Source organism: Aeromicrobium sp. (genome assembly GCF_047606445.1).
Lineage (GTDB): Bacteria > Actinomycetota > Actinomycetes > Propionibacteriales > Nocardioidaceae > Aeromicrobium.
The window spans coordinates 1-55,155 of the sequence record NZ_JASGEK010000032.1 but is presented as its reverse complement, the minus strand read 5'-3'; the positions used below and the strand labels follow the sequence as shown (position 1 = coordinate 55,155).

Annotated in this window: 59 protein-coding genes and 1 pseudogene (1 of these 60 only partly in view); 33 read left to right on the top strand and 27 right to left on the bottom strand. The window is 71.2% G+C overall.

Annotated elements, in window-relative coordinates:
- The 7 genes from QM621_RS07785 to QM621_RS07755 form a co-directional block, all read right to left on the bottom strand.
- A protein-coding gene (locus tag QM621_RS07785) for a DUF5710 domain-containing protein (protein WP_414989805.1) crosses the window boundary here: on the bottom strand, positions 1-99 show its start. 714 nt of this gene lie to the left of the window's left edge; the window shows 99 of its 813 coding nt (coding positions 1-99); it begins with the start codon at positions 97-99; the stop codon falls past the left edge of the window.
- A 152-nt stretch (positions 100-251) separates the two neighbouring features.
- On the bottom strand, positions 252-626 hold the full coding sequence (locus tag QM621_RS07780; protein WP_414989804.1) for a HesB/IscA family protein: 375 nt from the start codon (positions 624-626) through the stop codon (positions 252-254).
- Positions 627-729: 103 nt separating this feature from the next.
- Positions 730-1,833: a glycerate kinase gene (locus QM621_RS07775; protein WP_414989803.1), complete on the bottom strand. Its 1,104-nt coding sequence runs from the start codon at positions 1,831-1,833 to the stop codon at positions 730-732.
- Position 1,834: 1 nt separating this feature from the next.
- Complete coding sequence (locus QM621_RS07770; RefSeq protein WP_414989802.1) at positions 1,835-3,106, bottom strand: aminotransferase class I/II-fold pyridoxal phosphate-dependent enzyme; 1,272 nt, start codon at positions 3,104-3,106, stop codon at positions 1,835-1,837.
- A 21-nt stretch (positions 3,107-3,127) separates the two neighbouring features.
- The gene (pspAB, locus tag QM621_RS07765) at positions 3,128-3,694 is read right to left on the bottom strand and encodes a PspA-associated protein PspAB (RefSeq protein WP_414989801.1); all 567 of its coding nucleotides are present in this window, start codon (positions 3,692-3,694) and stop codon (positions 3,128-3,130) included.
- Positions 3,694-4,596 carry a zinc metalloprotease HtpX gene (gene htpX / locus QM621_RS07760; RefSeq protein WP_414989800.1) on the bottom strand — a complete coding sequence of 301 codons (903 nt, stop codon included), beginning with the start codon at positions 4,594-4,596 and terminating at the stop codon, positions 3,694-3,696. Before htpX ends, pspAB begins: the two co-directional genes overlap by 1 nt.
- Entirely contained in the window at positions 4,571-5,236 is a 666-nt protein-coding gene (locus QM621_RS07755) for a PspA/IM30 family protein (protein WP_414989799.1), read from the bottom strand. Before QM621_RS07755 ends, htpX begins: the two co-directional genes overlap by 26 nt.
- 57 nt (positions 5,237-5,293) lie before the next feature.
- On the opposite strand from QM621_RS07755, the gene QM621_RS07750 reads away from it, so the two are divergent.
- Positions 5,294-5,875 (top strand): DUF3043 domain-containing protein, encoded by a 582-nt coding sequence (locus QM621_RS07750; protein ID WP_414989798.1) that lies wholly within the window; start codon positions 5,294-5,296, stop codon positions 5,873-5,875.
- A gap of 42 nt (positions 5,876-5,917) precedes the next feature.
- Here QM621_RS07750 and QM621_RS07745 read toward each other — a convergent pair whose 3' ends face one another.
- Positions 5,918-6,658, bottom strand: a complete 741-nt coding sequence (locus QM621_RS07745) for a lysophospholipid acyltransferase family protein (protein WP_414989797.1) — start codon at positions 6,656-6,658, stop codon at positions 5,918-5,920.
- A gap of 68 nt (positions 6,659-6,726) precedes the next feature.
- Here QM621_RS07745 and QM621_RS07740 point away from each other — a divergent pair, with 68 nt between their 5' ends.
- Both QM621_RS07740 and QM621_RS07735 read left to right on the top strand, forming a co-directional pair.
- The gene (locus tag QM621_RS07740) at positions 6,727-7,500 is read left to right on the top strand and encodes an alpha/beta hydrolase (RefSeq protein ID WP_414989796.1); all 774 of its coding nucleotides are present in this window, start codon (positions 6,727-6,729) and stop codon (positions 7,498-7,500) included.
- The gene (locus QM621_RS07735; protein ID WP_414989795.1) at positions 7,493-7,897 is read left to right on the top strand and encodes a hypothetical protein; all 405 of its coding nucleotides are present in this window, start codon (positions 7,493-7,495) and stop codon (positions 7,895-7,897) included. Before QM621_RS07740 ends, QM621_RS07735 begins: the two co-directional genes overlap by 8 nt.
- Here QM621_RS07735 and QM621_RS07730 read toward each other — a convergent pair.
- Genes QM621_RS07730 through QM621_RS07715 form a run of 4 tightly spaced genes read right to left on the bottom strand, consistent with a single transcriptional unit; the run spans position 7,809 to position 10,497 of the window.
- Positions 7,809-8,849, bottom strand: a complete 1,041-nt coding sequence (locus tag QM621_RS07730; RefSeq protein ID WP_414989822.1) for an ROK family glucokinase — start codon at positions 8,847-8,849, stop codon at positions 7,809-7,811. The genes QM621_RS07735 and QM621_RS07730 overlap by 89 nt on opposite strands.
- Positions 8,842-9,750 (bottom strand): ROK family protein, encoded by a 909-nt coding sequence (locus QM621_RS07725; protein ID WP_414989794.1) that lies wholly within the window; start codon positions 9,748-9,750, stop codon positions 8,842-8,844. Before QM621_RS07725 ends, QM621_RS07730 begins: the two co-directional genes overlap by 8 nt.
- Complete coding sequence (locus QM621_RS07720; RefSeq protein ID WP_414989793.1) at positions 9,747-10,061, bottom strand: hypothetical protein; 315 nt, start codon at positions 10,059-10,061, stop codon at positions 9,747-9,749. The genes QM621_RS07725 and QM621_RS07720 overlap by 4 nt, the downstream gene beginning before the upstream one ends.
- Positions 10,054-10,497 (bottom strand): SRPBCC family protein, encoded by a 444-nt coding sequence (locus QM621_RS07715; protein ID WP_414989792.1) that lies wholly within the window; start codon positions 10,495-10,497, stop codon positions 10,054-10,056. Before QM621_RS07715 ends, QM621_RS07720 begins: the two co-directional genes overlap by 8 nt.
- Before the next feature lie 440 nt (positions 10,498-10,937).
- Here QM621_RS07715 and QM621_RS07710 point away from each other — a divergent pair, with 440 nt between their 5' ends.
- Genes QM621_RS07710 through QM621_RS07695 form a run of 4 tightly spaced genes read left to right on the top strand, consistent with a single transcriptional unit; the run spans position 10,938 to position 16,300 of the window.
- Positions 10,938-12,068 carry a DUF6801 domain-containing protein gene (locus QM621_RS07710; protein WP_414989791.1) on the top strand — a complete coding sequence of 377 codons (1,131 nt, stop codon included), beginning with the start codon at positions 10,938-10,940 and terminating at the stop codon, positions 12,066-12,068.
- Positions 12,069-12,075: 7 nt separating this feature from the next.
- Positions 12,076-12,783 carry an ABC transporter ATP-binding protein gene (locus QM621_RS07705; protein WP_414989790.1) on the top strand — a complete coding sequence of 236 codons (708 nt, stop codon included), beginning with the start codon at positions 12,076-12,078 and terminating at the stop codon, positions 12,781-12,783.
- The gene (locus tag QM621_RS07700) at positions 12,780-15,356 is read left to right on the top strand and encodes an ABC transporter permease (protein ID WP_414989789.1); all 2,577 of its coding nucleotides are present in this window, start codon (positions 12,780-12,782) and stop codon (positions 15,354-15,356) included. Before QM621_RS07705 ends, QM621_RS07700 begins: the two co-directional genes overlap by 4 nt.
- 5 nt (positions 15,357-15,361) lie before the next feature.
- A complete protein-coding gene (locus QM621_RS07695) occupies positions 15,362-16,300 on the top strand; it encodes a DUF6801 domain-containing protein (protein WP_414989821.1) in 939 nt (312 codons plus the stop codon).
- Positions 16,301-16,338: 38 nt separating this feature from the next.
- Here the strand turns inward: QM621_RS07695 and QM621_RS07690 are convergent, their stop codons facing one another.
- Positions 16,339-17,367 (bottom strand): alpha/beta hydrolase, encoded by a 1,029-nt coding sequence (locus QM621_RS07690; RefSeq protein ID WP_414989788.1) that lies wholly within the window; start codon positions 17,365-17,367, stop codon positions 16,339-16,341.
- A 43-nt stretch (positions 17,368-17,410) separates the two neighbouring features.
- On the opposite strand from QM621_RS07690, the gene QM621_RS07685 reads away from it, so the two are divergent.
- The 4 genes from QM621_RS07685 (at position 17,411) to QM621_RS07670 (ending at position 21,253) form a co-directional block, all read left to right on the top strand.
- Positions 17,411-17,938, top strand: a complete 528-nt coding sequence (locus tag QM621_RS07685) for an ECF transporter S component (protein WP_414989787.1) — start codon at positions 17,411-17,413, stop codon at positions 17,936-17,938.
- Positions 17,935-19,584: an ABC transporter ATP-binding protein gene (locus QM621_RS07680; protein ID WP_414989786.1), complete on the top strand. Its 1,650-nt coding sequence runs from the start codon at positions 17,935-17,937 to the stop codon at positions 19,582-19,584. Before QM621_RS07685 ends, QM621_RS07680 begins: the two co-directional genes overlap by 4 nt.
- Entirely contained in the window at positions 19,581-20,276 is a 696-nt protein-coding gene (locus tag QM621_RS07675) for an energy-coupling factor transporter transmembrane component T family protein (RefSeq protein WP_414989785.1), read from the top strand. The genes QM621_RS07680 and QM621_RS07675 overlap by 4 nt, the downstream gene beginning before the upstream one ends.
- 89 nt (positions 20,277-20,365) lie before the next feature.
- Positions 20,366-21,253: a hypothetical protein gene (locus QM621_RS07670; protein WP_414989784.1), complete on the top strand. Its 888-nt coding sequence runs from the start codon at positions 20,366-20,368 to the stop codon at positions 21,251-21,253.
- Positions 21,254-21,260: 7 nt separating this feature from the next.
- Here the strand turns inward: QM621_RS07670 and QM621_RS07665 are convergent, their stop codons facing one another.
- A complete protein-coding gene (locus QM621_RS07665; RefSeq protein WP_414989783.1) occupies positions 21,261-22,139 on the bottom strand; it encodes a siderophore-interacting protein in 879 nt (292 codons plus the stop codon).
- 101 nt (positions 22,140-22,240) lie between these two features.
- On the opposite strand from QM621_RS07665, the gene QM621_RS07660 reads away from it, so the two are divergent.
- From QM621_RS07660 to QM621_RS07650, 3 genes are all read left to right on the top strand, one after another.
- Positions 22,241-22,651: a hypothetical protein gene (locus QM621_RS07660; protein WP_414989782.1), complete on the top strand. Its 411-nt coding sequence runs from the start codon at positions 22,241-22,243 to the stop codon at positions 22,649-22,651.
- A gap of 119 nt (positions 22,652-22,770) precedes the next feature.
- On the top strand, positions 22,771-24,906 hold the full coding sequence (helR, locus tag QM621_RS07655; protein WP_414989781.1) for an RNA polymerase recycling motor ATPase HelR: 2,136 nt from the start codon (positions 22,771-22,773) through the stop codon (positions 24,904-24,906).
- A gap of 30 nt (positions 24,907-24,936) precedes the next feature.
- Entirely contained in the window at positions 24,937-26,418 is a 1,482-nt protein-coding gene (locus tag QM621_RS07650; protein WP_414989780.1) for a flavin-containing monooxygenase, read from the top strand.
- Between the two features lie 394 nt (positions 26,419-26,812).
- On the opposite strand, the gene QM621_RS07645 is transcribed toward QM621_RS07650, so the two are convergent.
- From QM621_RS07645 to cimA, 3 genes are read right to left on the bottom strand one after another with little or no spacing between them, the layout of a single operon-like run.
- Positions 26,813-27,631: a hypothetical protein gene (locus QM621_RS07645; RefSeq protein ID WP_414989779.1), complete on the bottom strand. Its 819-nt coding sequence runs from the start codon at positions 27,629-27,631 to the stop codon at positions 26,813-26,815.
- A 20-nt stretch (positions 27,632-27,651) separates the two neighbouring features.
- The gene (locus tag QM621_RS07640; protein ID WP_414989778.1) at positions 27,652-28,437 is read right to left on the bottom strand and encodes a hypothetical protein; all 786 of its coding nucleotides are present in this window, start codon (positions 28,435-28,437) and stop codon (positions 27,652-27,654) included.
- Between the two features lie 9 nt (positions 28,438-28,446).
- Positions 28,447-30,030 carry a citramalate synthase gene (gene cimA / locus QM621_RS07635; RefSeq protein ID WP_414989777.1) on the bottom strand — a complete coding sequence of 528 codons (1,584 nt, stop codon included), beginning with the start codon at positions 30,028-30,030 and terminating at the stop codon, positions 28,447-28,449.
- Positions 30,031-30,212: 182 nt separating this feature from the next.
- On the opposite strand from cimA, the gene QM621_RS07630 reads away from it, so the two are divergent.
- Both QM621_RS07630 and QM621_RS07625 read left to right on the top strand, forming a co-directional pair.
- Positions 30,213-30,875, top strand: coding sequence for a hypothetical protein (locus QM621_RS07630; RefSeq protein WP_414989776.1), 663 nt, complete (start codon positions 30,213-30,215; stop codon positions 30,873-30,875).
- Between the two features lie 218 nt (positions 30,876-31,093).
- Positions 31,094-31,555 (top strand): integrase core domain-containing protein, encoded by a 462-nt coding sequence (locus QM621_RS07625; RefSeq protein WP_414989775.1) that lies wholly within the window; start codon positions 31,094-31,096, stop codon positions 31,553-31,555.
- Here the strand turns inward: QM621_RS07625 and QM621_RS07620 are convergent.
- Complete coding sequence (locus QM621_RS07620) at positions 31,549-33,957, bottom strand: S-layer homology domain-containing protein (RefSeq protein WP_414989774.1); 2,409 nt, start codon at positions 33,955-33,957, stop codon at positions 31,549-31,551. The two genes, QM621_RS07625 and QM621_RS07620, sit on opposite strands and share 7 nt — an antisense overlap.
- Positions 33,958-34,096: 139 nt before the next feature.
- Between QM621_RS07620 and QM621_RS07615 the strand changes: the two genes are divergently transcribed.
- On the top strand, positions 34,097-34,387 hold the full coding sequence (locus QM621_RS07615) for an ISAzo13-like element transposase-related protein (protein ID WP_414989773.1): 291 nt from the start codon (positions 34,097-34,099) through the stop codon (positions 34,385-34,387).
- Between the two features lie 4 nt (positions 34,388-34,391).
- The gene (locus QM621_RS07610) at positions 34,392-34,697 is read left to right on the top strand and encodes an ISAzo13-like element transposase-related protein (protein WP_414989772.1); all 306 of its coding nucleotides are present in this window, start codon (positions 34,392-34,394) and stop codon (positions 34,695-34,697) included.
- 43 nt (positions 34,698-34,740) lie between these two features.
- Here QM621_RS07610 and QM621_RS07605 read toward each other — a convergent pair whose 3' ends face one another.
- A complete protein-coding gene (locus QM621_RS07605; protein WP_414989771.1) occupies positions 34,741-35,838 on the bottom strand; it encodes a branched-chain amino acid aminotransferase in 1,098 nt (365 codons plus the stop codon).
- A gap of 33 nt (positions 35,839-35,871) precedes the next feature.
- A complete protein-coding gene (locus tag QM621_RS07600; protein ID WP_414989770.1) occupies positions 35,872-36,930 on the bottom strand; it encodes a 3-isopropylmalate dehydrogenase in 1,059 nt (352 codons plus the stop codon).
- 386 nt (positions 36,931-37,316) lie between these two features.
- Here QM621_RS07600 and QM621_RS07595 point away from each other — a divergent pair, with 386 nt between their 5' ends.
- The gene (locus QM621_RS07595; protein ID WP_414989769.1) at positions 37,317-37,880 is read left to right on the top strand and encodes an O-methyltransferase; all 564 of its coding nucleotides are present in this window, start codon (positions 37,317-37,319) and stop codon (positions 37,878-37,880) included.
- A gap of 548 nt (positions 37,881-38,428) precedes the next feature.
- Here the strand turns inward: QM621_RS07595 and QM621_RS07590 are convergent.
- A complete protein-coding gene (locus QM621_RS07590; protein WP_414989768.1) occupies positions 38,429-38,566 on the bottom strand; it encodes a hypothetical protein in 138 nt (45 codons plus the stop codon).
- Between the two features lie 60 nt (positions 38,567-38,626).
- Here QM621_RS07590 and QM621_RS07585 point away from each other — a divergent pair, with 60 nt between their 5' ends.
- Entirely contained in the window at positions 38,627-40,072 is a 1,446-nt protein-coding gene (locus tag QM621_RS07585; protein ID WP_414989767.1) for a PLP-dependent aminotransferase family protein, read from the top strand.
- A 70-nt stretch (positions 40,073-40,142) separates the two neighbouring features.
- Here QM621_RS07585 and ilvC read toward each other — a convergent pair whose 3' ends face one another.
- The 3 genes from ilvC to QM621_RS07570 are packed head-to-tail and all read right to left on the bottom strand — an operon-like array spanning position 40,143 to position 43,538.
- Positions 40,143-41,168 (bottom strand): ketol-acid reductoisomerase, encoded by a 1,026-nt coding sequence (gene ilvC, locus QM621_RS07580; protein WP_414989766.1) that lies wholly within the window; start codon positions 41,166-41,168, stop codon positions 40,143-40,145.
- 31 nt (positions 41,169-41,199) lie between these two features.
- A complete protein-coding gene (gene ilvN, locus QM621_RS07575) occupies positions 41,200-41,733 on the bottom strand; it encodes an acetolactate synthase small subunit (RefSeq protein WP_414989765.1) in 534 nt (177 codons plus the stop codon).
- Entirely contained in the window at positions 41,730-43,538 is a 1,809-nt protein-coding gene (locus tag QM621_RS07570) for an acetolactate synthase large subunit (RefSeq protein ID WP_414989764.1), read from the bottom strand. The genes ilvN and QM621_RS07570 overlap by 4 nt, the downstream gene beginning before the upstream one ends.
- A gap of 269 nt (positions 43,539-43,807) precedes the next feature.
- On the opposite strand from QM621_RS07570, the gene QM621_RS07565 reads away from it, so the two are divergent.
- The 4 genes from QM621_RS07565 (at position 43,808) to QM621_RS07550 (ending at position 45,261) form a co-directional block, all read left to right on the top strand.
- Positions 43,808-44,107 (top strand): hypothetical protein, encoded by a 300-nt coding sequence (locus QM621_RS07565; RefSeq protein WP_414989763.1) that lies wholly within the window; start codon positions 43,808-43,810, stop codon positions 44,105-44,107.
- 122 nt (positions 44,108-44,229) lie between these two features.
- Positions 44,230-44,559 carry a hypothetical protein gene (locus QM621_RS07560; RefSeq protein ID WP_414989762.1) on the top strand — a complete coding sequence of 110 codons (330 nt, stop codon included), beginning with the start codon at positions 44,230-44,232 and terminating at the stop codon, positions 44,557-44,559.
- A gap of 91 nt (positions 44,560-44,650) precedes the next feature.
- Positions 44,651-44,968, top strand: coding sequence for a hypothetical protein (locus QM621_RS07555; RefSeq protein ID WP_414989761.1), 318 nt, complete (start codon positions 44,651-44,653; stop codon positions 44,966-44,968).
- An 8-nt stretch (positions 44,969-44,976) separates the two neighbouring features.
- Positions 44,977-45,261, top strand: coding sequence for a hypothetical protein (locus QM621_RS07550; protein ID WP_414989760.1), 285 nt, complete (start codon positions 44,977-44,979; stop codon positions 45,259-45,261).
- Between the two features lie 7 nt (positions 45,262-45,268).
- On the opposite strand, the gene QM621_RS07545 is transcribed toward QM621_RS07550, so the two are convergent.
- Both QM621_RS07545 and QM621_RS07540 read right to left on the bottom strand, forming a co-directional pair.
- Complete coding sequence (locus QM621_RS07545) at positions 45,269-46,702, bottom strand: SDR family NAD(P)-dependent oxidoreductase (RefSeq protein WP_414989759.1); 1,434 nt, start codon at positions 46,700-46,702, stop codon at positions 45,269-45,271.
- A gap of 37 nt (positions 46,703-46,739) precedes the next feature.
- Positions 46,740-47,288 carry a Uma2 family endonuclease gene (locus QM621_RS07540; RefSeq protein ID WP_414989758.1) on the bottom strand — a complete coding sequence of 183 codons (549 nt, stop codon included), beginning with the start codon at positions 47,286-47,288 and terminating at the stop codon, positions 46,740-46,742.
- Positions 47,289-47,409: 121 nt separating this feature from the next.
- Here QM621_RS07540 and QM621_RS07535 point away from each other — a divergent pair, with 121 nt between their 5' ends.
- The 8 genes from QM621_RS07535 (at position 47,410) to QM621_RS07500 (ending at position 53,658) form a co-directional block, all read left to right on the top strand.
- Complete coding sequence (locus QM621_RS07535; RefSeq protein WP_414989757.1) at positions 47,410-47,970, top strand: hypothetical protein; 561 nt, start codon at positions 47,410-47,412, stop codon at positions 47,968-47,970.
- Between the two features lie 93 nt (positions 47,971-48,063).
- On the top strand, positions 48,064-48,951 hold the full coding sequence (locus QM621_RS07530; protein ID WP_414989756.1) for an alpha/beta fold hydrolase: 888 nt from the start codon (positions 48,064-48,066) through the stop codon (positions 48,949-48,951).
- A gap of 10 nt (positions 48,952-48,961) precedes the next feature.
- Positions 48,962-49,495, top strand: a complete 534-nt coding sequence (locus QM621_RS07525; RefSeq protein ID WP_414989755.1) for a hypothetical protein — start codon at positions 48,962-48,964, stop codon at positions 49,493-49,495.
- Positions 49,496-49,524: 29 nt separating this feature from the next.
- On the top strand, positions 49,525-50,709 hold the full coding sequence (locus tag QM621_RS07520; RefSeq protein WP_414989754.1) for an NADH:flavin oxidoreductase/NADH oxidase family protein: 1,185 nt from the start codon (positions 49,525-49,527) through the stop codon (positions 50,707-50,709).
- Positions 50,710-50,722: 13 nt separating this feature from the next.
- Positions 50,723-50,917 carry an ISAzo13-like element transposase-related protein gene (locus tag QM621_RS07515; protein WP_414989820.1) on the top strand — a complete coding sequence of 65 codons (195 nt, stop codon included), beginning with the start codon at positions 50,723-50,725 and terminating at the stop codon, positions 50,915-50,917.
- A 187-nt stretch (positions 50,918-51,104) separates the two neighbouring features.
- A complete protein-coding gene (locus QM621_RS07510) occupies positions 51,105-52,271 on the top strand; it encodes a CapA family protein (protein ID WP_414989753.1) in 1,167 nt (388 codons plus the stop codon).
- Positions 52,272-52,297: 26 nt separating this feature from the next.
- Positions 52,298-53,047 carry an SDR family NAD(P)-dependent oxidoreductase gene (locus QM621_RS07505; RefSeq protein WP_414989752.1) on the top strand — a complete coding sequence of 250 codons (750 nt, stop codon included), beginning with the start codon at positions 52,298-52,300 and terminating at the stop codon, positions 53,045-53,047.
- A complete protein-coding gene (locus QM621_RS07500) occupies positions 53,044-53,658 on the top strand; it encodes a phosphoribosylanthranilate isomerase (protein WP_414989751.1) in 615 nt (204 codons plus the stop codon). Before QM621_RS07505 ends, QM621_RS07500 begins: the two co-directional genes overlap by 4 nt.
- On the opposite strand, the gene QM621_RS07495 is transcribed toward QM621_RS07500, so the two are convergent.
- Complete coding sequence (locus QM621_RS07495) at positions 53,621-54,874, bottom strand: threonine/serine exporter family protein (RefSeq protein WP_414989750.1); 1,254 nt, start codon at positions 54,872-54,874, stop codon at positions 53,621-53,623. The two genes, QM621_RS07500 and QM621_RS07495, sit on opposite strands and share 38 nt — an antisense overlap.
- Before the next feature lie 129 nt (positions 54,875-55,003).
- On the opposite strand from QM621_RS07495, the pseudogene QM621_RS07490 reads away from it, so the two are divergent.
- Positions 55,004-55,155, top strand: a pseudogene (locus tag QM621_RS07490) (superoxide dismutase); the annotation flags it as partial.

Genomic DNA, 55,155 nt, shown 5'->3' with positions numbered 1-55,155 from the left:
CGCGTACCAACGTTTCGCGACAGGATCCCAGCGCGCGCCCAAGCTTTTCGCAGCGTCCTTCTCCCCGTAGGGAACGTCAAGCCAGATGCGTTGCGCCATTACTCAACCTCTTTGAGAGGTGGAGTCGACTATCGAACGTGTCAAGGCTAAGCCAACTCGCTGACAGATAGGACGACCATCAGGACACGCACAGCGCAGAGTGCTTCTCATCGGCCGAGCGAGGAGACGGCGTCAGAGCACAAGGATGTCACTCAGTGGAAGGAGTCGCCGCAGGCGCAGGAGCCGGTGGCCATCGGGTTGTCGATGGTGAAGCCCTGCTTCTCGATGGTGTCGACGAAGTCGATCGACGCGCCGTGCAGGTACGGCAGGCTCATCCGGTCGACGACCACGTTGACGCCGTCGAACTCGCGGATCTCGTCGCCGTCGAGCGAACGCTCGTCGAAGAAGAGCTGGTAGCGCAGGCCGGAGCAGCCGCCGGGCTGGACGGCGATGCGCAGCGCGAGGTCGTCACGGCCCTCCTGCTCCAGCAGGCTCTTGACCTTGGCGGCGGCGCCCTCGGTGAGGGTGACGCCGTCGGCGGGCGGGGTGGACTGGATCTCGACGTCGGTGGTGCTCTCGACGGTCATCGCTGCTCCTGCGGTGGATGAGGGGATGTCTCGCAGGTCAACCGCGTCGGCGTCGGTCTTGTTCCCGCAGGGCCCATCCTACGCGGGCGCGCGCAGAAGTCGATCACCTCGACCAGGTCCGGGCCACCCGCTCGGCGAGCGCGGCCAGGTGGCGCTCCGGCTCGGCGAGCGCCGCCTGCTCCCCCGCCGTCTCGGTCATGCCGTAGGCCGACTCGACGCCCATGGCCCGCGCTTCGCGCGCCCCGACGTCGACGCGCCCGGCGAGGACCACGCACGGTCGGGCGTGACGTCCCGCGGTCTGCGCCACGCCGTACACGGCCTTGCCGGAACGGGAGGTGACATCGAAGGCGCCCTCCCCGGTGAGCACGAGATCGGCCTTCCGCACCGCCGCGTCGAGGCCGACCGCCTCGAAGACGACCTCCGTGCCGGGGCGCAGCTCGGCTCCGAGCGCGGCCAAGGCGAATCCCAAGCCGCCCGCCGCCCCGGCGCCCGCGCGGTCGGCCGCCGACCGCTGGGACGGGCCGGGGCCGCAGACGGCGGTGGCGAAGCCGTCGAGGACGCGGTCGACCCGCCAGACCTCCTCGTCGGCCATGCCTTTCTGCTGGCCGAAGACCCGCGCGGCGCCGAACATGCCGGTCAGCGGAGCGGTGACGTCGACCGCCGCGACCAGCTCGATCCCCGCCAGCCGGGCGCGCGCCGGAGCGAGGTCGACCCGGCTGACGCCGTCCAACGCCTCCGGGCCGCCGTGGAGCGGCCGGTCGGCACGCGCGCCGAGCGCGGCCAACAGTCCCGCTCCCCCGTCGGTGGTGACCGACCCGCCGAGGCCCACCACGATCCGCCGAGCGCCGAGACGCACCGCAGCCATGACCGCCTCCCCCACCCCCGTCGTGGACGCGCGCAGAGGCCTTCGCTCCGGGTCGGCGCCGTGCCCGCAGGCCTGCGCGGACTCGAGGACGACCGTGTCGCCGACGACCACGAGACCCACCTCCGCCGGTCGGCCGAGCGGACCGGAGACCGTCACCGTCTCCACTCGTCCGTCGAGGGCATGAGCCAGCACGTCGGCGAAGCCCGGTCCGCCGTCGGCGACCGGCAGGCAGGACACCTCGTCGTCCGCCGCGCGCCGTCGCCATCCCTCGGCGATGGCGCGCGCCGCCGCGTCGGCGCTCAGCGTGCCGGCGAACTTGTCCGGCGCGACGAGCACCCGCATCTCAGGAGCCGTCGGCCAGCTTCTCGGCGGCGGCGAGCAACACGCAGGTGGTCAGCACGTCCATCGCCTGCTCCAGGTCGGGCAGCGACGGGAAGGACGGCGCGATGCGGATGTTGCGGTCGTCCGGGTCGTTCTTGTACGGGAAGGACGACCCGGCCGGGGTGAGCGCGAGACCGGCGTCCTTGGCCAGCTCCACCACCCGCGAGGCGGTGCCGTCCGTCACGTCGAGGCTGACGAAGTAGCCGCCCTTCGGCTCGGTCCAGGTCGCGACCTCGTGCGGGCCGAGCCGGTCGGACAGCGCCCGCAGCACCACCTCGAACTTCGGCGCGAGGATCGCCCGGTGCCGCTCCATCAGCGCCAGCACGCCCTCGGCGTCGCGAAGGTACCGGGCGTGGCGCAGCTGGTTGACCTTGTCGGGACCGATGGTCCGGAAGCCGACATGGGACAGATACCAGTCGAGGTTCTCGGTCGAGCCGCCCAGGAACGAGACGCCCGCGCCGGCGAAGGTGATCTTCGAGGTCGAGGCGAACACCAGCGGACGGTTCGGGTGGCCCGAGGCGGCGCACAGCCCGACGATGTCGGCGGTCTTGACCCGCTCGTCGGTGAGATGGTGCACCGCGTAGGCGTTGTCCCAGTAGATGCGGAAGTCAGGCGCGGCGGTGTCCAGCGCGGCGAGCTCGGCGGCGACGGCCTCGCTGACCACGCCGCCGGTCGGGTTGGCGTAGGTGGGCACGATCCAGATCCCCTTGACCGCAGGATCGGCAACGTGCTCACGGACCTGTGCCAGGTCGGGGCCGTCGGCGTGCAGGTCGATCGGGATCAGCCGGACGCCCAGATGCTCGGCCAAGGCGAAGTGACGGTCGTAGCCGGGCGAAGGGCACAGGAAGGCGACCTCGCCGGCGGACCAGGGCTCGGGCGAGTCGGGCGTGCCGTGCAGCAGCGCGAAGCTCAGGGTGTCGTGCATGAGCGCGAGGCTGGCGTTGTCGGCGGCCAGCAACTGCTCGACCGGCAGGCCCAACAGTTCGGCGAAGATCGCGCGCAGTTCCGGCAGCCCCTGCAGGCCGCCGTAGTTGCGGGTGTCGACGCCGTCGGCGGAACGGAAATCCTCGCCCGGCAATGACAACAACTCGGCTGACAGGTCGAGTTGTTCCGGGGCCGGTTTGCCCCGGGTGATGTCGAGCGACAGACCCGCCGAGCGCAGCGCCTCATAGGAGGCCCGCTGGTCGGCGAGGAAGGCGGACAGGGCGTCAGGGCTCAAAGCGACGAGGCTCACACAGGCCAACCTATCCGAGGCTCATCCCAGATGCGGCGCACCCCACAGGGCGAGCCACCGGCTCAGTTCCCCCTCGACCGGCACGTCGTCGGCGACAATCCCCCGCGCCTGCAATTCGGTGGCCGAGTCGCGCTGTTGGGCGCCGCTCGGCGCGAAGGGGTAGAAGGTGCCGCGCTTGAACAGGTAGACCAGCGCGAACGGCCCGCCTGACGGCGTGCGGAAGACGATGGTCGAGCACAACAGCGACGGCCCGAAGCCCGCGTTCACGAGGTTGGAGTTCACCGTGTGCAGGTCCGTGCACAGGCCCGGCGCGTCTCCTGGACGGGTGATGCTGAGCCAGGTGAAGCCGTGGGCGTCGGCCGACCGTTCCACGGCGGCCTGCCCGTCGAGCCGCACCATCTGCTCGGCCTCGGCCACCGCGGCGTCGTCGGCCGAGCCCTCCACGTCGCGGAAGCACACCGCGCCGGAACCGGTGAAGACGAAACCTTGCGCCTCCAATGAGATCACCGCCTGCGGCGCCTGGAACAGGACGTCGAGGTCGGCCTGCGGCGGTGTGCTGCGCCCCATCAGGCCCTTCCAGAAACCCATCACTGCTCCCCGAGGTCGGCGCTGATCTGACTGAGCTGCTCCAACCGCTTCTCCAACGGAGGATGCGTGGAGAACATCGCCGAGACGGACTCGCGGTTGAAGGCGGGCGCGAAGAAGAACGCGCTCACCGCGCCCGTCTCGCGGAGGTCGTCGGTGGGGATGCGGGCCATGTCGCCGGAGATCTTGACCAGCGCCGACGCCAACTGCGACGGACGGCCGGTCAGGTACGCGCCGGAACGGTCGGCGCTGAGCTCGCGGTACCGCGACAGCGAGCGGGTCAGCACGAAGCTCAGCGCGTAGACGAGCATGCTGACCACGAACACGACGACGAAGGCGACCGCCCCGCCGCCGTTGTTATTGCGGTTGCCGCGAGTCATGCCTAAGTGCATGCCCCAGCGGGTGACGAACCCGGCGAGCAGGCCGAGCGACGAGGCCACGGTCATCACGGTGACGTCGCGGTTGGCGACGTGCGCCAGCTCGTGCGACAGCACGCCCTCCAGCTCGTCGGCGCTGAGCCGCTTGAGGATGCCGGTGGTGACGCACACCGACGAGTGCGCGGGCGTGCGTCCGGTGGCGAAGGCGTTGGGGATGTCGGTCTGGGCGATGGCGACCCGCGGCTTGGGCATGTCGGCCAGCACGCACAGCCGGTCGATCATGGCGTGCAACTCGGGCGCCTGATGCGGCGCGACCACCTGCGCTCCCATCGACTTCAAAGCGAGCGTGTCGGAGAAGTACCACTGGCCCCAGGCCATGGCGAGCACGATGACCAACGCGAGCGCGCTGCCCTGCATCACGTACAGCAGCACCGCGCCGAAGGCGACGTAGAGCGCGCCGAGGGCGAAGCTCACCCCGCCCATGCGCAGGCTCAGACCTCGGTCACCGCGGAAGCGCGTTCGGGCCACGCCCGTCCTCCTCTGATCGTGCCGGGTCGGCGGCCTCGAAGCTGCGCTCCCAGGCGTCCGCGTCGCGTGTCGGGTCGAGCGACAGCTCGTCGTAGGCGTCGGCGGTGGCCTCGGCCGCCCGGGTGTGACGCTCGACCTCGTCAAGGTCGCGGGCCACGCCGCCGACGTCGAGGTCGCGGGTGGTGCGGTACACCGCCGACTTCGCCTCGGCGGCCGACTGACGGGCCACCAGGGTGTCCTTGCGGATGCGGAAGTCCTCGATCCGGGTCTCGATCTGGGCCGCCGTCGCGGCCAGCTTCTGCTCGTCGGCCAGGAGCGTGGCGTGGCGGCCGTCGAGGTCGGCGACCGCCTGGTCGATCGTGACCTTGCGGGTCAGCGTCGCGCGGGCCCCGTCGTCGTCTCCGGCGGCGACGAGGTCGGCGGCCTGGCGGTCGAGGTCGCTCGCCTGCTGCCGCAGCCGTCCCAGCTGCAGTTCGACCCGGCGCCGGTTCGTGGCCAGATCGGCCAGCGACCGCCGCAACTGGGCGAGCGTCTTCTGCTGGTCGCGCACCGCGAGGTCCATGCGCTCGCTCCACCCGTCGTCGTCCGGCTGCTCGCGTCGAGACCGGGCGATCTGACGGATGCGATCCCACAAGCCCATGCCCGCCACCCTACCGACGCGGCCCCACAGGTCGGCGGCGCCGATAGGGTGGCTCGCGTGACCGAGCACGAGCAGACCTCCTCCGCCTCCGAGTCCGGCCAGACGAAAGGCCGGGCCACGCCCAGCCGCAAGGAGGCCGAGCAGCAGCGCCGCGCGCAACGCAAGCCCGCGGTGACCCGCCGCGAGCAGGCCCAGCGCGACCGCAAGCGTCGCGAGGAGGTCCGCGCCAAGCAGCGCGAGGCGTTGAACACCGGGCGCGGCGACTATCTGCCGGCCCGGGACCAGGGGCCGGTCAAGGCGTTCACCCGCGACTACGTCGACCGTCGGTACAACGTCGCTGAGTTCCTGCTGATCGTCTTGCTGGCGATGCTGGTGCTCAACATCGTCGGCGAAGGGGTACTCGGCGTCGAGGCCTTCCTCAGCGCGATCACCTTGTTCTGGTCGTTCACGATCGTCTCGACCGTGCTCGACTCGGTCGTGCTGGTGCGCGGCCTCAAGAAGGAGTTGCGCGAGCGGTTCCCCGAGCAGCCGCACCGGGGCACCACCTCGTACGCGATCTTGCGCAGCAGCCAGATCCGCCGCTTCCGGCTGCCGAAGCCCGTCATCGAACGGCGTGGCGACTACAAGTCGCGGTACTGAGCGCGACGGTTCGATCTCGCCCCCGCACCGACAGGTCGGTGCTCACTCGTCGCCGCGTGACTCGATCTGCTCGATGACCTCGGCGACCGCCCTGTCCTCGACCTTCTTGTTCGCCAGCTTCTTGGCGTCCTGGGCGTAGAGGTCGACGTACTCCTGGCCGGACAGACCCATGATCTCGTACATGATCTCGTCGGTGATGGCCCGCAGGATGTACCGGTCGTCGGCCATGCCGTCGTAGCGGCTGAAGTCGAGCGGCTCGCCGAACCTCACTCCGGGGCGCACCCGTTTGCCGAAGATCTTGCCCGGCGGCGCGATGACGTCGGTGCCGATGACGGCCACCGGGATCACTGGGACGCCGGCCTCCAACGCGAGCCGGGCGACGCCGGTGCGGCCCCGGTAGAGCTTGCCGTCGTGCGAGCGGGTGCCCTCGGGGAAGATGCCGCAGACCTGTCCCTCGTCGAGCAGGCGCAGCTGGGTCTTGATGGCGCCGGCGGCGGCCGACCCGCTCGTGCGGTCGATGGGGACCTGGCCGGAGCCGGAGAAGAAGGTCTTCTGCAGCCAGCCCTTGACGCCGGAGCCCTCGAAGTACTCGGCCTTCGCCACGAAGGTGACGCGGCGCGACAGGACCAGCGGCATGAACAGCCAGTCGCTGTAGGACAGATGGTTGCAGGCGAGGATGACGCCGCCCTCGCGAGGAACGTTGTCGAGTCCTTCGGCCCACGGGCGGAAGACCACGCGCAGCAGCGGCCCGAGAGCGAGGAACTTCAGGAACCAGTAGAACAACGCATCTCCTTCGAGGGGTCGGCGACGAGTCCACGCCGACGTGATCGGCACAACACTACGATGGAGGCATGTCATCCTCCGCCCCTGTGCGTCCCGAAGCCCAGCCCTTCTCCCACGACGGCGACGGACTCGGCTTCCTCCTCAGCCATGGTTTCACCGGATCCCCGGCCTCGATGACCCCGTGGGGCCGTCATCTGGCCGACCAGGGGCACACGGTGCGCGTGCCCCGGCTGCCCGGCCACGGCACCCACTGGAAGGAGATGAACCGCACCGGTTGGCAGGACTGGTACGCCGAGGTCGAGCGCGCGCTGGTCGAGTTGAACGACCGCTGCGACCGGGTGGTCGTGGCCGGCCTGTCGATGGGCGGCTGCCTCGGCCTGCGCCTGGCGCAACAGCATCCTGACAAGGTCGACGGACTCGTGCTCGTCAACCCGGCCGTCGCGTCCAGCCGCTTCGACGTCAAGCTCGTCCCGCTGCTGCAGCACGTCGTGCCCGCCATGCCCGGCATCGGCAACGACATCAAGAAGCCCGGCGCCGACGAGTACGGCTACGACAAGACGCCGTTGACGGCGCTCGCGTCGATGCTGCGCATGTGGGCCGAGGTCCGCGGCGACCTGGCCGCCGTGCGCGCGCCGCTGCTGTTCTTCCGCTCGAACGACGACCACGTGGTCGACCCGTCAAGCCGCGACCTCATCCTCGGCGGCGTCTCCTCGGCGGTGATCGACGACGTGCCGCTGCTCGACAGCTACCACGTGGCCACGCTCGACAACGACGCGCCGACGATCTTCGCGCGGACCGACCAGTTCGTGGCCGAGCACGTGGGGGCCGCCCGCGATGCCTGAGGAGTCCGGCGACGACGCGCTCCGCTCCCGCTTCGACGAGATCGTCGAAGGGCTGGAGTTGGAGTTGCCGGACGACCTCACGCCCGCCGAGCCGACGCCGGTCGTGGCGCCGGAGCCCGAGCCATACGTCGACTTCGACGACCTGCCCGACGAGGCCTTCTACCGCGAGGTGGAGCCGTTGGCCTGGCCGGAGCTGTCCGGTCCGGTCAAACTCGCGTGGACGGCCGCGCTCGGCATCCCCGGCTTCCTGGTCCTGTGCACCATGATCGGCGTGTTCCTGCCGCGCATGACGGTGCTCGGGCTCTGTTTCATCGCCGTCGCCGCGGCGACCTACTTGTTCTCGCGGCTACCCTCGCGCGACCGGCCGGATTGGCCGGACGACGGCGTCGAGCTTTGAGGCGGGCCATGTCGGCCGCGCCGACGAGTCCGGCGTTCGCCCCGAGGTGGGCGCGCACGATGCGCGGCTCGGAGCGGAATCCGCGTCCGACGAGTTGATCGGCGAAGGCCCGTCGCGCGGGGGCGAGCAGCAGTTCGTCGGCGTCGCTGAGGCCGCCGCCGACGACGAACAGGCCGGGGTCGGTGGCCGCTGAGAGGTTCGCCAGGCCGACGCCGAGCCAGTAACCGACCTCGCCGACCCACTGCATCATGGTGGCGTCCCCGGCGGTCGCCAGACGGGTGACATGCGTGCCGTCGACACTCGCGTCCGGCTCTCCCTCGAGCGCGGCCAGCTCCGCGAGCCGGCGTCCGGCCGGGCTTCCCGCCTCGACCTCGGCCCGCGCGCGGCGGGTCAGCACGCGGCCGGAGGCGTACTGCTCCCAGCAGCCGCGGTTGCCGCACTCGCACGCGCGGCCGTCCGGCACGACCTGCTGGTGGCCGAACTCCCCCGCCATGCCGTGCGCGCCGCGATAGGGGTGACCGTCGATGACGACGGCCCCGCCGATGCCGGTGCCGAGGGTGACGGTGATGACGTCCGGCTCGTTCTGGGCCGCGCCGAAGCGCCATTCGGCCCACGCGCAGGTGTTCGCGTCGTTGTCGACCAGCACCGGCAGCTTGGTGCGTCGGGCCACCCGGTCGCGCAGCGGCTCGTTGCGCCACGCCAGGTGGGGCGAGAAGACGACGGTGGACTGCGAAACGTCGATGAACCCGGCCGCGCCGATGCCGACGGCCTTCACCGGGTGCTCCTCGCGGAACTCCGCGACGATCTCCTCGATGGCGGCGAGCACCAGCTCGGCGTCGGTCGAGGGAGTCAGGCAGCGGCGGTGCGACAGGATACGGCCGTCCTCGTCGACCACGCCTGCGGCGATCTTCGTGCCGCCGACGTCGATGCCGACGGCGAGCCTGTCAAGCATCGCCATGGGCGCCCGCCAGATCCGCCGCGCCGACCAGCCCGGCGTCGTTGCCGAGCAGGGCGGCCCTGACGACCGGTCCGGGACGCTCCTCACCGCCGGTGAGGTGACGGGCCAGCGACAGACGGACCGCGTCGAGCAGGTGGTCGCCCGCGGCCGCCACACCGCCGCCCACGACGACCACGTCGGGGTCGAGCACGGCCACGAGCGAGGCGAGGCCCTCGCCGAGGTCGGCGCCGAGGTCGGCGAGGACGCGCCTGGCGGTCCGGTCGCCGACGAGCGCCCGCCGGGTGATCTCCGGCCCGTCGAGATCGACCAGACCGGCCTCGCGCGCCCGTCGCACCAGGGCCGTCCCGCTGGCGTACTGCTCCAGACATCCGCGCTGGCCGCAACCGCACAGCAGACCGTCGCGCTCGAAGCGCACGTGCCCGACCTCGGCGGCGACGCCGTGCGCGCCGCGGCGCAACTGTCCGTCGAGCACGACGCCCCCGCCGACGCCCGTGCCGACGGTCACCATGAGCACATGCCGCGATCCGGCCCCGGCGCCGAAGCGGTACTCGCCCCAGGCCGCCGCGTTCGCGTCGTTCTCCACGACCACGGGCGCGCCGACCAGCTCCTCGACCTGCGCGGCCACGGGGGCGTCGGACCAGCCGATGTTCGACGCGGTGAGCACGGTGCGACGGTCGCTCGCGACGAATCCGGCCGCGCCGATGCCGACGGCGGCCACCGGCTCTCCCTGGGCCGCCTCGGCGACAAGGGCGGCGACCGCAGCGGGGATCTCGGCGGCGGGCGGAGTGGCTCCGCGCGCCCGGCCCTGGACCCGGCCCTCGGTGTCGACGACGCCGACGGCGATCTTCGTTCCACCGACGTCGACGCCGACGAGCGCGCCCGAGGCGGCCGTCATGCCGGACCTTCCCCGTCGGCGTCCGAGGGTCGGTGAGCGGCGGCGTTGTCGACGGCTTCCCGCACGACGGTGAACAGGTGGGCGCCGGCCTCCACGACTTGCGCCACGATCTCGGGATGGTCGATCAGGTAGTCGGCGACCCGGCAGAGCGGACACCAGCCGTGCGGGCACCCGTGGTCGGTGGAGCCGCCGAGGTCCGCCATCGACTCGGGCATGGTGGCGTCGGCGTCGGGGCGTCCGGTGAGCAAGGCGGCGACCAGCTTCGCAGCCTCCTCGCCCAGGCTCCCGACGGGTTCGTCCGGCTCAGTCACCGGCCGCCTCGACATGCCGTTTGAGGCCCTTGAGCGCCGCGTCGACGACGACCTTCTCGGCCTTGCGCTTCAACATGCCGAGCAGGGGGATGGAGACCTCGACCCGCAGTTGGTAGGTCACCTTGGTGCCGCCGCCGCCGACCGGCTCCAGCGTGTACGCGCCGTCCATCGACGTCAGCATCTCGCCGGGCTCGGCGATCTGCCAGGACACGCTCCGGTCGCCGTTCCAGGTGTAGGCGAGAGTGTAGTGGTCGCGGATGGGCGAGGCGTCGAGCTCGAAGTAGACCGTCTCGGCCAGGCCGTTCGCGCCGACCGACCGGACCTCGACCGTCCGCATGCCGGTGGCCCAGCGCGGATACGCCTCGAAGTCGGCGATCGCGGCCATCACCCGGTCGGCCGGGGCGTCGATGACGATGTCACCGGACGTACGTGCCATGCCCGTCTCCTGCCCTGCGGTCGTGTCGGGCCTCAATCCTAGGGCCTGCCCGCCGCTCCCCCGGCACGCAGCCCCATGCGGCGAGAAGTCCCCCTCTCACACCTCGGGGCCACGGTTCCCGATCCCGGCTGCCGCGTTCGACCACGACGCGGGAGCCGACCGCCCTCCCTCAGGCCGTGGAGTCCTCCGACCCGTCCCGCGACTCCCAGCAGATCGCCGAGGCCGTCGGCCGAGGGCCGGTCGCGCGTCGGACCATGGCGACGACGACCTCGCTTGACTCCACGAACCAGCGGCCGCCCTCCGCCAGCAGGGGACGAGCAGCGCTCGAGCAGGCCGCCCGAACCACTCAGGCGAGCATACCCTTATCATTTCTATCGGACATCACAATTTTGCTCTACGGCCACCGTCCACTCGGCGGCCACGACAGAGAGGCACGCCCGATGAGCGACCGGCTCCATCTCCGACTCCTCCTCGCCACCGCCCTGCTGGGCGCGACCGTCGGTCTCGCGGCGTCGGCGGCCGCCGCCGAGGAGGCAGAGGCCGACAGCGGAGACGTCGCCGTGGAGAAGTCGTTCGCCTACGTCTGCGACGTCAACGCCCCGGCGCGCATGACCAAGACCATCCCGGTGCACGTCGACGCGACCGTGCCCGAACGCGTCGCCCCGGGGTCGAGCGTCAACGTGCCGTTCACCCTGTCGATGACGATCCCGAGCGACATCGGCGACATCGCCCGTGAGGCGGGCTATCACTACATCGTGGCCTACAGCGACAACTTCGAGGTCAACCAGACCCACGGCGAGCAGAGCGAGGCCGTCCTGCTCGACCGTGTCGGAGCCGCCCAGGCGGTCCCCGACGAGACGGGCGACTTCGAACTGTCCGCCGCGACGGTCAACGCCCTGTTCGACATCGACGAGAGCGCCACCGAGGACGCGCTGCTCGGCATGCCGGCCGCCGACCAGATCGCGCACCCGCGCACGGACATCGGCGGGTACATCTCCTTCACCTTCGCCGTCCAGATGTACGAGGACGAGGAGGCCTACCAGTCAGGCGCCACGCCGGAACGACTCATGCTCATCTGCACGGCCGACGCGGCGACCGACCTCGCCCTGGCGACCATCGACGTCGACGAGCAGGGCGAGGTGGTCGCCGACGAGGAGGTGGCGAACGAGGAGCTGGACGTCGCCACCGTCGAGACCTCGACGACGACCGCGGAGGAGGAGGTCCTCGCCGACGAGCAGCCCTTCGCCTCGACAGCCCTCGGATCGGGCGGCGGCGTCGCGAGCGTCGACTCGGCCCTCGGATCGGGCGGCGGCGTCGCCCAGGCCCCCAGCCCGGTGAGCATGAGCGGCAAGGTCGCCGACGCCCCGGCCGAGACGGTGGCCGAGGCCCCGGAGGCGGCCGAGGCGAGCCCGCGCACGGTGTCCTTCGGCACCGACGCGAGCGCCACCGACCCCCGCGAGGACGACGGCGGCGACCGAGGCCTCGTCCTGCTGCTGGCGGCCGTCCTGACGGTCGGCACGGCGGCCGTCGTCGTGCAGCATCGCCGCGCCCTGTCCCGCCTGACGAGCTGAGGGCGTCATGACCGACACCCAGACCCTCCCGGAACCCGACGCCGAGACGCGGTGGGCGTTGCAGGCCGAGCACGTCGACAAGGCCTTCGCCACCCCCGACGGGCAGCAGATCCACGCCGTCGACGACGTCAGCCTCGACATCGGTCACGGCTCCATGACCGCCATCATGGGGCCGTCCGGCTCCGGAAAGTCCACCCTCCTCAACCTGCTCGCCGGACTCGACCGGCCCGACAGCGGCACGATCCGCATCGGCGGGACCGACATCACGAGACTGCGCGACCGAGGCCTGACCCGGCTGCGCCGCACCCACGTCGGCTTCGTGTTCCAACAGTTCAACCTGCTCCCCCAGCTCACCGCCCGGCAGAACATCGTCCTCCCGCTGCAGCTGGCCCGCCAGCAGGTCGACGAGGACCTCCTCGACGAGCTCACCGGCTCCCTCGGCATCGCCGACCGCCTCGCCCACCGGCCCGGCGAGCTGTCCGGCGGCCAGCAGCAGCGCGTCGCCGTGGTCCGCGCGCTCCTGCCCCGCCCCGCCATCGTCGTCGCCGACGAGCCGACCGGCGCCCTCGACTCCGCCAGCGGCGCCGAACTGCTCGCCATGCTGCGCACCGCCGTCGACGTCCACCGTCAGAGCGTGCTGCTCGTGACCCACGACGAGAAGATCGCCGCACTCGCCGACACCCGACTGCACATGGCCGACGGCAGGCTCTCGTGATCGGACTCACCTGGCGGACCCTGCTCACCGGCGGCGCCCGCAGCGTCGTCACGATGCTGGTCCTCGCCATCGGCGCGTTCCTCCTCTCCTTCGCGCTCATCGCCTCGGCCACCACCACCCGGGCGCTCGCCGACGGGGTGGAGACCCCCTACCGTCACACCGACGTCGTGGTGGCCACCTCCTCGGAGGACGCGTCCGCGGCCGACACCCCCGTCGCCCGTGAGATCACCGCCGACGACGCCGAGGCCGTCGGCGGGATCGACGGCGTGGAAGCGGCCTCCGGATTCGTCGGCACCACCGCCATCGTGCGCGCCGGCGACCGGGTCCGCGGCCTGACCGTCGAAAGCCTGCCGACGGACGGGGCCTTCGTCTGGCAGCGGCTCGACGACGGCGTCTGGCCGACGACGACCAGCGAGATCGCCCTGTCCGCACAGACCCTCGACGACCTCGGCCTGACCGTCGGCGACCGCGTGGTCTTCGGCAAGAAGGACATCGGCCCCGGCACCTTCACCATCGTCGGCTCCGTCGACACCCGCGGCGCCCTCGACTACCAGAACGGCTCCTACGGCGTCGTCGCCCCGGAGATCGCCCAAGCCCTCGCCGGAGTCACCGGCTTCACCGAGCTGCGCCTGCGGCTCGCGCCGGGCGCCGACGCCGCCGAGGTCGTCGCCGAGATCAACACGCTCGTCCCCGAGGTCTGGCCGATCGCCACCTCGGAGATCACCGGCGGCGCCGACAGCGTCTTCGGAACGGCCGTCGGCCTGCTGCGCGACGTCGTCATCGGCTTGATCTCCGTGGCGCTCGCGGTCGCCGTGATCGTCCTGGCCACCGTGTACGGGGCCTCGCTGACCGCCCGCTCCCGGCTGCTCGCCCTGCAACGCTGCGTCGGCGCGACCCGCGGACAGGTCATGGCCTCCGTCGTCGCCGAGGCCGCACTGCTCGCCCTCCTCGGCGGAGTCATCGGCGTCGGCCTGGCCGTGCTCGCCGCGTGGGCGCTGCTCCCCGTGTTCGAGCGGACCGTCTCGACGGCCGCCGCCGAGGCCTTCCACGTGCCCTGGTCCTCCCTCGTCGCACCGATCCTCGTGGTGGTCGCCCTCGGCGCCGTCGCCAGCCTGCTGCCCGCCTGGCGCGCCTCCCGCGTGCCGCCGAGCCGAGCCCTCGCCGCCGCCACCGAGCTCCCGCCCGAGCCGGGGGCGAGCCGTCTCCGCCTCCTGGCCGGCCTCGCGCTCCTCGTCACCGGCGCCGTCGCCCTCTCCCTCGGGTCCGCCCGGACCGCCCCGGCGCTCGTCGCGGCCGGGGTGGCGGCCACCGGCGCGGGCCTGTTCGCGCTGTCGCTCCCGGCCTACTCCGGCGTCGCGACGGCCGTCGGAGTCGCAGCCCGCCGGTTCCGCAGCGTGTCCGGCGAGCTGCTCGGCGCGAACATCCGCCGCAACCCCCGTCGCAGCGCGTCCCTGGGCGTCTCGGTCACGCTGGCCGCCGTCGTGACGATGACCGCCTGGACCGCCCTGGACTCGGCCCGCTCGACCCTGCTCGAACGGATCAGCGCGTCGCCCTCGGTCGACCTGACGGTCGGCGACGCCTCGTCCTCCGAGACCCCGGTCGACACCGAGTCCCTGCAGGCCATCGCCCGGCTCGACGGCGTCGAGCACGTGCTCGGCGTGGTCGCCGCCGACGACGTCACGATGACCGGGACCGCCGCCCCGAGCGTCGGCGACAACGGCGAGGTCGTCGCCGATCAGACCCTCGGCGACGAGCAGAGCGCCGAGGCGACCTGGGACGTCGCGGTGGCGCAGCTCGACCTCGACGACCTCGACGTCATGCGCGTCCCCTACGACCTCGACGAGGTCGACGACACGACGGTCTACCTCCCGTCCAGCCGGTACGCCCCCTTCGACGACGACCAGCCGGTCACCCTCGCCGGCCCGCTCGGCGAGGCGACCGTCGACGTCGAGTACGTCGACGGACTCGACCTGCCCGCCTTCGTCTCCCCCGCGCTGTACGAACGCCTCACCGACACCGGAGCGGTCCGCACCGCCTGGATCGCCATCGACCGCTCCACCGACCAGTCCCTGCTCATGGACCGCGTCCGCGCCGAGGCCGTGCTCGCCGGCGACCAGGCCGTCGGCGGCGCGCTCCCGTCCACCCTGCGCCTCGACGCCGCCCTCTCCATCGTCCGGACCGCGGCCATCGCGCTGCTGTCCGCCGCGATGCTCGTCGCCCTCATCGGCCTGGCCGCCACCACCGCCCTCACCGTCGCCGAACGCCGCCACGAGAACGCCGTCCTCCGCGCGCTCGGCCTCGAACGCGACCAACTCCGCCGCACCCTCGTCGGCGAGGCCATCACCCTCGGTCTGACCGGCACGGTCCTCGGCGCGCTGCTCGGCGCCGCCTACGGACTCGTCGCGGCCGTCGGCGTCGCCGAGGCGCTCGACCTGCGCGCCGTCGCGTCGATCCCGGCCCTCGCCCTGCTGCTCGTGATCGCCGTCCCTGCGGTCGTCGTGTGGCTCACGACCAGCAGCGCCGTCGAGCGCGCGTCCCACGTCCCACCCGCCCACGCCCTGATCCCACGGTGACCACGATGACCCTCGCCTCGCGCCCGCTGCTCCGGCTCCCGTTGCTCGCCTGCCTGCTCGTCGCCGCGCTCACGGCCCCTCCCGCCGCCCAGGCCGCCGAACGCCAGCAGTCGACCGTCCAGCTGTCCTACACCTGCCGGGTGGCCGGCGTGGCCGACCCGGCGACGGTCGGGCTGATGTTCCAGATCGACGCTCCGGCGAGCGTCGCGCCGGGCGAGTCGGTCGACGTCTCCGGGTCGGTGACCCTCCGGCTTCCCGAGAACGTGCGGGCCGCCGCCTCGTACGCCAACATCACCGCCGTCGAGGGCTACTCCGACACCTTCACCGTCCCGGTCACCATCGGCGGCCAGACCGCCGTCGTGCGGACGAGCCGTCTCGTCGCGCCCCGCAACAGCGTGGGCAACCCGCTGACGGTGCACGCCTCGTTCACCGTCAACTCGTTCACCGTGCCCACAGGCGCGACGGGCCAGGTCGTGGTGGCCGGCCCGCGCAACGGCACCGTCACCAGCCCCCGCCAGGACCTCGAGCCGAAGATGGTCGCCTTCACCGCGATGGCCACGGCCTACGGCGACACGGGCGCGCAGAGCATCGGCCTGTTCTGCTACGACACCGGCGGAGCGGGCAACCCGCTGACGACCATCCCGATCAGCACCGACGGGACGGACGACGCCGAGGCGGCGCCCGGCTCGACAGCCGCGACGGCCGACGCCGCCCCCGAGACCCCGACGGTCGTCGCGACCCCGGCCCCCTCCGGCGAGGCCGAGTCCGAGGCGAAGGACAACGCCGCCACCTTCCGGGTCGCCGCCCAGGACGTCGCGCAGGAGGGTCCGCTGTCCGGCCGCCTCGTGCCGCTGCTGGCAGCCCTGCTCCTCCTGCTGGCCCTCTACGGCGTCCTCGCCTGGAGCCGTGTCCGCACCGCCCGACGCCTCGACGCCGACCAGTGACGCCGCTTCGCCCCCTGTCCCCGAACCCCGAGGGGACGTCACTCCGCCATCCGCTCCACGCTGAAGCGCAGCGCCTCGGCTCTGGCGGCGGGCCAGACGGCGTGGGCGGCGGGATAGACGCGGTGGGTGATCGACGACCCGGCGCGGCGGCAGCGACGCACGTAGCGATGAGTGCCGAACACCGGGACCACGGGGTCGAGGACGCCCTGCTGCACCAGCACAGGCGCCGGGTGACGGACCGCCGGCAGCGTGGACGTCTCCCCCACCGCTCGCAGGACCTCCGTGCCGCGCAGGCCCCGGCGCGTCATCGATCCGACCGACCGGCCCCGCGTCCGGGCCACCAGCTCCTGGTAGGCGTACCAGGGCGAGGAGTCGACCAGCTCGCGTCCGTCGTCGGTCAGCAGGTCGTCGAGCAGCGGACGCAGCTCCGGCCGGGCCGCCTCCAGCCCGTGCAGGATGTAGGCCAGATAGGCGACCAGGTCGGGCACGGGCAGCCGGGGCACCCACGGTCCGGCCGCGCGCAGGAGCAGCGTCAGATCGGTCGGCGGGGCCTGCGCGACCACGCCGCGCAGGTCGAGCCCGTCGGCCCGGCCGACCGCGTACGACGACGCGGCGAGCGCGGCGTGCCCGCCCTGCGAGCCGCCCATCGCCACCCAGCGCGGGTCGAGGTCGGCCAGCAGATGCGCGGCCCGCAGCGCGTCGACCACCTGGAACGCCGTGCTCCGCGCGTGCAGGTAGGCGTGCGGTCCGGGGCTGCCGAGGCCTGCGTAGTCGACGGCCAGCACCGCCAGGCCCGCCGCCGTCCAGGCCGCCAGATCCTCGCCCATCCAGGCGGCCAGACCGAACGACACCGCGCACTGCTCCCCCACGCCGCTGGTGCCGTGGCAGAACACCAGCACCGGGGGCCGTTCGACGCCCGCCGGCAGATGGAGGCTCGCCGTGGCCGTGCGGGGCTCGCCGCGCGCGCCCACCGTCGCGTAGGCGAACGAGACGGCATGATGACTCCCGTCGAGACGTTGGACGGGATCGAGCACCTGTGAGCCCACCACCTGGCCGCATGCGTCCATGTCCGATGAGTGTAGTGATCCCGTCCGGAGAAAGAGAGGGTCGATGACCACCCGCGAACTGCTGGTCTGCGCCGCGCTCGGCACCCTCGGGGCGGTCGTGCAGGTGCCGGCGATCTGGATGTTCTCGGTCGTCGGCGTGGCGGTCCCCGTGCTGTACCCGCTGCTCGTGGGGGTCTCGACCTGCGCGCCGACCATCGCGCAGATGATCCTGCGCAGGCCCGGCGTGGCGCTGCTGACCTGCCTGACGGTGGCCTTCGCGAGCCTGCCGGTCTCGCCCAACGGGGCGGGGGGCATCCAGTCGCTCGCCGTCGTCGGGCTCGCCCTCGAACTTCCCTTCGCGCTCGGCGGCTACCGCCACTGGGGCGCCTGGCGCTGGTACCTCGGCACGACGCTGCTCGGCCTGTTCACCCTGACGGCCACCTGGGTCACCCTCGACCTCGGCAGCCTCTCCCCCGTGCTCGCCTACTGGCTCGCCGGGACGACGGTCGGCTCCTATCTGCTCTGGACGGCCGTCGGCCGCGCCTTCGGCCACCGCCTGCAGGCGGCCGGCGTGGGGGTGGTCGCGGCGTGATCGAACTCGACGGCGTCGGCGTGCGACGCCCCGGCGCCGAGCGGCCCGCGCTCGCCGACCTCAGCCTGTCCGTCGCGGCGGGCGAGTCGGTGCTGCTGCTCGGTCCGAGCGGGTCGGGCAAGTCCACGCTCGCACTCACCGTCGCCGGGCTCATGGGCCGGTCCATCCCCGCCACGGTCGGCGGGACTCTCCGCGTCGGCGGGTCGGTGGCGACCGTGTTCCAGGATCCCGACGCGCAAGTGGTCGGCGCGACCGTCTTCGACGACGCCTGCTTCGGCCCGGAGAACCTCGGCCTGCCCGCCGCCGAGATCGAGCGCCGCGCCACCGAGGCGCTGGCGCTCGTCGGGCTGGCCGAGAGGCACGACGCCGACCCGCGCTTCCTGTCCGGCGGGCAACGCCAACGCCTCGCCATCGCGGGAGCCCTCGCCATGGAGGCGCCCGTGCTGGTGCTGGACGAGCCGAGCGCGAACCTCGACCCCGAGGGCGTCGAGGAGGTCTACGCGGTCCTGGCTCGTATCCGGGAGGAACGCCAGCACACGCTCGTGCTGGTGGAGCACCGGATCGACGAGGCCATCGACCTCGTGGACCGGCTGGTCGTGCTCGACCACGACGGACGGATCGCGCTCGACGGGACGCCGGAGGAGGTGCTGCGCGGCCCGTCGGCCGAGCGCGCCGCCGCGCTGGGCGTCTGGCTGCCCGCCGGGGTGCGGGTGGCGCGTCAGTTGCGGGGTGCGGGCGTCGACCTGTCGCCGGACCCGTTGAGCGTCGCCGAACTGACCGCCGCGCTCGACGCCGCGGTTCTGCCCGACCCGCTGCCCGTCGTACCGCCGGCGGTCGGCGCCGAGCCGGTCTTGACGGCGCGCGGCCTCGTCGTGCGGCGCGGCGAGCACGAGGTGCTGTCGGGCTGCGACCTCGACGTCGCGCCGGGCGAGCTGGTCGCGGTGCTCGGCGGCAACGGCGCGGGCAAGACCACGCTGCTGCACGCGCTCGCCGGACTGCTGCCGCTCGCCTCCGGCTCCATCGGCGTGGCGGGGGTGGACCCGGCCGACTGCCGTCCGACCGACCTGCGCCGCCGCCTCGGCGTCGTCTTCCAGAACCCCGAGCACCAGATCGTCACCGCACGGGTCACCGACGAGTTGGCCCACGGGTTGCGCGTCGCGAAGACCCCGCCCGCCGAGATCGCGACGCGGGTCGAGCCGGTGCTCGACGAGACCGGCCTGCGCGAACGCGCCGACGCCCACCCGCTGACCCTGTCGGGCGGGCAGAAACGTCGCCTGTCGGTCGCCGCCGAGCTCGTCACCGGACCCGAGGTGCTGCTGCTCGACGAGCCGACCTACGGCCAGGACCACGACCGCGCCCGCGCCCTCATGGACCGGCTCGCCGGCCTGCGCGCCAGCGGCACGGCCGTCGTCGTGGTCACCCACGACCTGCAGTTGGTCGCCGACCACGCCACCCGCGTGGTCGTGCTCGACCAAGGCCGGATCGTCGCCGACGCGCCGCCGTCGGTCGTGCTGGCCGACCGCGAGCTGCTGACCTCCGCCGGACTCCGCCCACCCGCGCTCGCCGCCGCCACCGCCGCGCTGAGCCGACATCCCGCCTGGCGTGAGGTCACCACGCTCGCCCAGATCCCCGGAGGAGCCGCATGAGCCGCGTCAGTCCGCTCGCGCTCCTCGTCGCGACCCTGCCCGCCATGATCGGCGTGCTGTTCACCCGGGACGTCCAGCGTCCCGCCGTGTTCGCGGCCGTCGCCGTCGTCGTGTTGGCTCTCAGTCCGGGCGTCTCGGCGAAAGCCAAGTGGCGGGGGCTGGTCGTGCTGTTGATCGCCCTGCCGATCATGACGGGCGTGCTGATGCTGGTCACCGATCCGGCCCGGGTGCCCGAGGGCGTCACGGTGGCCGAACGGGCCGTCGCCACCGCCCTGCGCATCGCGGCGCTCACCACCTTGTCGATGCTGACCGGCGTCGGTGTGGGCGTCGACCGGCTGGGGCGGGCGCTCGTGCAGCAGGCCAGACTGCCCGCCCGGCACGGCTACGTCCTGCGCCTGTCGGCCCGCATGCTCCCCCGGCTCCAACACGAGTTGGCCACGATCCGCACGACCCGCCGCGCCCGCGGCACGACCACCGGACGGCTGCGGTCGTCGGCGGGCATGGTCGTCCCGCTGGCCGCCAGCCACGTCCGGCACGCCGAGCGGGTCGCCCTGGCGATGGACGCCCGCGGCTTCGTCGACGCCCGCGGCCGCACCGAACGCGCCCAGGAACGCTGGCGCTGGACCGACACGATCCTGGTCTTCCTCGCCTGGGCCCTCACCACCGCGATCTTCGTCTGCCTGCCGCGCTGAGGTTATCCACAGATCTCAGCCACGGCCAAGTGACAGTTCCGGCGATCTGCGCTTGAGTCGGACGCATGCCGTCCGTAGAGCATGAGGCCGTGATCGAGTTGATCCGACGCGTTCCCGAACTGATGACGCAGGTGCTGTCGTCCCGGTTCGGCGTCAGCGTGTCGCCGGGCCTGTCAGCGAGCCCGTTCTCCGAGGCGTCGCGGGTGATCCAGCCCCGGACCTTGCACGCCGACGCCGCCTTCGTCTTCTCCGACGCCCACGGCACGACGCGGTTCGCCGTGGTGTTCGAAGTGCAGCGGGCGTGGGACCCGGAGAAACGATGGTCCTGGCCGCTCTACGTGACGCATCTGGAGAACGAGGCGCGGGTGGACGCGGCGTTGATGGTCTACTGCCCCGACGCCAGGGTCGGCGCGCGATATCGGGACAGGCTGGGCGACGTCGGCGTGAGCGTGCGGATCCACCCGTTCGTGGTCACTCCCGACGATCTGCCGCTCGTCCTCGATCCGCATCAAGCGGAGGATTCCCCGGAGCTGGCGGTCTTCGGCATGATGGCGCACGGTCGCGAGCAGCGAGCGAGTGACGGGTTCCCGGCGTATGCGGCGGCGGTCGAGGTCCTGAGCGAACGCCTGGGCCTCGACGCCGCCACCTCGTACCATGACCTTGTCAAGGCGGTCATGTCGGCGGCGGTCCGCGACGAATGGAGTGAGTACATGAGCACGAGCACGATTCCTCGACGCTGGTTCAGCGAGGACAACCAACGCGCGCACGAGAAGGGTGTCCGCGAAGGCCTCTCCCGAGGCAAGTCAGAAGGCGTCGCGGAGGGCGAGGCGCGGAGTCTGCTGACCATCTTGCGTACCCGCGGCTTCGAGGTGCCGGACGCCCTGCGCGACCGGGTGTTCGCGGCCGACTCCGAGCAGTTGGAGCGGTGGATCCAGGCGGCGGTCACCGCCGACCACCTCGACCAGATCTTCTCCTGACCGACGCTCAGTGGTCGTGGTCGCGGCCCAGGGCGTGCTGGACCGCGTGCAGCGCCTTGTCCGCGATGATCGCGGCCGTGCTGACCTGGCTGGTCTTGCCGCGCCGCCAGTAGCCCTTGACCTCGCTCTGGCCCGGCCCGAGCCCGTGGGCGCGCGCCCAACGGCGGATCGGCTTGACGATCGACGACTCGGCCGCCGCGAACAGGTAGGTGTGCCGGTCGGCTGGAAGCTCGAGATTCTGGACGAAGTCGGCCAGCAGCGAGGTCGTGCCCGCGGGCGCGCCGTCGCGTGACAGCCAGACGACCTCCACCCCCTCGGGCGCGTCCAGCTCCTGACGCTCGCGGTCGTCGGCGACCTCGATGGCCGCCACGCCGGTCACGTCACGCGGCAGTTCGGCCAGCCACCGGCCGATGGCCGGGAGCGCGGTCTCGTCGCCGAGCAGGATCCGGTGGGTGAACTCCTCTGGCACCGTGCGGCTCGGACGCGGCCCCGCCACCCAGATGAGGTCGCCGGGCCGTGCGTTCTGCGCCCAGGCCGAGGCGAGGCCGCCCTCGTGCACGACGAAGTCGAGGGCGATCCGCTCGCCGTCATAGTCACGGATGGAGTACTCACGCGTCGGCGGCATCGGGCGCGGCCAGTCGAGATGGTCGCCGTCCTGGGCGGGGGCGCGTGTCTCGCCGGTGTCGGCGTCGGGGAAGACGAGTTTGACGTGCTCGTCGGGCAGATGGCTCTCGAATCCCGCCAGGTCCGGCCCGCCCAGCCACACCCGCAGCATGCGCGGCGTGACCTGCTCCGTCAAGCGGACCTCCAACTGACGGATCTTGATGTCCCACTTCAGGAAGAACGCCTCGGGGACGTCACCCGCCGCCTCGCGTGCCGTGCCCATGAACTCACTCCCCTGTCGTCACCCTCAGAACCAAACCAGACTATCGGACAGATACCTGATGAAAATCAGACACCTGTCAGGGTGCCCTAAGATCAGACCTCATGCTGGCCCGCGACGGAACCTCCACTCGCGAACTCCTCGTCTGCGCGGCGCTCGGCACGCTCGGCGCCGCCGCCTTCGCGCCGTCCATCTGGGCCATCGCCGTGATCGGCGTGACGCTGCCGCTGCTCTATCCACTCGTCGCCGGCATCGTCGGACTCGCGCTGGAGTTGCCCTTCGCCCCCGGCCTCTACCGCTTCTGGGGCGCCTGGCGCTGGCACGTCGGAGCCGTCGTGCTGGGAGGACTTCAAGCCAGCACCACGTGGGTGGTCTTCGACCTCGCCAGCATGTCGCAGGTCGTGGCCGCACTGATCGTGATCGGCACCGTCGGATCGTATGCGGGGTGGACAGCGCTCGGACGCGCCTTCGGCCACCGTCTGCTGGAGGCGGGCGTCGGTCTCGTCGCGGTGTGAACTGCCCCAGGATCTCCTTGCCATTTCAGTTTATATCCCACCTGGGGGCTTGCCGCAAGCCCTGGATGAGGGGGCAGAATGCCTGGCCTGCCCATCGCCGACGCCCCCTCGGAGCCCCTGTGAACACCTCGCCCCGCCCCGTCTTCGCCCTGCCCGCACGTCTCCACGCCAAGGCCGATCCCGCCCTGATCGCCGACGACGAACGCCATCTCCAGATGGTCGCCGACCGGCTCGCCGCTGCCATCGCCGAGTTGTCCGACCACCTCGCCACCGTCCGACGAGCCCCGGCCGGACCCGGACAGCAGGCCCTCGACCGCGACCAGGAGGTCCACCGCCTCACCGCCCGGCTGAAGACGCTGCGACGCCACGGCCTCGACCTCTGCCTCGGCACGATCACCTCGTCGGCCGGGTCGCTCCACATCGGCCGGCTCGGCCTGAGCGACTCAGGCGGCGAACCGCTGCTGGTCGACTGGCGAGCGCCCGCCGCCGAACCGTTCTTCGCCGCCACCCACGCCCGTCCGCTCGGCGTCGCCACCCGTCGCCGCTACCGCTGGACGGACGGACAGATCACCGACTACTGGGACGAGGACTTCACCGGAACGAACCCGTCGGCCGCGCTCGACGACCACTCGGCCTTCATCGCGAGCCTCGGGGCCAGCCGCTCCCCGCGCATGCGTGACGTGCTCGGCACGATCCAGGCCGACCAGGACGCCATCGTCCGCGCCTCCTCACGCGGCCCGCTCGTGGTCGACGGCGGACCCGGCACCGGCAAGACCGTCGTCGCGCTGCACCGCGCCGCCTACCTGCTCTACGCCGACCCGCTGGTCGACGAACGGCGCGGCGGCGTGCTGGTGGTCGGGCCGCACCGCCCCTACCTCTCCTACGTCGCCGACGTGCTGCCGAGCCTCGGCGAGGACGGCGTGCGGACCTGCGTCGTCGCCGACCTCGTCCCCGAGGGGGCGACCACCCGCCCCGACGACGATCCCCGCTCGGCCGCCCTGAAGGCCGACGGCCGCATGGTCGACGCGATCGAGCCTGCGGTCGCGCTCTACGAGGAGCCGCCGACGGACACGCTGCGGATCGACACCGCGTGGGGGTCCGCCCGGCTCACCGCCGCCGACTGGGCCGAGGCCTTCGCCACCCCCGACCCCGGCACGCCCCACAACGAGGCGCGCGACCAGATCTGGGAGGCGCTGCTGACGATCCTGCTCGACCAGAACGACGACGAGGACGCGCCCCGCGACCGGCTGCGCCGTGCCCTCGCCACCGACGAGGGTCTGCTCGACGTCTTCGGCGGGGCCTGGCCGACGCTCGACGCGGCCGACCTCGTCGGCGACCTCTGGTCGGTCCCGGCCTACCTGCGCCGCTGCGCGCCCTGGCTGAGCGACGACGAGGTCCGACTCCTCCAGCGCGAGGAACCGCAGGCGTGGACCACCGCCGACCTGCCGCTGCTCGACGCCGCCCGCCACCGTCTCGGCGACCCCGAGGCCTCCCGGCGTCGCCGCCGTCGCGAGGCCGCGCTCGCCGCACAGGCCGAGGAGATGACCGAGGTGATCGAGCACCTGGTGGCCTCCGACGACTCCGAGATGCAAGTGATGTCGATGTTGCGCCGCACGGACATGCGGACCACGCTCGTCGACGAGAACGCCGCGCCGCAGGACACGTCCGACCGGCTCGCCGGACCGTTCGCGCACATCGTGGTCGACGAGGCGCAGGAGCTGACCGACGCGCAGTGGCGCATGGTGCTGCGCCGCTGCCCCTCGCGGAGCCTGACGATCGTCGGCGACCGCGCGCAGGCTCGACAGGGTTTCCCGGAGCCCTGGGAGGAGCGGTTGGCACGGGTCGGCCTCGACCACGCCCGGCTGGCCCGCCTCACCGTGAACTACCGGACGCCCGAGGAGGTGATGGCCGAGGCCGCCCCGGTGATCCGCGGCGCGCTGCCCGACGCCAACGTGCCGACCTCGATCCGCTCCACCGGCGTCCCGGTCCTGCACGGCCACGCCGACGACCTCGCCACGATCCTGGACGACTGGCCCGCCCTCCACGACGACGGCGTCGCCTGCGTGATCGGCGACCCCTCCTTCGCCTCGACCGACCGCGTCCGCTCGCTGTCGCCGGTCGAGGCGAAGGGCCTGGAGTTCGACCTCGTCGTGCTGGTCGACCCCGACGGTCTCGGCGAGGGGGTCACCGGCGCGGTGGACCGCTACGTCGCGATGACCCGTGCGACCGGACAGCTGGCCCTGCTCACCCGGTAGCCTCGGCGCGACACCGGGCGAAGGAGCACTGTGAGCGGCGTACATCACGAGGTCGTCATCGTGGGCGGCGGATTCTCCGGGATCGGCATGGCCATCGCCCTGCGGCGGGCCGGGTTCGACGACCTGCTGATCGTCGACGACGCCAGCGAGCCGGGCGGCGTCTGGCACTGGAACACCTATCCGGGCGTCGCGGTCGACATCCCGTCGTTCAGCTACCAGTTCTCCTTCCACCAGCAGAGCGACTGGTCGCGCACCTACGCCAAGGGCGCGGAGTTGAAGGAGTACGCGGCGCGCTGCGTCGAGGAGTTCGGCCTGGCCGACCTGTTCCGGCTGAACACCCGCGTGACCGAGGCCGTCTTCGACGAGGACGCCCGGCTGTGGCGGGTCGCGACGAGCGGCGGCGACCTCACCGCGCGCTACCTCGTCCACGCGGGCGGACCCTTGAGCCAGCCGAAGCGGCCCGACATCGACGGCCTCGACGACTTCGCCGGGACCGTCATGCACACCTCCCGCTGGGACCACGGCGTCGCGCTGGCCGGACAGCGCGTCGGCATCATCGGCACGGGTGCCTCAGCGGTGCAGATCATCCCCGAGATCGCGCCGGAGACCGCCCGTCTGACGGTCTTCCAACGCACGCCCATCTGGTGCCTGCCGAAGGCCGACGTGCCCCTGGCCGCCCCGGCCCGCGTCGCCTTGGAGAAGGCGCCCGGCGCGAAACGGATCGCCCGGTTCGCCAGCGACGCCTACGTCGAGGCGATGTTCCCCTTCATCGCGCACTTCCACGGCCTGCTGCCGGTGACGAAGGCAGTCGAGCCGTTGGCGCTGGCCTACCTGCGCAGCCAGGTGCGCGACCCGGAGACCCGCGACCGGCTCACCCCGCGCTACGGCCTGGGCTGCAAGCGGCCGAGCTTCCACAACAGCTACCTGTCGACCTTCAACCGCGACGACGTCGCCTTGGAGACCGGCTCCATCGAGCGGGTCACGGCCGAGGGGGTCGTCACCTCAGACGGGACCGTCCACGAGCTCGACGTGCTGCTGCTCGCGACCGGCTTCAAAGTGACCGACAAGGACGCGCTGCCGTCGTACCGGCTCACCGGCGCGGGCGGCGTCGACCTCGGCGACTGGTGGGACGAGCACCGGTTGCAGGCCTACCAGGGCGTGTCGGTGCGCGGCTTCCCGAACTTCTTCACGATGTTCGGCCCGTACGCCTACAACGGGTCGTCGTTCTTCACGCTCATCGAGGCGGCCTCGGCGCACATCACCCGGGTGTTGCGGCACGCCGACCGGACGCGGGCGACCCGGGTGGAGGTGACCGCCGCCGCGCACGACGCCTTCTTCGCCGAGATGATGCGCCGACGCGGCCGCCAAGTGTTCTGGCAGGACTCCTGCCGGGGCGCGAACAGCTACTACTTCAGCCGTCACGGCGACGTGCCGCTGCGCCCGGCCCTCACCCCCGAGGTCCGCTGGCGCAACCGGCGCGTCCCGATGTCGGACTACTCCTTCAGCCGCTGAGCGCCGCCGAGTCCGTCACGGTGTCCCGAAATCACGACCCGTGATCTCGCAGGCGGGAAGGTCCTCAGCCGTCAGATCGCCCTCAGGCTGACACGCCAGCTTCGCCGGCGTCGGTTCCCCCATACCCGTTGGGTTCGCCAGGCGCGCCCACGTGCCGACGCCCTGAACCGGCACGTTGGCCGAGTGCTGGAAGCCCCCGATCTTCTCCGGGGGTCAGAGCATCCTGTTCGCCCGTTCGCGCGTCAACCACGTCCAGGACGTCAGCCGCCCACATCCACAGCCGCCCGCCGAAGGCTCCGACGAGGTCCGACCTTCGACACGTCCAATTTTCTCGAACAGGACAGGAACTTCCGCGCATTCACACCACACTCGCGCCACCGTGTCGCACGAAAAATCAAGGCCGGCTCCTCGACGCCACGGACTCGTCCTGGCTGTCGTCCGACGGGTCTTCGACCTCCTCGCCCGCGCCGAAGGCCTCGACGGCGTCGTCCAGCGTCGACTCCGTGTCGTCGACCGCGGCGAAGACCGCCTCCAAAGCCTCGTTGTACTCCGCGTCATACTCGAAGGAGTACGACTGTCCACCGTCCAATGACGCCGCCATCGCACCCAGCCCGTCGATCACGTGCTGCAGCGCCGCCGACGTCGCCTCAGCGGCGTCCTCGAAGCCGTCAGGCACCTCCACCGCCTCGAAATCGTCCTTGATCGCCTGCATACCCGGGATCGCAGTGTCGCGGACCGGCTGGCCGTCGGCGAACGGCCCCGTGCCGAGCAAGCCCTGCGGAGCCTCGCCGTCGAGCGCGGCCGTCGCCGCCGCGACGAAGTCGCCGGTGCCGAGCGCCTCGCCGACCACGCCCGACAACGCGTCGAGGTCGTCGGCCGCCCGCTCCTCGGCTCGCCCGGCCTCCGCGTAGTCGTCGGAGTTCTCGCGGCCGTACTCCGGGGCCGCGCCCAGTTCGGGGATCTCCTTCTGCGCGTCCTCGACCATCTCCAGCGCCGCCTCCGGGTCGTCGGTCTTCCGGCCGATCCTCTCCGCCTGCTCCTCACGGAAGTCCGCGACGGCCTCCAGATACTCCGCAGCCACCCGGTCGGCCTCGGCGACGTCCTCTTTCCGGTTCTGCTGGATCACCAGGAAGACGACGGTCGCGGCGATGCCCGCCACGACGAGAAGCCCGAAGACGCAGGAGAAGATCACGACCTTGGCGCGTGTGCTCATAGTTCACACTAACCCGGATCTCACAGCAGCGCGGCGTCGACGGCCGTGGCCAGGTCGGCGTCGACGGTGAGCCCGTAGAGCCGCACGCCCTCCTGCGCCACCGCGACCTGCTCGCCGTAGCTGAACGAGTAGGACTGACCCGCCGAGGCGAGGCTGACCAGCAGCCGGCACTCGTCGACGACATGGCGCAGCGCCGACGCGACCTGCCCGGCCAGCTCCTCCTGGCCGGCGGGGACCGGGACCGCCTCGAAGGTCGCCAGCGCGTCCTCGAACGCCGGGATGACCTGCCCCTCCACGACCTCGGTGCTCTCGATGGTGGTCGAGCCCGCCAGGTCCTCCACCCGCAGCGCGAGAGCGGCGCCGGCGGCGCCGATGAAGTCGCGCGCGACGGCGGTCCTGCCCAGCACGTCGACCAGCTCCGTGTACGGGTCGAGCAGAGCGGCCTCGACGTACTGCGCGTCGTGGTACTCGCGGGACAGGTCGGCTCCCTCGCCGGTCAGCTCCGGCAGGGTCGGCGGCTCGGCGATCCGCGCCTCGATCCGGGCCTTCAACTCCGCCGGCGGCCCCTCGCGGCCCGCCTCGATCAACTCGGTCAGGTCGGTGCGGAAGGCGTCGACCTCGGCGAGGAAGTCCTGCGCGACGGCGTCGGCCTCCTCCGTGGTGCGGACCTGCGACTGCTGCTCGACGATGATCAGCCCGCCGACCACGGCGATCAGCAGGATCGTCGTCAGGACCGGCAGCGCCAGCGCGATCCGCCGCCACCGTCGCCGTCGTTCCCGCGACCGGGCGCTCCGCCTGTGCGCCACCGGACGGCCTCAGCGACCGACCGGGGCCACGCCGTGCGCGCGCAGGCCGTAGGCGAGCGCGTCGGTCAGCGCGATCCAGGACGCCTCGATGATGTTCGCGCCGACGCCGACGGTGACCCAGGAGTCCTCGCCGTCGGAGGTCTCGATGAGGACGCGGGTGATCGCGTCGGTGCCGCTGCCCTGGTCGAGGATGCGCACCCGGAAGTCGGTGAGGTGGAAGCGCGCGACGTCGGGGTAAAGCTGCTCGATGGCCTGCCGCAGCGCGTGGTCGAGGGCGTTGACCGGGCCGTTGCCCTCGCCGACGACGACGAGCCGCTGTCCGCCCGCGACGATCTTGACGATGGCCTCGGCGGCGTCGGGGGTGGCGAGCGTGCGCCAGGACTCGACCTCGAAGTAGGCCGGCCGCTCGCCTGCCTCCTCGGCGAGCAGCAGCTCGAAGGAGGCGTCGGCGGCCTCGAAGGTGTACCCGGCCTGCTCCAGCTCCTTGACCTTGTCGGTGAGCCGGGCGAGCCGCTCGGGGTCGTCGGCGAGGTCGAAGCCCAGCTCGCGCCCCTTCAGCTCGATGGTGGCGCGGCCGGCCATCTCCGAGACGAGCAGGCGCATGTCGTTGCCGACGAGCGCGGGGTCGATGTGCTGGTAGAGGTCGGGGTCGACGCGGATGGCGCTGGCGTGCAGTCCCGCCTTGTGCGCGAAGGACGAGACGCCCGTGTACGGCTGACGGGCCGACGGCGGGTAGTTGGTGATCTCGGCGACGGCGTGGGCGATCCGGGTGGCCTCGGCGAGCTTGCCCTCGGGCAGCACGGGCCGGTCGAGCTTGAGCTCCAGGTTCGCCACGCAGGTGATGAGGTCGGCGTTGCCGGTGCGCTCGCCGTAGCCGTTGACGCAGCCCTGGAGGTGGGTGGCCCCGGCCAGCACGGCGGCCATCGAGTTGGCGACAGCGCAGCCGGTGTCGTTGTGCGCGTGTACGCCGAGCCGGGCGCCGGTGCTGGCGAGCACGTCGCCGACGACGTCGGTCACCTGATGGGGCAGCATGCCGCCGTTGGTGTCGCACAGCACCGCGACCTCGGCCCCGGCCTCGGCGGCCGCGCGCACGACCTCGAGGGCGTAGTCGCGGTTGTCGAGGTAGCCGTTGAAGAAGTGCTCCAGGTCGACGAAGACCCGCTGGCCCTCGGCGCGCAGATGCTCGACGGTGTCGCGCACCATCGCGAGGTTCTCTTCCAGCGTGGTGCGCAGCGCGAGCTCGACGTGCTTGTCGTGGCTCTTGGCGACCAGCGTGACGACCGAGGCGCCGGAGTCGCGCAGCGCGGCGACCAGCGGGTCGTCGGCGGCCTGCACCCCGGCCCGGCGGGTGGCGCCGAAGGCGGCGAGCGTGGCGTGCGTGAGGTCGAGCTCCTTGGCCGCCAGGGCGAAGAACTCGGTGTCCTTCGGATTCGAGCCCGGCCAGCCGCCCTCGATGTAGCCCACGCCGAGGTCGTCGAGGTGCGCGGCGATGTGCAGCTTGTCCTGCACCGAGAGGTTCAGGCCCTCCTGCTGGGCGCCGTCGCGCATCGTCGTGTCGTAGACGTGGAAACGCTGGTCGGGGGTGACGGTCATGGCTTTCCTTATCCGGTGCTCGCATCCGTTCGTTCAACAAAAAAGCCCCCCGGGGATCGGGAGGCGGCGCGCTGGTCTGAAAGGGTTCAGATTCCGGCGCGCCCGGCAATGATGATCGAAAGGCTCGACATAGCACTCAGTCTAGACTTCACACCCATGCATGCCACCACAGGGCGCCCGTCATGATGGTCCCGACTCCGGCCGTGCGCCACAGCCTGCACGCGGTCGCGACCGCCGAGCCGTTGGAGGTCGCCGGCAGTCAGGCGTTGGAGTTGCCCGAGGACGCTCTGCTGCGGCGTTTCGGCGCGAGCCCCGACGATCTCGCCGCGCTCGCCGAACGGCCGCACGTGACCGTGTTGCACCGCTCCGGCCCGTTGGCCGACGTGCGCCGCGACGTCGTGGCGGCCCGGCTGGAGGCGTTGACCCTGGCTGCCCAGCACGACGGCCTCGTGCTCGACCTCGTGGTGCCACGACTCGTCGCCCACCACGCCGATCAGACCGATCCGAACACGGCGGCGCAATGGGTCGCGCTCGACCTCGACGGCCCCGACGTCGTCTCGCTCGGCCTGGCGACCTTCGGCCTGCCGGAGCTGCGGGTCGTCGACGTCGACCCGTCGGCGCTGGCGGTCACCCTGGCGGTGCTGACCGGCCTGGTCCACCGTCTGCTCGTCGAGTGGCCGGCCAACGACCCCCTCGGCTCCGCGACGGTCACCCTGTCCGACATCGCCCTCGGCCTCGGCCAACCCGACCCCCGGGACCGCGCCGGCGTCGCCCTGGAGATCTCCTTCCACGACGACGAATTGCTCGTCGCCTTCACCGACGACCCGCAGGAGTTGTTCAGGTGACCGCCAACCGTCTCCCTACACCGATGACGAGCTCGTCAAGCGCCTTCCGGTCTGACTCGACGCCCTGTACGACCTTCAGGAGTACGGCCTGGACGGGTCGCTGACCACATGCGCGCCGACCTGGTCGAGAACGCCCTCAAACCCCTGCCGCGACCCGCGGAGACGCTGGCGTCCTGGCTGGGGCGGTGCTCCGCCCCCACCACGGGAGCGTCCACACCATGGAGCACTGGGCCCGGCCGTGTGTCGACCGCGGCGTGACCCAGTCGATGGGCGCGGTCGGCGCGTCCGCGGACAACGCGCTCGCGGAGTCGTCCAACGCCACGCTCACGCGGAAGATCCTCCGAGACGCCGCGTGCCGGGCCGACGAGGCCACCTGCCGCCGGGAGGCGTTCCGGCGGGTCACCCGGTACGACACCCGCCGCAGCCGCTCCCGGTGCGGCTACCAGTCACCATCCGCCTACGAGTCCCTCCACGCTGCCACGCTCCCATCGGCCGCGTCGTCCACCCCTGTGTCCACGTTCCGGGGTAAGGCCCAAGGCGCCGGTCGCGTGATCGGCACCTTCATTGCGCTCGCCGCCGCCATCACCCGCTGCCTCGTCCGCACAGCCTGGACCAGCCGCCTCTGGGATACCGACCCCTTGGTGGAGTCTCTCAAGGCCTTCCAGGCTGCCGGTCAGTAGCCCTTCGCATCGAAACGGTAGAGGAAGGCGGCTATCTGCTCACGCAACACCGGCTGCGACGGACGGAAAGTGTTGTCGCTGTATCCGGTGGTGATGCCCGTGGACTTCAGCCAGCAGATCTCCTTGGCGAACACGTGGCTCGACGGCACATCAGTCAGACCGCACGACGTCACCGAAAACGTAGGCGAGCCCGCGAGTCGGTAGAGGAAAGCGGCGACCTGCTCACGCCGCACCGGCTGGGAAGGACGGAAGGTGTTGTCGGAATAGCCCGTCGTGATCTCCTCATCGGTGAGCCATCGGATGTGGCGGGTGAACACGTGCGAACTCGCCACGTCGCTAAAAGTCGCCACTGGATCCGAAGTCGACGGATTCGCACCGCCGTTCATGAACCGGTAAAGGAAGGCTGCCACCTGCTCGCGCAGCACCGATTGGGAGGGGCGGAAGGTCCCGTCACTGTACCCCGTGGTCACGCCAGACGCGGCCAGCCAGCAGATTTCCGTCTGGAACACATGTCCCGACGTCACATCGCTGAAGACGCACGCGGGCACCACCGCAGCCGTCTGAGCCGATGTCGCGCTGGCCGACTCATAGCCTGTGCGAGAGCCGGTCACTCGCACTGAGATCTTCTTGCCCAGATGCGTCGAGGTCAGCGCCAAAGTCGATGTCGACGCACCGGAGAGCGCCACGCCGTCGGCCAGCCATTGGTAGGTGAAGCTCACTCCTGAACTCGGCGTCCACGTGCCAGCCGAGGCTGTCAGCGTCTGGCCGACCTGCGCGGTTCCCGTGATCGCCGGCAGCACCGTGTTCGCGACCGTTGATGTAGTCGTGCCGGCGCACGACCACGTGAGCGTGTATGCGCCGACGCTGCCATAAGCACTGTAACGCGATGTGACACCCGTGCCTTGAACCTGCGCATAGAGCACCCCGCTGTTCGTCACCGAGGCTGTCGCATCCATGCCAGTCGCCACGAGCGTCCCGCTCGCCCAGCTTCCGGTCGAACTCGATGTCGGATCGTTGGTCGCCAAGGTGGCCCCCGCCGAACTCAGTATCGTCAGTTTGAGATCGACGTTCGGTCCTTGTGCCGCTGGTGTCGCGACGACTGTCGCAGAGCCGGAACAGGCGCCCAGTTTCCACACGTCGACATCGCTGGACGAGGTGACGAAGCCCGAAGCGCCACTGTCGGAAACCGTCGGGGCGGAAGTGATCGTTCCCGCAGCTTCATCCGTGCGAGAAGTCAGGCCGTTGAGGTTCAGGACGGTGATATCCGGGCCGCTCTGGCTCGCGTCACGCGCCATACGCGTGTCGTCCTGGTCAGTCCACTGTGTGACCGCCCGAGTGTACGGCGCGCCCATGATCGGGCCCCAGTTGTCGTGGCCGCTGTAGTAGCTGTCGGTCTGGCCGGCCGTGTGGTAGAGCCCACCGTTATGTCCGATCTCATGGCTGACCACCAGGGCCATCGCTGGAGCATTCGTCGTGTACGTGCTCGCCTTGATCCATGCGGTCTGGTAGTAGGCATGGTTGGAGGCGGCGTCGAAGTTGCCGATGTAGGCAATGCCGGCGCAACTAGTGCCGCAACTCGAAGGAAAGGTCGTCGTCGAGGAGATCAGCGCCCGCGCACCGTAGACCAGGTCTGACGAGTTGCTGCGCTCGATAGCAGCCGTTCCGGGGTCTTCCGTCGTGACATCGACATCGAAAGCGGAGTAGTCCTCGGCGACATACGCCCACACCTGCTGGATGTGATTCAACTCGGCGGTGTTGAAGGTCGTGTAGTCGGAATCCTGTGAATAACCGCGCTGAAAACCATCCGCGACGCCATAGAGGTCGTTCCATGCCGTGCCGGAGACCGTATGGCCGTCGAAGTCGAGGAAGATCGTGCGCTGAGCTCCAAGGTTGCTGTGGAGCGCGAAGGTATCACTCAGGTCCGCGACCGCCTCGGCCGTCTCCACGTTCGACTGGTCTTCCTGGGCCAGGGATTGAAGGCTGACATAGTCGGCTGCCTCCTCCGTCACTGCGCCTGCCTCACCGGCATGTCCAGCGTGCTCCGTGGCGCCCTCGGCCGTGCCATGATCGTGAAGGGCCTCGTTCTCAGCGGCAAAGAGCGCACCGGTCGGATCGACGCCGACCGTCGCATCGCTGGTCAGTGTCGCGCTGAGTTGTTCGGCCGTCAGGCCGTTATGCGCTGCCACGGCTGGCAGCGCGTCGCCCAGCGCATCGAGCGCGTCGGCCCCTTGGACGGGAGTGTCCCATTCGAGGTCGACGGTGGCCTCGGGATCCAGCACCGCAGGGGGCGTCTCCTCGACGTCGCCCGGCGTCGACTCCGCGACGGACAAAAACGGCGCGGCTCCGCCCGACGGTCTCATCGGCGCACCCGTGTTCAACACGCTCACCGCCAAGGCGAACACACTCAACCCTGACACCACACGACGCTGTCTCATGAACCATCACTCCTTGGCCTAACCCGCTCGGTCATCCCATCATTACCCATCTTCCTGTGTGTCAGGGTGAGTTGAGACCACCCCCGAATCGGCGTTGTCGTAGACCATGCCGTCGACTCGGAAACTTGCCGACGAACTGAACGCGTCGGGGCATCCGGCGTCGGCCGCGAAGGTCGCCGACCTTCTCGGGGGCAGGGGTTCAGTTTGCAGGCCAACGCCAAAGACCACCGAGAGTCGCCAGCATGCTGACCGTGACGCCCAGTTCTCCTGTCTCCACAGCCAGGCCGCCGACCACCACAACAGTGGTGACCCGGTGATCGGCGTGGACACCAAGAGGAAGGAACTGCTCGGGGACTCGAGAACGGCGGCCGCGAACGGCGACCGAAGCCTCGCCTGAGCCGGTGCGGGTCCACGACTTCAAAGACCCCGAACTCGGCAAGGTCAGCCCCTCCGGGATCTACGACATCGCCACCGGCACCGGCTGGGTGTCGGTGGGGACCGGCCACGACACCGCGGCGTTCGCCGTGAACGCCAGACGGCGACGGATCCGACGACTACCGCACCCGTCCGCAGAAGACCGAACTCACCGCCCTCGCGACCGAGACCGGCCTCACCGTCCACGCCGAACTCGACACCGACGGGACCCTCGCCCGCCACGACTGGCACGGCGAATGGAACCACACCCCCGACCCGACACGCCCCACTGAATAATCGGAGAGCCCGAACTCACCGCCTTGGGGCGGGACGGTTTCAGACCATGCGGGTCATCCAGCCGTGGCGGTCCTCGGCGCGGCCGTACTGGATGTCGACCAGGGCCGAGCGGATCGCGGCGGTGACCGGGCCCATCTCGCCGTTCGACGCGTCGACCTCGCCGCCGTTCCAGGCGAGGCGGCCGACAGGGGTGACGACGGCGGCGGTGCCGCAGGCGAACACCTCGGTGATCTCGCCCGAGGCCACGCCGCCCTGCCACTCGTCGATCGACACCTTGCGCTCGGTGACCCCGTGCCCGAGATCGGCCGCGAGCGTCAGGATCGAGTCGCGGGTGATGCCCTCCAGGATCGAGCCGGACAGCTCCGGAGTGACGACGGAGCCGTCGGAGCGCACGAAGTACAGGTTCATGCCGCCCAGCTCCTCGACCCAGCGGTGCTCGGCCGCGTCGAGGAAGGCCACCTGCTCGCAGCCGTGCTCGAAGGCCTCCTGCTGCGGCAGCAGGCCGGCGGCGTAGTTGCCGCCGCACTTGGCCGCGCCGGTGCCGCCGGCCGCCGCGCGCGCGTAGTTCTCCGACAGCCAGATGCTGACCGGCTTGACGCCGCCGGAGAAGTAGGCGCCCGCGGGCGACGCGATGACCGAGTAGGTCACGTGATGGGCCGGGCGCACGCCGAGGAACACCTCGGAGGCGAACATGAACGGCCGCAGGTACAGGCTGCGTTCCTCTCCCGACGGCACCCAGTCGCGGTCGGCCGCGATCAGCGCCCGGATCGAGCCCAGGAACCACTCGACCGGCAGCTCCGGCAGCGCCAGCCGCGCCGCCGAGCGCCCCAGACGGGCTCCGTTCGCCTCCGGACGGAAGGCCCAGACCGACCCGTCGGCGTGCGCGTACGCCTTGAGGCCCTCGAAGACCTCTTGGGCGTAGTGCAGCACGGCGGCGGCCGGGTCCAGCTGGAGCGGTCCGTACGGGACGACCCTAGGATCGGCCCAGCCGCCGTCGACCGTCCACTCGGACAGGAACATGTGGTCGGTGAAGTGGTTGCCGAAGCCGGGGTCGGCGAGGATCGCGGCGCGCTCCTGGTCGGTCCGGGCCGCCTCATTCTGGGTGAACGACGCGGAGAACTCGGGGGTGGTGGTCATGATGGTCCTGTTCTAGGGAGAGAGTCGGAGGGGTCAGGAGCCCGATACCGACGCGGCCACGCGCGCCGCGATGGCCTCCCCCACCTCCTCGGTGGAGCGGACCGCGCCCGCTCGCTCGGCGATGTCGGCCTCGACGGCCGTCTCGATCTGCCGGGCGGCCTCGGGGTGGCCGAGGTGGTCCAGCAGCAGCGCGCCGGACAAGATCGCGGCGGTCGGGTCGGCCTTGGACTGGCCCGCGATATCGGGGGCCGAGCCGTGGACCGGCTCGAACATGCTCGGCGCGGTGCGGTCGGGGTTGACGTTGCCGCTCGCGGCCAGGCCGATGCCGCCGGTGATGGCCGCGGCCAGGTCGGTGAGGATGTCGCCGAAGAGGTTGTCGGTGACGATCACGTCGAAGCGCGCCGGGTCGGTCGCCAGGAAGATCGTCGCGGCGTCGACGTGCAGATAGTCGACCGTGACGTCAGGGAACTCCGCACCGACGGCGTCGACCGTGCGGCTCCACAGGTGGCCGGCGTGCACGAGCACGTTGTTCTTGTGCACGAGCGTCAGCTTCTTGCGCGGACGCGCCTGGGCGCGGGCGAAGGCGTCCCGGACGACCCGCTCGACGCCGAAGGCCGTGTTGAGGCTGACCTCGGTGGCCAACTCGTGCGGCGTGCCGACGCGGATCGCGCCGCCGTTGCCGACGTACGGGCCCTCGGTGCCCTCGCGCACGACCACGAAGTCGATGTCGCCCGGGTTCGCCAGCGGCGTCGGGACACCCGGGAACAGCTTGGACGGACGCAGGTTGACGTAGTGGTCCAGCTCGAAGCGCAGCTTCAGCAGCAGACCGCGCTCCAGGACGCCCGACGGGACGCTGGGGTCGCCGATGGCGCCGAGCAGGATCGCGTCCTGCCCCCGGATCTCCTCCAACACGCTGTCGGGCAGCGTCTCGCCGGTGGCGTGGTACTGCCGGGCGCCGAGCTCGTACTCGGTGCGCGCGAAGCTCAGTCCGTGCTGGGGGGCCACCTGGTCGAGGACCGCGAGGGCCTGGGAGGTGACTTCGGGGCCGATGCCGTCGCCCGCGACGACGGCGAGGTTGTAGGTCTGCGTCATAGCGCTCACTCTAGTGAGGCCGCGTCAGTTGTCGTCGGGACGCTCGTCGAAGTCGCGCGACGTGTCGGGCTCCTCGTCGGCGCGCAGGTGGGCGGGTCCCCATTCGATCACCGGTGTGGGCATGATGTGTCTCCTTCTCGAAACAAGTGTCAGGTGAGCGGCTGATCGAGCAGCCGGTCCGCTGAACCGCGACATCGGGGTGACCGATGCGAGAAGGAAGCAGATCGAAGAGTGGTGATGAGATCCTGCGTGCGGTTCAGCGGGCCAACGCCAGAACACCGCAGCAGGTGTGGCCCTAGGAGGCCCTGCTGCGGCAGGCGACTACCAACTGCTTCCGCATAGTGGGCAGCGTACCCCAGGGCCGGCGACGATGGAAGACTGGGACCGTGCCTTCCCCCATCGACGTCCCCGAACTGGTGGCGCGCGCGCTGGACCTGTCGCGACAGCGCGGCTTCATCACCTCCACCCGCCATGAGACCGGTCGCCTGCTGGCCGCGCTGGCCGCCTCGCGCACGGGCCGCCTCGCCGAGTTGGGCACCGGCACGGGCGTCGGCTCGGCCTGGCTGGCCAGCGGCGCGCCGGAGGACGCCCGGATCGTCAGCGCCGAGCTCGACCCGGCGCTCGCCGAGGAGGTGCAGCGCATCTTCGCCGACGTCGAGAGCATCGAGATCGTCTCGGGCGACTGGACCGCCATCGAGACGCACGCGCCGTTCTCCCTGGTGTTCGTCGACGTGCGCGAGGTGATGGCCGAGATCGACCACCTCGCCGACCTGCTGGAGCCGGGCGGCATCGCGGTCCTCGACGACTTCACGCCGTCACCCCACTGGCCGCCGATCGTCGACGGCCAGGTCGACTCGATCCGCGAGCAGTGGCTGACCGACGAGCGCTTCGTCGCGGTGGAGATGCTGATCGACGAGGGCGCCAGCCTCGTCATCGCGACCCGCCGCTGAGCCGAGCAGGCGCAGGAAAAGCTGCGTCAGCGGTCCGATGAGCGTCGCGTAGAGGATCGTTCCGACGCCGATCGTGCCGCCGAGGACGAAGCCGACGGCGACGACACTGAGTTCGATGGCGGTGCGGATGCGTCGCACGCTCCATCCGGTGCGCCGTGCGAGGCCGTCCCAGAGCCCGTCGCGCGGCCCCGTGCCGAGGCCGGCGCCGACGTAGAGGGCTCCGGCCACCGCGTTGCCGACGACGCCCGCCGTCAAGAAGGCGATCTGGACGGCGAGGTCGTCGGGCGTCGGCAGCACCGCCAGCGTGACGTCGGCGGCGACGCCCACGAGCAGCACGTTGAGCACGGTGCCGACGCCGGGACGTTGGCGCAGCGGGATCCAGGCGAGCATGACCAGCGCGCCGGTCACGATGACGACCCGCCCGAAGGACAGCGGGGTCAGCCGTGTCACGCCCTCGTGGAACACGTCCCAGGGCGCCAGGCCGAGCCCCGCCTCGACGAGCAGCGCCATCGTCGCGCCGTAGAGCCATAGGCCGACGAGCAGCCGGGTCAGGCGCGCCATGACTCGACCGCCTCGTGGGCGTGGCTGCGCGGGCCGGGGCGGTCCCCGTGACCGTCGGAGAGTGTCAGAACGAGGGAGCGCGAGACCGCCCAGCAGGCGAGCAGCGCGAGGAGGATCCAGAACATGAGTCCAGCATGAGTCAAATTGGCCTTGCTTTGAATAGCCAATTAAGAGACAGTGGACTCATGGCCCCTACCCTCTCCGCCCGTCGCCTCGCCGCCGTCATCGGCGAGCTCGACGCCGACGGCCCCGCGTACGTCGAGATCACCGACCGCATCCGCGTCGCCGCCCTCGACGGACGGATCGCCGACGGCGCCCGGCTGCCGAGCGAGCGGGAGCTGGCCGCCGTGCTCGGGGTCAGCCGCACCACGACCTCCCGCGTCTACGCCGAGCTGCGCGACGCGGGCCTGATCGAGTCCCGCCGCGGTTCCGGCAGCACCATCGCCCTGCCATTGGAGGCGTCCACGGCCAGCTCGCTCATCAGCACCTCGACCGACCCCGACGCCCTCGCCTTCACCTACTCCGCGCCGGTGGGGCCGCCCGGCATGGCGCGGGCCTTCGAGCGCGCCTGCGAGAAGCTGCCCAGCCTGCTGGCGACCAGCGGCTACCTGCCCGACGGCCTGCCCGTCCTGCGCGAGCTGATCGCCGAGCAGTACCGACGGCGCGGCCTGCCGACCGACCCCGAGCAGATCATCGTCACCAACGGGGCGATGGGCGCGATCTCGCTGCTCGCGCGCACCCTGCTCTCCCCCGGAGACCGGGTGCTGGTCGAGGGCAGCAGCTATCCGCACGCTCACGACGCCATCGTGGCCTCGGGCGGCCGGCTCACCCCGCTACCGGTCGGCGGCTCGCCGTGGGACATCGAGTCGATGACGGCAGCGCTGGCGGCCGGACGGCACACGATGACCTACCTCATCCCCGACTTCCACAATCCGACCGCGTCGGTCATGACGCTGGCCGAACGCGAGGCCTGGGGGCGTGAGCTGGACCGGCACGGCGTGATCGCGGTGGTCGACGAGTCGATGCGCGAGGTCAACCTCGACGGGATCGACCTGCCGCCGAGCCTGGCCGCCTTCGACCCGTCGGCGGTACTGGTCGGCTCGTCGTCCAAGACCTACTGGGGCGGCCTGCGGGTGGGCTGGCTGCGCGCCCCGAAGCACCTGGTGATGACGCTCGTGCAGGCGCGCATGATCGGCGACCTCGGCACCTCGGCCTTCGACCAGATGGTCGTCGCCGAGCTGCTCGCCGACGGCGGCCAGACTGCGGCGGCCGGACGCGCGGCGCTACGGGCCGGACGCGACCATCTGCTCGCCGAGCTGGCCGAGCGGCTGCCGGAGGTCGAGGCCCCGTGTCCGGCGGGCGGTCTGAGCGTGTGGGTCACCCTGCCCGGCCACATCTCGACGCGCCTGTGCGCGGCGGCCGAGCGCCGCAAGCTGCTGCTCACTCCCGGGCCGCGGTTCTTCACCCAGGCCAGCCGCCTCGGCGAGCGGCACACCCGCATCCCCTACGCGCACAGCCCCGAGCAGCTCAGCGAGGCCGTCGCCCGCCTGCGCCTGGCCCTCGACGAGGTCCAAGGCGGCCGCGCCGCGCCCCCGCGCCCCTCGGACGCCTCGCTCGACCTCATCGCCTGAGACGAGAAATGCGCCGTGTTGGGTCATTTCCCCGAGAGGAAACGACCCAACACGGCGCAAATCTGGGAGATCAGCGGGCCGCGGAGCCCTCGACGTAGTCCTCGTCGCTCTGCTTCCAGGCGAAGTGAGCCCGCAGGTTCTTGCCGGTGGCCTCGATCGGGTGGCCGGCCTCCTTCTCGCGCAGCTCCAAGAACTCCTTCGCGCCGTTGTCCTGGTCGGCGATGAAGCGCTCGGCGAAGGCGCCGGACTGGATGTCGGCCAGCACCGCCTGCATGCGCTCCTTGACGCCGACGTCGATGACGCGCGGTCCGGAGACGTAGTCGCCGTACTCGGCGGTGTCGGAGATGCTCCAACGCTGCTTGGCGATGCCGCCCTCCCACATGAGGTCGACGATGAGCTTGAGCTCGTGCAGCACCTCGAAGTAGGCGATCTCCGGCTGGTAGCCAGCCTCGGTCAGCGTCTCGAAGCCCGCCTGGACCAGGTGCGACACACCGCCGCAGAGCACTGCCTGCTCGCCGAACAGGTCGGTCTCGGTCTCCTCGGTGAAGGTTGTCTTGATGACGCCCGCGCGGGTGCCGCCGATGGCCTTCGCGTACGACAGGGCCAGATCCCAGGCCTTGCCGGTGGCGTCCTGCTCGACGCCGATGATGTCGGGGATGCCACGACCGGCGACGAACTCACGGCGCACCGTGTGGCCGGGGGCCTTCGGCGCGACCAGCGCGACGTCGACGCCCTCGGGGGCGGTGATGTAGCCGAAGCGGATGTTGAAGCCGTGACCGAAGATCAGCGCGTCGCCGGCGACGAGGTGCGGAGCGATCTCCTCGGCGTACAGGGTGCGCTGCACCTGGTCGGGCGCGAGGATCACGACGACGTCGGCCTCCTCGACGGCCTCGGCCACGGGCAGGACGCGCAGGCCCTCGGCCTCGGCCTTCTCCTTGCTCTTGGAGCCTTCCTTCAGGCCGATGCGGACGTCGACGCCCGAGTCGCGCAGGTTGAGCGCGTGGGCGTGACCCTGGCTGCCGTAGCCGATGACCGCGACGTGGCGGCCCTGGATGATCGACAGGTCGGCGTCGTCGTCATAGAACAACTCGGGCACGTTTTCTCCTCAGATGATGGGGCAGGGTGGTTCAGCCAGCGTGCGAACCGGGCACGGAACGCAGGCTGCGGTCGGTGATGGAGCGCGCGCCGCGACCGATCGCGACGCGGCCGGACTGGGCGATCTCACGGATGCCGAAGGGCTCCAGCACGTTCAGCATGGCGTTGAGCTTGCCGGAGTCGCCGGTGGCCTCGATGGTCACCGCGTCGTGGGACACGTCCACGACCTTCGCGCGGAACAGCTGCACCATCTCCAGCACCTGTCCGCGCGTCGAGGCGTCGGTCTTGACCTTGATCAGCATCAGCTCGCGCTCGACGGCCGAGCCGGAGTCGAGCTCGACGATCTTGAGCACGTTGACCAGCTTGTTGAGCTGCTTGGTGACCTGCTCCAACGGCAGTTCGTCGACGTTGACGACGATCGTCATGCGGCTGATCTCGGGGATCTCGGTCGGCCCGACGGCCAGCGACTCGATGTTGAAGCCACGGCGCATGAAGAGGCTGGACACGCGCGCGAGCACGCCCGGCGTGTTCTCGACCAGCACCGACAGGGTGTGTTGCGTCGTCACAGTTCGTCGTCCTCCCAGTCGGGCGCGAGGTCGCGCGCGATCTTGATGTCGTCATTGCTCGTGCCGGCGGCGACCATCGGCCAGACCATCGCGTCGCGCTCGACCACGAAGTCGATCACGACCGGACGGTCGGTGACGGCCATCGCCTGTTCGATGGTGGCGTCGAGGTCGTCCTCGGACTCGCACCGCAGGCCGACGCAACCGTACGCCTCGGCCAGCTTCACGAAGTCGGGGATGCGCAGCGCGCCGATCTCCTCCGGCCCGGTGTTGAGGTCGGTGTTGGAGTAGCGGCCGTCGTAGAAGAGGGTCTGCCACTGGCGCACCATGCCGAGCGAGGAGTTGTTGATCACCGCGACCTTGATCGGGATGCCCTCGATGGCGCAGGTGGCGAGCTCCTGGTTGGTCATCTGGAAGCAGCCGTCGCCGTCGATGGCCCACACGACCCGCTCGGGGTCGCCCACCTGGGCGCCCATCGCGGCCGGGACCGCGTAGCCCATCGTGCCGGCGCCGCCGGAGTTGAGCCACTGGCGCGGGCGCTCGAAGTCGAGGAAGTGCGCGGCCCACATCTGGTGCTGGCCGACGCCCGCCGCGTAGACCGCCTCGGGGCCGGCGATGGCGCTGAGCCGCTCGATGACGGTCTGCGGCGCCAGGCCCGCCTCGGGGCGCTCGTAGGCCACCGGGTACTTGGCCTTGATCTTGGCCATCTGGTCGCGCCAGGCCGTGTAGTCGCCGCGCTCGCCGTCCTCGGCCAGCGCGCCCAGCACCGCCAGGAGGTCCGTGAGCACCTCGCGGCAGTCGCCCACGATCGGCACGTCGGCGTGACGGTTCTTGGAGATCTCCGCCGGGTCGATGTCGGCGTGGATGATCTTGGCCCCGACCGCGAAGGAGTCGAGGTTGCCGGTGACCCGGTCGTCGAAGCGCGCGCCGAGGCTGATCAGCAGATCGGCCTTCTGCAGCGCCGCGACCGCCGAGACGCTGCCGTGCATGCCGGGCATGCCCATGTGCAGCTCGTGGCTGTCGGGGAAGGCGCCGCGCGCCATCAGCGTGGTGACGACCGGCAGTCCATAGGTCTCGGCGAGGGTCAGCAGCTCGGCCGAGGCGTCGGCCTTGACGACGCCGCCGCCGACGTAGAGCACCGGCTGCTTCGCCTCGACGATCATGCGGGCGGCCTCGCGCACCTGCTTGCCGTGCGGGTGCGTGGTGGGCCGGTAGCCCGGCAGCGCCAGCTCGGTCGGCCAGTCGAAGGCGGTGGTGGCCTGCAGGGCGTCCTTGGCGATGTCGACGAGCACCGGGCCCGGACGGCCGGTGCCGGCGATGTGGAAGGCCTCGGCGACGACCCGCGGGATCTGCGCGGCGTCGGTGACGAGGAAGCTGTGCTTGGTGATCGGCATCGTGATGCCGCGGATGTCGGCCTCTTGGAAGCCGTCGGTGCCGATCAGGTGGCTCGAGACCTGCCCGGTGATCGCCACGATGGGCACCGAGTCCATGTAGGCGTCGGCGATGGCCGTGACGAGGTTCGTGGCGCCCGGGCCGGAGGTCGCCATGCAGACGCCGACGCGGCCGGTGGCCATCGCGTAGCCCTGAGCGGCGTGGCCGGCGCCCTGCTCGTGGCGCACCAGGATGTGACGGATCGAGGAGTCGAAGAGCGGGTCGTACGCCGGCAGGATCGCGCCGCCGGGGATCCCGAAGATGACCTCGACGCCCGCGTGCTCCAACGACCGGACGAGGCTCTGCGCCCCGGTGAGCGTCACCCGCTCCGGCTCGATCGGCCGTGCGGTCGTCTGGGCGTTCGGCTGGCCCGCCATGCTCTGTCCTCCAGGTGTCGCTGGGTGGTCGTGTCGGTGTCTATCACAGTGGTCTCGTCGTGCCATAAAAAAAGCCCCCGGCCACCATGGCAGACGAGGGATGACGCGCGCCCCGAAGGACGGTCACGTCAGACGAGTACGACAAGTCGTTCCAACACGCGACCCAGTGTGTCCCTCTCGCAGCGCCAGGTCAAGTCCCGGCGTGGCGCGTACCACCATATGGACGACCCGCGCCCGCGTCGGCCCCCGACGAGCCTACGATGACGGGCGTGACGCCTCGCCCCGCCTCCCGCCTCCTGACCGTCCTCGCCGTGGCGGCCCTCACGCTGAGCGCCTGCGGCGACGGGCGTCCGAGCGTCGAGGAGATCGAGAAGGGCGTCGTCGCCGACGACTCGATCTTCCCGATCCCCGCGCAGGACGCCGAGTGCGCGGCCACGCGGCTCGCGGAGTCGAAACTGCCCGACGAGGATGTGCTCGCCGTCGCCGAGGCCGACGCGAAGCACGAGAAATCCAACCAGTTCTGGGATTTCTACACCGAGACCCTGTCCGAATGCGCCACTGCGGGCTAACCCCTCTCCTCCGTGCCGTTCACCCTCCATTGAGGACCGCATCACTCGCGCGTCACCGGCGTCGGGTTGAATAGCTGCCGCGTGGCAGTCGTCACGCGAGACTCGATCTGGGGGTTCCCGACATGAAGAAGACACTGGCGTTCGGCGCGGTCACGGCGATGATCGCGCTCACCTCGGCCTGCGGCGGCGGCCGACCCACGGCCGACGAGCTGTCCGCCGCCATCCAGGAGGACGACCACCCCGTCGGCTCGGTGATCGGCGACGCCCTCACCGAGGATCTCGCCGACTGCATGGCCAAGGTCTACGTGGACTCCGACCTGTCCGACGACACCCTCAACGCCATGCTCGAGGGCGACGAGGACTACAAGGGGTCCGACGAGGAGAAGGAGAAGCTCACCGAGGTCTCCCAGGAGGCCGGCACCGAGTGCGCCGAGTTCATCGGAACCGAGTGACCTGACCCACACCCGGCGCGGGGCCCGCAGACCGTCCTGGTCGGCGGGCCCCTTAGTCTTTCCGACACCCGCCAAGCGAAGGAGCCCGCTGGTGAAGAAGTCCCTGACCGTCGCCGCGGTCGCTCTGCTCGCCACCACCGCGGCCTGTGGCTCACGCCCGTCCGCCGACGAGCTCGCCGACGCGCTCCAGGAACAGGCCGGCCACCTCGTCACTCCCGAGGCCACCGACTGCATGGCCCAGGCGCTCGTCGACTCCGACGTGTCCGACGAGACGCTGAGACAGATCGCCGACGGCGACTTCTACGTCTCGGACTCGATGATCGAGTTCCCCGGGAGCGACGACGACGCCTACGAGATCATCAGGCAGTGCGTCACGGACGACACCACGCCAGCCGAGAACGCCGAGTGAGGAAAACTGTGAAGAAGTCTCTGACCGTCATGATCGTGGCGCTGCTCGCCACCACCGCCGCTTGCGGGTCGCGCCCCTCCGTCGACCACCTCGCCGACAGTTTCGTCGAGGGCAATCGTGTCTTCGGCAGCAAGCTCACCGAGGGGCAGGCGAAGTGCTACGCCGAGCTGCTGCACGAGTCGGACCTGACCGACGAGCAGTTGAAGGCCGTCGCCGAGGGCGATCTGGACGAGGTCGGCGAGGAGGCGCTGAAGATCGCGACGGAGAAGGGCGCGGACTGCGTCACCAAGTGAGGCCGTCTCACCAGGGAGAGGCGGCGTAGTCCTTGAGGAACACCCCGCGTAGGTCCTCGCCGGCCTCGCCGCGCACGATCGGGTCGTAGACGCGGGCCGCGCCGTCGACCAGGTCGAGCGGGGCCTTGAAGCCCTCCTCGGCCAGCCGGACCTTCGTCGTGTACGGGCGCTCGTCGGTGATCCAGCCGGTGTCGACGGCCGTCATGAGGATCTGGTCGGTCTCGAACATCTCCTCCGCGCTCGTGCGGGTGAGCATGTTGAGCGCCGCCTTGGCCATGTTCGTGTGCGGATGCCCGGCCCCCTTGTAGCGGCGGCCGAACTGGCCCTCCATCGCCGAGACGTTGACCACGTAGGCGCGACGTCGCTCGGCGGCGGCCCGCGCCATCGCGGGGCGCAGCCGACTGATGAGGATGAACGGCGCGACGCTGTTGCACAGCTGCACCTCCAGCAGCTCCAGCGCGTCGACCTCGCCGACGGTCTGCACCCAACTGTTGGTGTCGACCACGTCGGGCAGCAGGCCGCCGGCGTCGATCCGGTCGACGTCGGCCGAGCCCGCGCTGAGGGCCAGCGCGGTCAGCTCGTCGGCGGTCGTGGCGTCGCGGGCGAGCACCGGATGGGACTCGACCGAGCCGACGAGCGCGGCGGGGTGGGCGTCGCTGGTGTGCCCGAAGGTGACCAATTCGACCGGCGACCCGGCGGGCAGCGGCTGCGACTCGGCGTCGGCGAGCGCCGAGTAGGCCCCCGGCTGACGTTTGACGGTCTGCGCGGCGTTGTTGACGAGGATGTCGAGCGGACCGGCGACGGCGAGGTCGTCGGCCAGGCCGATCACCTGGGCAGGGTCGCGCAAGTCGATGCCGACCACTTTGAGCCGGTGCAGCCAGTCGGCGGAGTCCTCCATCTGGGAGTAGCGGCGCACCGCGTCGCGCGGGAAGCGCGTGGTGATGGTCAGGTGCGCGCCGTCGCGCAGCAGCCGCAGCGCGATGTACATGCCGATCTTCGCCCGGCCGCCGGTGAGCAGCGCGCGGCGTCCGGTCAGGTCGGTGCGGGCGTCGCGTTTGGCGTGGCTGAACGCCGCGCACTCGGGGCACAGCTGGTGGTAGAAGGCGTCGACGGTCGTGTACTTGTTCTTGCAGATGTAGCAGCCGCGCGGCACCAACAGCTCGCCCGCGGTCGCGCCTTTGGCGTGGGAGACCAGCGGGATGCCGGCGGTCTCGTCGTCGATGCGGCGGGCCGAGCCGGTGGCGGTCGACTCGATGACCGCACGGTCGGCGGCGTTGACCGCGTCGCGCTTGACTTGGCGGCGGTGACGCTTGGCGTCTTTGAAGAACGTCGAGGTCGCGCGGCGCAGCGCGATGAAGTCGGGGTGCTCGTTGTCGAGCTGGCCGGCCTCCTTGAGGACGCGCAGCGCGATGCCGAGGTCGTCGGGGTCGATGCTCCTCACGAACACCGATCCTCCCACGTCCGCGCGGGGGCGGCGGTCAGCGGGCGAGGTCGTCGAGGTCGAAGGAGACCCCGAAGGGGCGCTCGACCGTCACCGTCTCGCCGGAGCGCCAGGTTCCGAGGTCGGTGTAGACCTCGGCGCCGGGGTCGAGCGCGTAGGCGGCGAGCGTGAGGTCGGGGTCGGTCTCGATCCGCCAGAAACCCTCGATCCCCGCCTTCGCGTACTGCGCGGGCTTCACGATCCGGTCGTTGCGACGCGAGCCGGGCGAGACCACCTCGACGGCGAGCACCATGTCGGTCGGGCCGAGCCAGCGGACCGACGGGTCGGTGTCACGCCGGACCACCGCCGCGTCGGGTTGCCTGTAATCGCGAGTTCCCAGTTGGACTCCCACCTCCGTCATGGCGAGGTAGTCATCGCCCAACAATCGCGACAGCACCACGATGAGCCGATGCGCGACCAACGCGTGGCCCCACTGCGCCGGGGGACTCAACTCCAGCCTCCCGTCGACCAGCTCGGCCTTGCCCTCGTGATCGGGCATGTCCTCGACCGTGTACCGCCGCTCGTACCCGACGTCCAACGTCGACATGACCCACCTCCTGCCGTCAGTGTTCCAGAGATGCCCCACATGCGGCCAGCATCGAAGACACCTCGGAATCTGTCGAACAAGTTGTCCACACGCGGCGGCCAGGCCGCGCTACGGTGCCTCTATGCGGCTCATCCCCATCCCCCGCGAGGCCCGACACCTGCTCGACGACGGCGAGGAGATACTGACCTGGGAGACCGCGCAGCCGGCTCTCGGCGAGGACCGGCGCGGCAAGACCGGACGACCACGGGTCGTCGCGAAGGTCCACTGGAACCTCTTCCGCTACCTGAACCCGCTCAACTGGGACTCGCCGCCGATCGAGTTCGAGGACGGGGTGGCCGCGCGGTGGGTCGGTGGCGTCATGGTCGCCGGCGAGGCGCACGGCCTCGCCGCGACCCTGCACGATGCCTTCGCCACGACCGAGCCCGGAGCGGCGGTGATGGCGACGTCGCGACGTCTGCTCGTCGCCTCCTCCGCCATCGGCCGCGACCCGGCCGTCGTCCAGTCGGTCTCCCTCGCCGAGGTGTCCGACGCCCGCTGGCGGCCTCGCCCGCTCATGGCCGGACGGATCGTGGTCGGCTTCGCCGACGGCTCCCGCCTCGCGCTGATGTGCGGCATGATCTTCCCCTTCGCCGCGCGACGCCTCCGCCAGGCGATCCGCTCGGCCCGCAGCGTGACGCCGTGACCCGTACCGTCCAGCGCGACCGCCGCCCGACCGCGGCCTCGTCGCCTGGCCCCCGGTTGCTCCCAGGCGGCGCGCACGGCAGGATGGCCTGCTGTGATCCAGCCCTCGCTCGTGCACTTCTACGACCTCGCCAGCGCCGACGGCACGCCCCTGCGCGCCTGGACCAATCAGGGTGAGGGACCGAATGTCGTCATCTCCAACGGACTCGGCACGAATCCGTACGTCTGGCCGTCGCTGTTGCAGCCCGACAGCGGGTTCCGGGTCGTCGGCTGGAACCACCGCGGCATCGGCGGGTCGGGGCGGCCCGACTCCGACCACATCGGCGTCGAGGCCCATCTAGACGACCTGATCGCCGTCATGGACGACGCGGGCATGGAGTCGGCGCTGATCCCCTGTTGGTCGATCGGCGTCAACGTCGCCTTCGAGTTCGCGATCCGGCATCCCGAACGAGTCCGAGGCATCCTGGCGGTCGCCGGGGTGCCCGGCGCCACGTTCTCCACCATGTTGGAACCGCTGCGGGTTCCGTCGTTCGTGGCCGGGCCGCTCATGGTCAACGCCGCGCGCGCCGGCGCGGTGCTGGGACACGGCCTCAAACCCGTGGTCAACGCCATCCCGTGGACCCCGGCCACTGTGGGTCTGGCCAAGCGGACCGGCTTCTTCGCCGCCGGCACCGACCCGGCGATCCTGCAGACGGTGCTGCAGGAGTACTGCGCCATGCATCCGGCCTGGTACGCCAAACTCGCGCTCGCGGCGGCGAAGCACGACCGGGTCCCGCTGTCGAAGGTCCGGGCGCCCACCACCATGATCGCCGCCAGCCGTGACCTGCTGGCCGGACCGTCGGCCATGCGCTCGGCGGCCCGGCGCATCCCCGGAGCCCGTTTCCGAGAGGTCGAGGGCACGCACTTCGTCCTGTTGGAGCGTCCCGACATCGTCCTGGAGGAACTGCGACGGCTGAGCGAACGCGTCGGCGCCGACGCGTAGGCTCGGGCGCATGAGCCCGGAGCGTTTCCACGACCGCGTCTGGGACGCGCTGGCCGGAGTCGACCGGGAGGCCTTCCAGATCGTCGCCGCGCCCGCCCCGGACGCCGGACGGATCGTCGAGGTCGAGCAGGCGGTCGGCTTTCCCGTGCCCGCCGAGGTCGTCGCCTTCGTCGAGCGGGCCAACGGCCTGTGCGTCATGGCGCGCGAGGAGGTCTGGCCGGAGCCGGAGGCCTTCTCCGTCGGGCCGGCCTGGACGTTCTGGCGCGGCCTGGTGCTGCTCGGCTTCGACGTGGAGGGCCTGCCCGCGTGGGCGAGCGTGTCCGGGGCACTCGTCCGCCTGGCCGAGCAGGAGGTCGACGGCGTGCTGCCGGTGCTGCAGATCGTCGGCGACGACGGGCGCGCCTGGGGCGTGCGCGCCGACGGCGTCGTCGTGGAGGTGATGGAGGGCGACGTGTACGAATTGGAGGGAGGGCTCCTCGACGTGGTCGCCGAGCAGGTCGCCGAACTCCTGCAACGTCAGCGCGCCTTCGCCGAGCGCGACTGACCCCGGCGCCGCGCTGTAGCGTGTCGGCCATGACCTCGACTCCCGTGCTGCGCATGCCCTTCACGTTGCCGAATGGCACGGTGGTCCCGAACCGGCTGGCGAAGGCGGCGTTGAGCGAGTCGTTGGCTGGGCCGGGCCTGTCGCCGGGCGAGGAGATCAAGACCCTCTACCGGCGGTGGGCCGCCAACGGCCAGGGTCTGACCATCACCGGCAACGTGATGGTGGACCGGCGGGCGCTCGGCGAGCCCGGCAACGTGGTCGTCGAGGACGACCGCCACGCCGACGACCTGCGGGAGTGGGCCGACATCGTCACCGGCGGCGGTTCGGTGGGGCTGGTGCAGATCAACCATCCGGGCCGCCAGTCGCCCCGCACGTTGAGCGCGCATCCGGTCGCCCCGTCGGCCATCGCCGTGCCGGGGGTGGCGGGGTCGTTCGCGACGACCGCGCGGATCGTCGCCCAGGCCGGTTTCCACGGGGTGCAGATCCACGGCGCCCACGGCTATCTGGTGAGCCAGTTCCTGTCGCCGCTGTCGAACCAGCGCACCGACCAGTGGGGCGGCACCCCGGAGAACCGCCGCCGCTTCCTGCTGGAGCTGGTCGCCGCGATCCGGGAGGCCATCGGCCCCGACAAGGTGCTGGCGGTGAAGTTGAACTCGGCGGACTTCCAGCGGGGCGGGTTCGACGAGGACGAGTCATTGGAGGTCGTGCACGCTTTGGCCGCGGCGGGCATCGACTTGTTGGAGGTCTCCGGCGGCACCTACTCCTCGGCCGCCATGCTCGGCGTCAGCGACTCAGTCAAGGAGAGCACCCGCAAGCGGGAGGCCTACTTCTTGGACTACGCGCTGCGGGTGCGGGCCGAGCTGCCCGGCCTGCCCCTCATGCTGACCGGCGGGTTCCGCACCGCCGAGGCGATGGAGGACGCGGTCGCCTCCGGCGGGATCGACCTCGTCGGGCTGGGCCGGCCCCTGGCCGTCGCGCCGGACTCCCCCGCCAGCCTGTTGGACGGCAGCCTGGACGAGGTCGTGACCCAGCCGCGTCGTGCGGGGGTCAAACTCCTCGACGGTCTCACCGAGCTCACCTACTACACCGTGCAGATGTGGCGTATGGCCGTCGGCAAGGAGCCCGCCCCGAACCGCCACCAGCTGGTCAACGTCGCCGCCTACACCCTCCGCCACGGCCTCGACGCCATCCGCCTCCCCCTGCGCGGACGCTGATTCCTCTCACCGCCTGCGAAACGGCGTACGCTCGGGACGTGACCTCCACGCGCATCACCGCCAACCCGGCTGGGTGCCAGTGGGAACCGACCACGACGCCACCGAGTTCGCCGTGAACACGATCCGCACCTGGCGGCAGGCAACCGGACGAGCCGTCTACCCAACACGACCCACCTCACAGGCATCAAAATCCCCGACCACCGGATGAAACCCTCAACACCCACGGCGTCCTCACCCGCCACGACTGACACGCGAATGGAACTGCACGCTCCACCCGACACGCACGCCTGAATAATCAGAGAGCCCTCACGCCGAACGAGGACACTCTGGCCCATCCGGTCACGTAGCCACGCCGAACAGCCGACCTCCCTGCATCAATCATCTAGACTCCGCCTGTGAGGAATCTCATCCGGATCGGCGCGGTCGTGATCGTGATCCTCGTCGCGGCGCGGGTCGTGTTCGGCCTGACCACCGCCGACACGACCAACTCGCCCGAGCCGGGCGCTGCGGACGCCTCACCGGAGCCGGTCAGCCTGGTCATCGGCGCGGCGGGCGACATCCTGCCCCACTCGCCGCTCATCAACCAGGCGCGCGGCTACGCGGGCGGCGGTCCCGACGACTACGACTTCTCCCCGATGTTCACCGACGTCGCCGGGCTCCTCGGCGCGGCCGACCTCACCCTCTGCCATCTGGAGGCGCCGATGAGCGCCGAGGCGTCCGCGATGGCGGCGTCGGCGGGGCTCACCTTCGACAGTCCGCCGCAGCTCGCGCAAGCCCTCGCCGGAGCCGGGTACGGCGGGTGCGACTTCGCCTCCAACCACACCCTCGACCAGGGCGTCTCCGGACTGGCCGACACACAGACGGCCGTCGAGGCGGCGGGGCTGCGCTACGTCGGCCCGACCGCCCGTCAAGAGCAGTCCGGACAGCCGGCCCTCTACGAGGTCGACGGTCTGTCGATCGCCCACCTGGCCTACAGCTACACCGTCGGCAATCACACCGCGCGGCCGAACACCGACGTGCCCGACGAGGCCCCGTGGCTCGCCGACAATCTATGGCCCGCCGTCGGCGCGCAGGGCATCATCGCCGACGCCCAGGAGGCCCGCGACGCCGGAGCCGACTTCGTGATCGCGGCGATGCACTGGGGCGAGGAGTACCGCACCGAACCGACCGACGAGCAGCGTCAGATCGCCCGCGAGGTGTTGGAGTCCAGTGCAGTCGACCTGATCCTGGGCACCCACGTCCACGTCATCCAGCCGTGCGAGAAGATCAACGGCCGGTATGTCTTCTACGGTCTGGGCAACTTCCTGTCCAACCAGGCGCCGAGCACGGCCAACAGCCTCAAACCCGAGACCCAGGAGGGCATGATCACACACGTGACACTGACCCGCGACGGCGACGGCGAGGTCACCTCCTCGGCCACGGTGCAGCCGACCCGGGTGCGGATCGCCGACCATGTAATCCAACTCGCGACGCCCGAACAGCATCCCGAGACCTTCCAGCGCACCATGAGCACCCTGTCGCTCCTGGGCGAGAGCTCCTGCGACGCCCAGCCGATGAGCTGAACCACCCGACCTCTCGAAGGAGAACCATGCAGACCACCGACATCTCCGCCGTCGTCACCGGGGCCGCCTCCGGGCTCGGCGCCGCCACTGCGGCCGCCCTCGCCGCCGGCGGCGCGCGCGTCGTCGGGCTCGACCTCGACGTGTCGAACGCGCCCGAGGTCGAGGGCGTCACCTACGTCCAGACCGACGTGACCGACGAGGAACAGGTCCGCGCGGCCGTCGCCGTGGCCGCCGAGCAGGGACCGCTGCGCGTGGCGGTGAACTGCGCGGGCATCGGACCGTCGGCCCGGATCCTCGGCCGCAAGGGCACGCACGACCTCGCCCTGTACGCCAAGGTGGTCCAGGTGAACCTCGTCGGCACGTTCACAGTGCTGACGCTGGCCGCCGAGGCCATGGCGGCCACGGAGCCGCTGGAGGACGGACAGCGCGGCGTCGTCGTCAACACCGCCTCGATCGCCGCTTACGACGGCCAGATCGGCCAGGCCGCCTACGCCTCGTCGAAGGGCGGCGTCGTCGGGCTCACGCTGCCGGCCGCCCGCGACCTCGCCCAGCACGGCATCCGGGTCAACACCATCGCGCCGGGCGTCGTCGAGACGCCGATGCTCGCCACCGTCAGCGACGAGTTCCGCGCCGGGCTCGCCGCGGGCGTCCCCTTCCCGCAGCGCCTCGGCCGCCCCGAGGAGTACGCGCAGCTGGTGGAGTTCATCGTGGCGCACGACTACCTCAACGGCGAGACCATCCGGATGGACGGTGCCCTGCGCATGGCCCCGCGATGATCGAGGCCGACCGGCTGTTCGTGAAGATCTGCGGTCTGCGCACGTCCGCCGACGTCGACGCCGCAGTCGAGGCGGGCGCGGACGCGGTCGGCTTCGTGCTGAGCGCGACCAGCCCGCGCGCGGTCGACGTCGACACGGCCCGCGCCCTCGTCGCGCACGCCGCCGGCCGCGCGACGACCGTGCTGGTCGTCCACGACGTGACGGCCGCGGAGGCGGTGGAGGCCGCCCGGACCGTCGGCGTCGACGTCCTGCAGACCCATGGCTACCGCGCCGACGACACCGCCGAGTTGAACCAGTTCCCGCGCGTGTGGCGGGCCGTCTCCCTCGCCAAGGAGCCGCGGCCCCGGGTCGGCGCGCACGGAGAGGAGCTGCTGCTGCTCGACTCGCCCCGCGCGGGCTCCGGCGAGCGCTGGGACCTCGGCGCACTCGCCGACGCCGACCTCGACGGCCCGTGGCTGCTGGCCGGCGGCCTCGCGCCCGACAATGTCGCGCAGGCGGTGGCCGAGGCGCGGCCGGGGGGCGTCGACGTGTCCAGCGGCGTCGAGTCCGCCCCGGGCGTCAAGGACCACGCCCTCATCGCGACGTTCGTCGCGAACGCGCGCGCTCGGTGACCCACGCGCCGAAGGCCACACCGGCGCCGATGCCGACGCAGATGGTGGCCGCCTGGCCGAAATAGGCCGCGCCGGACCCCTCCCCCATCTCCTGCAAGATGCCGAAGAACACCGGGATGCCGGGCAGCAGCGCGCCGGTGACGCCCATGAGGGCCAGCACGGGCTGCGGATAGCCGGTGCGCGCGGCGAGCACGACCGTCAGCACGCCGAGCACGACCGCGCTCGCCGAGTTCGCCCACAGCGTCGGCGCGTCGGCCACGCGCAGCAGCACCTGGTTCACCGTGCCGGTGACGACGCCGAGAGTGGCGGCAGGCCCCACGAGCGAGAGCGTGCCGCCGTTGGCGAAGGCGTTGGCGATGGCGCCCAGCGCCGAGAAGACGAGGATCGCGTACCAGGGGAAGGTCGGCAGATGGTCGAGCTTGGGGTGGTCCATGTCGAGCAGCTCGCCGAGCGCGAAGGTGAAGGCCCCGCCGACGAAGACGCCGACGCCGGCGACCAGCACGCTCGCCACTCGGGTCAGCGCCGACAGGTGGTCGGCGTCGATGGCGTCGGTGACCGCGCCGATGATCTGCGGCAACGGCAGGAGCAGCAGCCAGGTCACGGCGATGGCGGCCGCCGCGCCGACCGGGTCGACGAAGCCGATCTTCACCAGCAGCGTCGCGAAGGCGCCGCCCGCCGAGCTGCACACCGCCGCCGAGAGCAGGCTCGGCATCGTCCAGCGCGCCGTGAGCAGGCCGGTCAGCGAGGTCACGACCTGCACCAGCGCCGCGGCCACCCACGCGTGCCAGGTGACGCCCACCTGCATGCTGATGGCGAAGGCGAGCAACGTCATGCCGAAGGCCCGCGCCCACCAGGGGGTCGCCGTGCGCCGGAGGAGGGCGACCCGGCGGTGCGCGTCAGCCAGGTCGGGCTGCTCCCCACGGTCCGTCAACTCGTCGGCCACGGCGCTCAACTTGCGCGCCCGCGCGCAGTCGACGAAGTCGAGCGCCTTCGCCGCGCCCTGCACCGAGACCGTGCCGCCGTCGGGCGACGTCGTCTCCAACAGCAACAACCGGCCGAAGGAGTTGAAGCCGAGCGAGCTCAGCCCCAGCGAGCGCGCACAGTCCCGCAGCACCCGCTCGGTCTGCCCGCTGGTCTGGCCCGACTCCACGAAGCCGTAGCCCAGTTCGGCCAACAGCTCCAGGCGGTCGCGGGCGTCGGCGGCGCTCAGCTCCATGGCGCGATTCTAGGGAGGCGGCGACCCGCGCGACTCCCCGAGAGTCCGCCCGCCACACTCCGAGACACCGTGGCCTCGCGGCCCCGTGAGGTCGTAACGTGGGCACTACCCGCAACGGAAGAAGGAAACATGGCTGATTACAGCTTGCCCGACTTGAACTACGACTACGGCGCCCTCGACCCCCACATCTCCGGCAAGATCATGGAGCTCCACCACTCCAAACACCACGCCAACTACGTCAACGGACTCAACACCGCGCTGGAGAAGCTCGAAGAAGCCCG

Excerpts from the sequence above, each read along its gene's own strand:
- QM621_RS07780 (WP_414989804.1), bottom strand. The coding sequence starts at position 626 with ATGACCGTCGAGAGCACCACCGACGTCGAGATCCAGTCCACCCCGCCC.
- QM621_RS07775 (WP_414989803.1), bottom strand. The coding sequence starts at position 1,833 with ATGCGGGTGCTCGTCGCGCCGGACAAGTTCGCCGGCACGCTGAGCGCC.
- pspAB (WP_414989801.1), bottom strand. The coding sequence starts at position 3,694 with ATGGGTTTCTGGAAGGGCCTGATGGGGCGCAGCACACCGCCGCAGGCC.
- QM621_RS07755 (WP_414989799.1), bottom strand. The coding sequence starts at position 5,236 with ATGGGCTTGTGGGATCGCATCCGTCAGATCGCCCGGTCTCGACGCGAG.
- QM621_RS07740 (WP_414989796.1), top strand. The coding sequence starts at position 6,727 with ATGTCATCCTCCGCCCCTGTGCGTCCCGAAGCCCAGCCCTTCTCCCAC.
- QM621_RS07735 (WP_414989795.1), top strand. The coding sequence starts at position 7,493 with ATGCCTGAGGAGTCCGGCGACGACGCGCTCCGCTCCCGCTTCGACGAG.
- QM621_RS07730 (WP_414989822.1), bottom strand. The coding sequence starts at position 8,849 with ATGCTTGACAGGCTCGCCGTCGGCATCGACGTCGGCGGCACGAAGATC.
- QM621_RS07725 (WP_414989794.1), bottom strand. The coding sequence starts at position 9,750 with ATGACGGCCGCCTCGGGCGCGCTCGTCGGCGTCGACGTCGGTGGAACG.
- QM621_RS07715 (WP_414989792.1), bottom strand. The coding sequence starts at position 10,497 with ATGGCACGTACGTCCGGTGACATCGTCATCGACGCCCCGGCCGACCGG.
- QM621_RS07710 (WP_414989791.1), top strand. The coding sequence starts at position 10,938 with ATGAGCGACCGGCTCCATCTCCGACTCCTCCTCGCCACCGCCCTGCTG.
- QM621_RS07705 (WP_414989790.1), top strand. The coding sequence starts at position 12,076 with ATGACCGACACCCAGACCCTCCCGGAACCCGACGCCGAGACGCGGTGG.
- QM621_RS07695 (WP_414989821.1), top strand. The coding sequence starts at position 15,362 with ATGACCCTCGCCTCGCGCCCGCTGCTCCGGCTCCCGTTGCTCGCCTGC.
- QM621_RS07690 (WP_414989788.1), bottom strand. The coding sequence starts at position 17,367 with ATGGACGCATGCGGCCAGGTGGTGGGCTCACAGGTGCTCGATCCCGTC.
- QM621_RS07685 (WP_414989787.1), top strand. The coding sequence starts at position 17,411 with ATGACCACCCGCGAACTGCTGGTCTGCGCCGCGCTCGGCACCCTCGGG.
- QM621_RS07675 (WP_414989785.1), top strand. The coding sequence starts at position 19,581 with ATGAGCCGCGTCAGTCCGCTCGCGCTCCTCGTCGCGACCCTGCCCGCC.
- QM621_RS07665 (WP_414989783.1), bottom strand. The coding sequence starts at position 22,139 with ATGGGCACGGCACGCGAGGCGGCGGGTGACGTCCCCGAGGCGTTCTTC.
- QM621_RS07660 (WP_414989782.1), top strand. The coding sequence starts at position 22,241 with ATGCTGGCCCGCGACGGAACCTCCACTCGCGAACTCCTCGTCTGCGCG.
- QM621_RS07645 (WP_414989779.1), bottom strand. The coding sequence starts at position 27,631 with ATGAGCACACGCGCCAAGGTCGTGATCTTCTCCTGCGTCTTCGGGCTT.
- cimA (WP_414989777.1), bottom strand. The coding sequence starts at position 30,030 with ATGACCGTCACCCCCGACCAGCGTTTCCACGTCTACGACACGACGATG.
- QM621_RS07630 (WP_414989776.1), top strand. The coding sequence starts at position 30,213 with ATGATGGTCCCGACTCCGGCCGTGCGCCACAGCCTGCACGCGGTCGCG.
- QM621_RS07625 (WP_414989775.1), top strand. The coding sequence starts at position 31,094 with ATGGAGCACTGGGCCCGGCCGTGTGTCGACCGCGGCGTGACCCAGTCG.
- QM621_RS07615 (WP_414989773.1), top strand. The coding sequence starts at position 34,097 with ATGCCGTCGACTCGGAAACTTGCCGACGAACTGAACGCGTCGGGGCAT.
- QM621_RS07605 (WP_414989771.1), bottom strand. The coding sequence starts at position 35,838 with ATGACCACCACCCCCGAGTTCTCCGCGTCGTTCACCCAGAATGAGGCG.
- QM621_RS07600 (WP_414989770.1), bottom strand. The coding sequence starts at position 36,930 with ATGACGCAGACCTACAACCTCGCCGTCGTCGCGGGCGACGGCATCGGC.
- QM621_RS07590 (WP_414989768.1), bottom strand. The coding sequence starts at position 38,566 with ATGTTCTGGATCCTCCTCGCGCTGCTCGCCTGCTGGGCGGTCTCGCGC.
- QM621_RS07585 (WP_414989767.1), top strand. The coding sequence starts at position 38,627 with ATGGCCCCTACCCTCTCCGCCCGTCGCCTCGCCGCCGTCATCGGCGAG.
- QM621_RS07570 (WP_414989764.1), bottom strand. The coding sequence starts at position 43,538 with ATGGCGGGCCAGCCGAACGCCCAGACGACCGCACGGCCGATCGAGCCG.
- QM621_RS07560 (WP_414989762.1), top strand. The coding sequence starts at position 44,230 with ATGAAGAAGACACTGGCGTTCGGCGCGGTCACGGCGATGATCGCGCTC.
- QM621_RS07540 (WP_414989758.1), bottom strand. The coding sequence starts at position 47,288 with ATGTCGACGTTGGACGTCGGGTACGAGCGGCGGTACACGGTCGAGGAC.
- QM621_RS07535 (WP_414989757.1), top strand. The coding sequence starts at position 47,410 with ATGCGGCTCATCCCCATCCCCCGCGAGGCCCGACACCTGCTCGACGAC.
- QM621_RS07525 (WP_414989755.1), top strand. The coding sequence starts at position 48,962 with ATGAGCCCGGAGCGTTTCCACGACCGCGTCTGGGACGCGCTGGCCGGA.
- QM621_RS07520 (WP_414989754.1), top strand. The coding sequence starts at position 49,525 with ATGACCTCGACTCCCGTGCTGCGCATGCCCTTCACGTTGCCGAATGGC.
- QM621_RS07505 (WP_414989752.1), top strand. The coding sequence starts at position 52,298 with ATGCAGACCACCGACATCTCCGCCGTCGTCACCGGGGCCGCCTCCGGG.
- QM621_RS07500 (WP_414989751.1), top strand. The coding sequence starts at position 53,044 with ATGATCGAGGCCGACCGGCTGTTCGTGAAGATCTGCGGTCTGCGCACG.
- QM621_RS07495 (WP_414989750.1), bottom strand. The coding sequence starts at position 54,874 with ATGGAGCTGAGCGCCGCCGACGCCCGCGACCGCCTGGAGCTGTTGGCC.